The organism is Bacillus sp. FSL R5-0603 (genome assembly GCF_038050295.1).
Lineage (GTDB): Bacteria > Bacillota > Bacilli > Bacillales > Bacillaceae > Bacillus > Bacillus subtilis.
In genome coordinates, this window is record NZ_JBBOYP010000001.1 from 1,306,767 (window position 1) to 1,364,194 (window position 57,428).

At 42.2% G+C, this 57,428-nt stretch carries 59 protein-coding genes and 3 riboswitches (2 of these 62 cut by a window edge); of the genes, 42 read left to right on the top strand and 17 right to left on the bottom strand.

All coding sequences use genetic code 11. From position 1 onward, the window contains the following. From NYE56_RS06810 to NYE56_RS06820, 3 genes are all read right to left on the bottom strand, one after another. On the bottom strand, positions 1-1,778 hold the 5' portion of the coding sequence (locus NYE56_RS06810; RefSeq protein ID WP_341283644.1) for a DNA ligase D. It extends 58 nt beyond the left edge of the window; only the first 1,778 of its 1,836 coding nucleotides appear in the window; its start codon is at positions 1,776-1,778; its stop codon lies beyond the left edge, outside the window. A gap of 3 nt (positions 1,779-1,781) precedes the next feature. After that, positions 1,782-2,666, bottom strand: a complete 885-nt coding sequence (gene ku, locus NYE56_RS06815) for a non-homologous end joining protein Ku (RefSeq protein WP_014479613.1) — start codon at positions 2,664-2,666, stop codon at positions 1,782-1,784. Positions 2,667-2,754: 88 nt separating this feature from the next. Beyond that, positions 2,755-5,157: an EAL domain-containing protein gene (locus NYE56_RS06820; protein ID WP_341283645.1), complete on the bottom strand. Its 2,403-nt coding sequence runs from the start codon at positions 5,155-5,157 to the stop codon at positions 2,755-2,757. Between the two features lie 180 nt (positions 5,158-5,337). Between NYE56_RS06820 and NYE56_RS06825 the strand changes: the two genes are divergently transcribed. From NYE56_RS06825 to rsgI, 4 genes are all read left to right on the top strand, one after another. Continuing rightward, positions 5,338-6,003, top strand: a complete 666-nt coding sequence (locus tag NYE56_RS06825) for a DedA family protein (protein ID WP_341283646.1) — start codon at positions 5,338-5,340, stop codon at positions 6,001-6,003. A 256-nt stretch (positions 6,004-6,259) separates the two neighbouring features. After that, positions 6,260-7,054, top strand: coding sequence for a TerC family protein (locus tag NYE56_RS06830; RefSeq protein WP_445684723.1), 795 nt, complete (start codon positions 6,260-6,262; stop codon positions 7,052-7,054). 263 nt (positions 7,055-7,317) lie between these two features. Beyond that, a complete protein-coding gene (gene sigI / locus NYE56_RS06835; protein ID WP_003245855.1) occupies positions 7,318-8,073 on the top strand; it encodes an RNA polymerase sigma factor SigI in 756 nt (251 codons plus the stop codon). After that, positions 8,070-9,215: an anti-sigma-I factor RsgI gene (rsgI, locus tag NYE56_RS06840; protein ID WP_341283648.1), complete on the top strand. Its 1,146-nt coding sequence runs from the start codon at positions 8,070-8,072 to the stop codon at positions 9,213-9,215. The genes sigI and rsgI overlap by 4 nt, the downstream gene beginning before the upstream one ends. A 10-nt stretch (positions 9,216-9,225) precedes the next feature. On the opposite strand, the gene sspD is transcribed toward rsgI, so the two are convergent. Next, positions 9,226-9,420: an acid-soluble spore protein SspD gene (gene sspD / locus NYE56_RS06845; protein WP_003218568.1), complete on the bottom strand. Its 195-nt coding sequence runs from the start codon at positions 9,418-9,420 to the stop codon at positions 9,226-9,228. Positions 9,421-9,550: 130 nt separating this feature from the next. Beyond that, positions 9,551-10,252 (bottom strand): transcriptional regulator HtpK, encoded by a 702-nt coding sequence (gene htpK, locus NYE56_RS06850; protein ID WP_015252224.1) that lies wholly within the window; start codon positions 10,250-10,252, stop codon positions 9,551-9,553. 170 nt (positions 10,253-10,422) lie between these two features. Here htpK and htpX point away from each other — a divergent pair, with 170 nt between their 5' ends. From htpX to NYE56_RS06870, 4 genes are all read left to right on the top strand, one after another. Beyond that, positions 10,423-11,319, top strand: a complete 897-nt coding sequence (gene htpX, locus NYE56_RS06855) for a protease HtpX (protein WP_003232513.1) — start codon at positions 10,423-10,425, stop codon at positions 11,317-11,319. A 173-nt stretch (positions 11,320-11,492) separates the two neighbouring features. Next, on the top strand, positions 11,493-12,842 hold the full coding sequence (gene ktrD / locus NYE56_RS06860; protein WP_003244672.1) for a Ktr system potassium transporter KtrD: 1,350 nt from the start codon (positions 11,493-11,495) through the stop codon (positions 12,840-12,842). A gap of 145 nt (positions 12,843-12,987) precedes the next feature. Then, positions 12,988-13,143: a hypothetical protein gene (locus NYE56_RS06865; protein WP_003232510.1), complete on the top strand. Its 156-nt coding sequence runs from the start codon at positions 12,988-12,990 to the stop codon at positions 13,141-13,143. Positions 13,144-13,145: 2 nt separating this feature from the next. Further along, positions 13,146-13,322 carry a hypothetical protein gene (locus tag NYE56_RS06870; RefSeq protein ID WP_003245411.1) on the top strand — a complete coding sequence of 59 codons (177 nt, stop codon included), beginning with the start codon at positions 13,146-13,148 and terminating at the stop codon, positions 13,320-13,322. A 42-nt stretch (positions 13,323-13,364) separates the two neighbouring features. Here NYE56_RS06870 and NYE56_RS06875 read toward each other — a convergent pair whose 3' ends face one another. Then, complete coding sequence (locus NYE56_RS06875; RefSeq protein WP_015252222.1) at positions 13,365-14,387, bottom strand: acyltransferase family protein; 1,023 nt, start codon at positions 14,385-14,387, stop codon at positions 13,365-13,367. Positions 14,388-14,639: 252 nt separating this feature from the next. Here NYE56_RS06875 and kinE point away from each other — a divergent pair, with 252 nt between their 5' ends. From kinE to NYE56_RS06890, 3 genes are all read left to right on the top strand, one after another. Beyond that, complete coding sequence (gene kinE / locus NYE56_RS06880) at positions 14,640-16,856, top strand: sporulation two-component system sensor histidine kinase KinE (protein ID WP_335449199.1); 2,217 nt, start codon at positions 14,640-14,642, stop codon at positions 16,854-16,856. Continuing rightward, a complete protein-coding gene (ogt, locus tag NYE56_RS06885; RefSeq protein ID WP_335449200.1) occupies positions 16,853-17,350 on the top strand; it encodes a methylated-DNA--protein-cysteine methyltransferase in 498 nt (165 codons plus the stop codon). The genes kinE and ogt overlap by 4 nt, the downstream gene beginning before the upstream one ends. 90 nt (positions 17,351-17,440) lie before the next feature. Further along, positions 17,441-17,566: a hypothetical protein gene (locus NYE56_RS06890; RefSeq protein ID WP_003232500.1), complete on the top strand. Its 126-nt coding sequence runs from the start codon at positions 17,441-17,443 to the stop codon at positions 17,564-17,566. A 33-nt stretch (positions 17,567-17,599) separates the two neighbouring features. Here the strand turns inward: NYE56_RS06890 and mtnA are convergent, their stop codons facing one another. From mtnA to NYE56_RS06905, 3 genes are all read right to left on the bottom strand, one after another. Then, entirely contained in the window at positions 17,600-18,661 is a 1,062-nt protein-coding gene (gene mtnA, locus NYE56_RS06895) for an S-methyl-5-thioribose-1-phosphate isomerase (protein WP_326211100.1), read from the bottom strand. A 7-nt stretch (positions 18,662-18,668) separates the two neighbouring features. Then, complete coding sequence (mtnK, locus tag NYE56_RS06900; protein WP_341283649.1) at positions 18,669-19,862, bottom strand: S-methyl-5-thioribose kinase; 1,194 nt, start codon at positions 19,860-19,862, stop codon at positions 18,669-18,671. Between the two features lie 92 nt (positions 19,863-19,954). Beyond that, a riboswitch (SAM riboswitch) is annotated at positions 19,955-20,111 on the bottom strand. 83 nt (positions 20,112-20,194) lie between these two features. Beyond that, entirely contained in the window at positions 20,195-20,974 is a 780-nt protein-coding gene (locus NYE56_RS06905) for a carbon-nitrogen family hydrolase (protein ID WP_341283650.1), read from the bottom strand. Between the two features lie 94 nt (positions 20,975-21,068). Here NYE56_RS06905 and mtnE point away from each other — a divergent pair, with 94 nt between their 5' ends. The 5 genes from mtnE to mtnD all read left to right on the top strand — a co-directional run bounded on the left by mtnE (position 21,069) and on the right by mtnD (position 25,548). Further along, a complete protein-coding gene (mtnE, locus tag NYE56_RS06910; RefSeq protein WP_341283651.1) occupies positions 21,069-22,265 on the top strand; it encodes a methionine-glutamine aminotransferase in 1,197 nt (398 codons plus the stop codon). Between the two features lie 38 nt (positions 22,266-22,303). Beyond that, a riboswitch (SAM riboswitch) is annotated at positions 22,304-22,404 on the top strand. Between the two features lie 84 nt (positions 22,405-22,488). Beyond that, entirely contained in the window at positions 22,489-23,706 is a 1,218-nt protein-coding gene (gene mtnW / locus NYE56_RS06915; protein ID WP_341283652.1) for a 2,3-diketo-5-methylthiopentyl-1-phosphate enolase, read from the top strand. Continuing rightward, the gene (gene mtnX / locus NYE56_RS06920) at positions 23,703-24,410 is read left to right on the top strand and encodes a 2-hydroxy-3-keto-5-methylthiopentenyl-1-phosphate phosphatase (protein ID WP_003232486.1); all 708 of its coding nucleotides are present in this window, start codon (positions 23,703-23,705) and stop codon (positions 24,408-24,410) included. The genes mtnW and mtnX overlap by 4 nt, the downstream gene beginning before the upstream one ends. Beyond that, the gene (locus NYE56_RS06925) at positions 24,368-24,997 is read left to right on the top strand and encodes a methylthioribulose 1-phosphate dehydratase (RefSeq protein ID WP_003232485.1); all 630 of its coding nucleotides are present in this window, start codon (positions 24,368-24,370) and stop codon (positions 24,995-24,997) included. Before mtnX ends, NYE56_RS06925 begins: the two co-directional genes overlap by 43 nt. Positions 24,998-25,011: 14 nt before the next feature. After that, complete coding sequence (mtnD, locus tag NYE56_RS06930) at positions 25,012-25,548, top strand: acireductone dioxygenase (protein ID WP_341283653.1); 537 nt, start codon at positions 25,012-25,014, stop codon at positions 25,546-25,548. 40 nt (positions 25,549-25,588) lie between these two features. Here the strand turns inward: mtnD and NYE56_RS06935 are convergent, their stop codons facing one another. Then, the gene (locus NYE56_RS06935; protein ID WP_014479630.1) at positions 25,589-25,909 is read right to left on the bottom strand and encodes a YkvA family protein; all 321 of its coding nucleotides are present in this window, start codon (positions 25,907-25,909) and stop codon (positions 25,589-25,591) included. 202 nt (positions 25,910-26,111) lie between these two features. On the opposite strand from NYE56_RS06935, the gene spo0E reads away from it, so the two are divergent. Further along, complete coding sequence (gene spo0E, locus NYE56_RS06940) at positions 26,112-26,369, top strand: aspartyl-phosphate phosphatase Spo0E (protein WP_003218598.1); 258 nt, start codon at positions 26,112-26,114, stop codon at positions 26,367-26,369. A gap of 85 nt (positions 26,370-26,454) precedes the next feature. Further along, positions 26,455-26,886: a hypothetical protein gene (locus tag NYE56_RS06945; RefSeq protein WP_003245685.1), complete on the top strand. Its 432-nt coding sequence runs from the start codon at positions 26,455-26,457 to the stop codon at positions 26,884-26,886. Positions 26,887-26,913: 27 nt separating this feature from the next. Here the strand turns inward: NYE56_RS06945 and kinD are convergent, their stop codons facing one another. Then, positions 26,914-28,434: a sporulation kinase KinD gene (gene kinD / locus NYE56_RS06950; protein WP_341283654.1), complete on the bottom strand. Its 1,521-nt coding sequence runs from the start codon at positions 28,432-28,434 to the stop codon at positions 26,914-26,916. Between the two features lie 192 nt (positions 28,435-28,626). Here kinD and mhqR point away from each other — a divergent pair, with 192 nt between their 5' ends. Further along, entirely contained in the window at positions 28,627-29,064 is a 438-nt protein-coding gene (gene mhqR / locus NYE56_RS06955) for a MarR family transcriptional regulator MhqR (RefSeq protein WP_003232475.1), read from the top strand. 39 nt (positions 29,065-29,103) lie between these two features. Here the strand turns inward: mhqR and motB are convergent, their stop codons facing one another. From motB to clpE, 3 genes are all read right to left on the bottom strand, one after another. Further along, positions 29,104-29,889, bottom strand: a complete 786-nt coding sequence (gene motB / locus NYE56_RS06960; protein WP_003232473.1) for a flagellar motor protein MotB — start codon at positions 29,887-29,889, stop codon at positions 29,104-29,106. After that, complete coding sequence (motA, locus tag NYE56_RS06965; RefSeq protein WP_003244739.1) at positions 29,861-30,673, bottom strand: flagellar motor stator protein MotA; 813 nt, start codon at positions 30,671-30,673, stop codon at positions 29,861-29,863. Before motA ends, motB begins: the two co-directional genes overlap by 29 nt. A 384-nt stretch (positions 30,674-31,057) precedes the next feature. Next, positions 31,058-33,157 carry an ATP-dependent protease ATP-binding subunit ClpE gene (clpE, locus tag NYE56_RS06970; RefSeq protein ID WP_341283655.1) on the bottom strand — a complete coding sequence of 700 codons (2,100 nt, stop codon included), beginning with the start codon at positions 33,155-33,157 and terminating at the stop codon, positions 31,058-31,060. A gap of 365 nt (positions 33,158-33,522) precedes the next feature. On the opposite strand from clpE, the gene NYE56_RS06975 reads away from it, so the two are divergent. The 5 genes from NYE56_RS06975 (at position 33,523) to queF (ending at position 37,220) form a co-directional block, all read left to right on the top strand. Beyond that, positions 33,523-34,566, top strand: a complete 1,044-nt coding sequence (locus NYE56_RS06975; RefSeq protein WP_015383514.1) for a YkvI family membrane protein — start codon at positions 33,523-33,525, stop codon at positions 34,564-34,566. Positions 34,567-34,705: 139 nt separating this feature from the next. Further along, a riboswitch (PreQ1 riboswitch) is annotated at positions 34,706-34,750 on the top strand. Between the two features lie 129 nt (positions 34,751-34,879). Next, positions 34,880-35,539 (top strand): 7-cyano-7-deazaguanine synthase QueC, encoded by a 660-nt coding sequence (gene queC / locus NYE56_RS06980; RefSeq protein WP_014476630.1) that lies wholly within the window; start codon positions 34,880-34,882, stop codon positions 35,537-35,539. Beyond that, complete coding sequence (gene queD / locus NYE56_RS06985; protein WP_080009794.1) at positions 35,532-35,981, top strand: 6-carboxytetrahydropterin synthase QueD; 450 nt, start codon at positions 35,532-35,534, stop codon at positions 35,979-35,981. The genes queC and queD overlap by 8 nt, the downstream gene beginning before the upstream one ends. Further along, positions 35,974-36,705: a 7-carboxy-7-deazaguanine synthase QueE gene (gene queE / locus NYE56_RS06990; RefSeq protein ID WP_003232460.1), complete on the top strand. Its 732-nt coding sequence runs from the start codon at positions 35,974-35,976 to the stop codon at positions 36,703-36,705. The genes queD and queE overlap by 8 nt, the downstream gene beginning before the upstream one ends. Positions 36,706-36,722: 17 nt before the next feature. Continuing rightward, positions 36,723-37,220 (top strand): preQ(1) synthase, encoded by a 498-nt coding sequence (gene queF / locus NYE56_RS06995; RefSeq protein ID WP_003218613.1) that lies wholly within the window; start codon positions 36,723-36,725, stop codon positions 37,218-37,220. A 476-nt stretch (positions 37,221-37,696) separates the two neighbouring features. Here the strand turns inward: queF and NYE56_RS07000 are convergent, their stop codons facing one another. Continuing rightward, positions 37,697-38,056 carry a winged helix-turn-helix transcriptional regulator gene (locus NYE56_RS07000; protein WP_038829004.1) on the bottom strand — a complete coding sequence of 120 codons (360 nt, stop codon included), beginning with the start codon at positions 38,054-38,056 and terminating at the stop codon, positions 37,697-37,699. Positions 38,057-38,224: 168 nt separating this feature from the next. Between NYE56_RS07000 and NYE56_RS07005 the strand changes: the two genes are divergently transcribed. The 5 genes from NYE56_RS07005 (at position 38,225) to NYE56_RS07025 (ending at position 42,942) form a co-directional block, all read left to right on the top strand. Next, positions 38,225-38,971 carry an SDR family NAD(P)-dependent oxidoreductase gene (locus NYE56_RS07005; RefSeq protein WP_010334554.1) on the top strand — a complete coding sequence of 249 codons (747 nt, stop codon included), beginning with the start codon at positions 38,225-38,227 and terminating at the stop codon, positions 38,969-38,971. Positions 38,972-39,451: 480 nt separating this feature from the next. Then, positions 39,452-40,651: a spore protein YkvP gene (gene ykvP, locus NYE56_RS07010; protein WP_341283656.1), complete on the top strand. Its 1,200-nt coding sequence runs from the start codon at positions 39,452-39,454 to the stop codon at positions 40,649-40,651. Between the two features lie 15 nt (positions 40,652-40,666). Continuing rightward, positions 40,667-40,894, top strand: coding sequence for a LysM peptidoglycan-binding domain-containing protein (locus tag NYE56_RS07015; RefSeq protein ID WP_217002542.1), 228 nt, complete (start codon positions 40,667-40,669; stop codon positions 40,892-40,894). A 96-nt stretch (positions 40,895-40,990) separates the two neighbouring features. Further along, positions 40,991-41,926 (top strand): glycosyl hydrolase family 18 protein, encoded by a 936-nt coding sequence (locus tag NYE56_RS07020; RefSeq protein WP_341283657.1) that lies wholly within the window; start codon positions 40,991-40,993, stop codon positions 41,924-41,926. 725 nt (positions 41,927-42,651) lie between these two features. Continuing rightward, positions 42,652-42,942, top strand: a complete 291-nt coding sequence (locus NYE56_RS07025) for a YkvR family protein (protein ID WP_015252208.1) — start codon at positions 42,652-42,654, stop codon at positions 42,940-42,942. A gap of 120 nt (positions 42,943-43,062) precedes the next feature. Here the strand turns inward: NYE56_RS07025 and NYE56_RS07030 are convergent, their stop codons facing one another. Then, on the bottom strand, positions 43,063-43,248 hold the full coding sequence (locus NYE56_RS07030) for a YkvS family protein (RefSeq protein ID WP_003232446.1): 186 nt from the start codon (positions 43,246-43,248) through the stop codon (positions 43,063-43,065). 165 nt (positions 43,249-43,413) lie between these two features. Here NYE56_RS07030 and NYE56_RS07035 point away from each other — a divergent pair, with 165 nt between their 5' ends. The 5 genes from NYE56_RS07035 (at position 43,414) to pfeT (ending at position 48,685) form a co-directional block, all read left to right on the top strand. Further along, positions 43,414-43,608 (top strand): hypothetical protein, encoded by a 195-nt coding sequence (locus NYE56_RS07035; protein WP_003218622.1) that lies wholly within the window; start codon positions 43,414-43,416, stop codon positions 43,606-43,608. A gap of 298 nt (positions 43,609-43,906) precedes the next feature. Next, a complete protein-coding gene (locus NYE56_RS07040) occupies positions 43,907-44,533 on the top strand; it encodes a cell wall hydrolase (RefSeq protein WP_341283658.1) in 627 nt (208 codons plus the stop codon). A gap of 117 nt (positions 44,534-44,650) precedes the next feature. Continuing rightward, positions 44,651-45,988 (top strand): sporulation protein YkvU, encoded by a 1,338-nt coding sequence (gene ykvU, locus NYE56_RS07045; RefSeq protein WP_014476640.1) that lies wholly within the window; start codon positions 44,651-44,653, stop codon positions 45,986-45,988. A gap of 50 nt (positions 45,989-46,038) precedes the next feature. Further along, a complete protein-coding gene (gene stoA, locus NYE56_RS07050) occupies positions 46,039-46,536 on the top strand; it encodes a sporulation thiol-disulfide oxidoreductase StoA (RefSeq protein WP_014479641.1) in 498 nt (165 codons plus the stop codon). Positions 46,537-46,771: 235 nt separating this feature from the next. Next, the gene (pfeT, locus tag NYE56_RS07055) at positions 46,772-48,685 is read left to right on the top strand and encodes a metal-transporting ATPase PfeT (RefSeq protein ID WP_341283659.1); all 1,914 of its coding nucleotides are present in this window, start codon (positions 46,772-46,774) and stop codon (positions 48,683-48,685) included. A 38-nt stretch (positions 48,686-48,723) separates the two neighbouring features. Here pfeT and NYE56_RS07060 read toward each other — a convergent pair whose 3' ends face one another. Next, entirely contained in the window at positions 48,724-48,927 is a 204-nt protein-coding gene (locus NYE56_RS07060; RefSeq protein ID WP_014476643.1) for a hypothetical protein, read from the bottom strand. A gap of 165 nt (positions 48,928-49,092) precedes the next feature. On the opposite strand from NYE56_RS07060, the gene papB reads away from it, so the two are divergent. The 8 genes from papB to splB form a co-directional block, all read left to right on the top strand. Next, positions 49,093-50,187: a di/tri-peptidase gene (gene papB, locus NYE56_RS07065; protein ID WP_187954284.1), complete on the top strand. Its 1,095-nt coding sequence runs from the start codon at positions 49,093-49,095 to the stop codon at positions 50,185-50,187. 282 nt (positions 50,188-50,469) lie between these two features. Continuing rightward, the gene (locus NYE56_RS07070; RefSeq protein WP_335449210.1) at positions 50,470-51,435 is read left to right on the top strand and encodes a LacI family DNA-binding transcriptional regulator; all 966 of its coding nucleotides are present in this window, start codon (positions 50,470-50,472) and stop codon (positions 51,433-51,435) included. A 62-nt stretch (positions 51,436-51,497) separates the two neighbouring features. Then, entirely contained in the window at positions 51,498-52,364 is an 867-nt protein-coding gene (gene glcT / locus NYE56_RS07075; RefSeq protein WP_003218635.1) for a glucose PTS transporter transcription antiterminator GlcT, read from the top strand. A 228-nt stretch (positions 52,365-52,592) separates the two neighbouring features. After that, entirely contained in the window at positions 52,593-54,692 is a 2,100-nt protein-coding gene (gene ptsG / locus NYE56_RS07080) for a PTS glucose transporter subunit IIABC (RefSeq protein ID WP_341283660.1), read from the top strand. A 97-nt stretch (positions 54,693-54,789) separates the two neighbouring features. Beyond that, positions 54,790-55,056 carry a phosphocarrier protein HPr gene (locus NYE56_RS07085; RefSeq protein WP_003154654.1) on the top strand — a complete coding sequence of 89 codons (267 nt, stop codon included), beginning with the start codon at positions 54,790-54,792 and terminating at the stop codon, positions 55,054-55,056. After that, on the top strand, positions 55,056-56,768 hold the full coding sequence (gene ptsP, locus NYE56_RS07090; RefSeq protein WP_341283661.1) for a phosphoenolpyruvate--protein phosphotransferase: 1,713 nt from the start codon (positions 55,056-55,058) through the stop codon (positions 56,766-56,768). Before NYE56_RS07085 ends, ptsP begins: the two co-directional genes overlap by 1 nt. Positions 56,769-56,858: 90 nt before the next feature. After that, positions 56,859-57,098, top strand: coding sequence for a splAB operon transcriptional regulator SplA (splA, locus tag NYE56_RS07095; protein ID WP_003218644.1), 240 nt, complete (start codon positions 56,859-56,861; stop codon positions 57,096-57,098). A gap of 77 nt (positions 57,099-57,175) precedes the next feature. Continuing rightward, positions 57,176-57,428 carry the beginning of a spore photoproduct lyase gene (gene splB, locus NYE56_RS07100; RefSeq protein WP_003232425.1) on the top strand. The gene runs 776 nt beyond the window's last position, so 253 of the gene's 1,029 nt are visible here — the first part of the coding sequence; the start codon lies at positions 57,176-57,178; the stop codon falls past the right edge of the window.

Genomic DNA, 57,428 nt, shown 5'->3' on the forward strand with positions numbered 1-57,428 from the left:
CGGTAAAAATCAAAAAATGGGCAGCCCTGCTTCTTAATTCGATCGATGACCGTATCAATTGTAAACAGAGCGGGTGTTAAAGATGATTGCACCTCATGCCAATAGAGAGGGGCTGCGACAGTCCCAAGCTCATTTCCTCTCGTCGAATAGGGACAGATAATCGTTTTTCCTTCTGCATGCTGCAAATAATCAAGATACAATTTGCCGTGTCTGTTTTTAATCAAGCGTTCAGTGGTAAATAGCTCGGGAAATGCATTGGTGCAGTACTCTGCGATCAGCTGCGTAAATTGGCGTGTTTCTTCATACGTAAATGCCTCGGGAGACAAGGGAATATAAAGCTGGATGCCTTTGTTGCCGGACAGCTTCGGGTACGATGTGATGCCAAAGGAATCCAACAGCCGCTTCAGTTCATTTGCGGCCTGCACGGCCATAAGAAAGTCATCTCGCGAAGGCGGGTCTAAATCAATGACAATCTCAGCAGGACGCCTGCTTTTAATGGTTTGAAAAGGAACGTGAAACTCCAAAGCAAGCTGGTTGCAAAGCCATAGCAATGTAGACATATCCTCACAGACAATATGTTCATGGCTTCCATCATAGAAGGACTGAACAAAATCCGGCGCATAGTCCGGCTTGTTTTTTTGGAAAAATGATTCGCTCCTAGATCCATGCGGATAGCGGATGACGGTGACAGCCCGGTTTTTCAGAAATGGGAGCAGGTAGTCACTGACTTCAATCATATACTGAATAAAATCTTCTTTTGTTTTTTTATTCTTTTCAAATATGATTTTATCCAGGCTTGTGAACTGGAGCTTTGGGTGAACCGGTTTGGAGTGTCGTATGACTTGCGCATACGTGCATTCGGTCCAGTCCATTTGGAATTCGAAACCGATAAACGATACCTCTCTTAATGTGCCTTGGAGAATTGTTAAGTATTGAACAGCTGCACAAATCGAAGGTTCAAGCGTAAATTCGCCTGAGAGTGTTTGATGTCCGTGCTGTTCCATAATCTCGCGTATAGCGCTTTTTTCCTCATCGCGCATTCCGTGCGAGACTGAGGCAATCGGTGTCATTATTCCGTTTTTTAGCACCGATACCGTCAGAAACCCGTTGTTAGGGTTGAACCCTGTTATGCAAACATAAGCTTGTTTAAAGTTTTTATATTTGAGCCAATCGGACGACCGCTTCTTTTCAAGCCATTTGCTGTTTGTTTTCTTCGCTACAATTCCTTCTCCGTCATATTTTATTACCATCTCCCAGAGCTGATCAAAATGATCATAACAGGGAATGGATTGAATGGTTTCTTTTGCGTAAGGATCTGGAGATGCAGGAAGCTTTGCTGCGGATATGAGTTCACGCAGCGATTTTTTGCGGTCCAAATACGAAAGAAGCGTTACATCTTCTCCGCTTCGCTCTAACAAATCAAAGGCGAGAAAGCAGCACGGCCGCGCGTTTGCAGATTCCTGAATCTTGTCTGGCCTTTTCAAACGCCCCCGCACTTGAAGGTGTTCAAAATCTGCACGACAGGGATTCACCAAACATACGATTTCACCATCAAGTGTCAGCGGAAGCTCTTTTTCTATGTGCTGAAAGGCAGTTTTGGCGAATTGTGTGATTTCAGGGAAGGTGCTGCTGAGATCCACACCATTTCTGCTGGTTAAGGTCACACCTGAAGAATGGATGCGGAGAATACAGCGGTACCCATCATATTTTACTTCGTAACGCCATTCTGCTCCGATTGGCGGTGACGAAGTTAAGACCGGCTGCATGGTAAACGCCATGGGCTATGACGTGCCGGAGGCTTTTTTTCTAGTTGTTTTTCGTTTTTTATCTCCGGCTCCTTTCGGTTCAGCGGCTTGTGCAGGTGCGGCAGCCGGTGTCTCCCGGTTCGGCCTTCTGGTTCTGTCAATGCTGGCTTGCAGAGCGCTTACCAGGTCAATGACATCTTCACGAGGTGGCGCTTTATCAGGAGTGACGGCCGTTTCTTTATTTTCTAGCTTGTCGTTGACTCTTTGCAGCAGCGCCTGTCGGTACGTGTCTTCATATTTCTCAGGCTCAAACTCAGCAGTCAGTTCATCTATTAATGTGATAGCAGTTTGCAGTTCCTTATCGTTTACATTCGATTGATCAGGTACACCTGGGACATGAGCGGCGCTTCTGACCTCATCGGGATAATGGATAGACTCCATGACGATACAATTTTCATAAACGCGGAGAATCGCCAGCTGCTGCTTTGACCTGATTGTCATATTGGCGATACCGATCTTTCCGGTTGAGCGCAGCGCCTCACGCAGCAGGGTATAGGCCTTCGTCCCATTATCCCCGGGGCCGACAAAGTAGGAGCGGTTAAAGTAAATCGGATCAATTTCCTGAAGCTGAACAAAGTCAACAATCTCAACCGCTTTCTCCTCATGCTCCTGTTTTAAGCTTTTTAAATCTTCGTCCGTCAGCACTACATATTTCCCTTTTACATATTCATATCCCTTCACAATTTCATCAGGACTAAGAGTTTTTTCGCAATTTGTGCAAACTTTCTCGTATTTGATTGGTGCGTGATCCTCTTTATGGAGGCTGCGCAGTTTAATATCTTTATCTTCTGTGGCCGCATATAGCTTGATGGGGATGTTTACTAATCCGAAGCTGATCGATCCCTTCCACATTGTATGCATATCGATAAACCCCTTTTTTTCTTTAGTGTGAAGAGAAGGAGTACGATTCATGTGTAGTAACTTATGGGTGAAAAAAAAGCCGGCGCTGTTATTGCGACGGCTGTTCAATAATGAATTGTTCGAATTGTTCCGGAGGTATTGGCCTGCTGAAAAAGAAGCCCTGCAAATGGTCGCAGCCTTTTTCATATAGAAGCTGCTTTTGAGCTGCATTTTCCACACCTTCGGCAATCACCTGCAAAGACAGCTGATGCCCCATGGCAATAATAGCTCCGGTAATTTGCTCTGATTTAGGATGGGTCTGAATATCGTCAATAAATGATTTGTCAATCTTCAGCCTGTGAATCGGGAAGTCCTTCAAATAGCTAAGGGAGCTGTGACCAGTACCGAAATCGTCAATACTGATTCTGATTCCTAATTCTGTAAGGGATGACAAAACCTTTTTGGAGTGATCGAGATTGTCCATTGTCATGCTTTCCGTCACCTCCACTTCAAGAAGCTGCGGAGGAAGCTGGTATTTATTAAGCGTATCCTTGATGAGGGGAATCAGATCTTCGGATTGGAACTGTCTGGCGGAAATATTAATGGCGACAGAAAGATCATAGCCTTTGTCGTGCCAAATCCTTGCCTGCTTGCATGCTTCATCTATAATCCACTTTCCGATATCAATAATAAGTCCCGTTTCTTCTGCAACACCGATGAATTCTCCGGGCGGACGCAGTTGCCTGTCTGGTGTCACAAGGCGTATCAGTGCTTCTGCTCCTGTCATTTTTTGTTTTTTTACATTGAATTGCGGCTGATAATGCAAGACAAATCTATCGTTTTCGATTGCTTCTCTGAGTACCATCTCTTGGTTAAGCTTGACGGTTTCTTTGTTGCCGATTGAAAAAGAATAGTATCTGTATTTGCTTTTGTTTCGTTCTTTAGCCGCATACATCGCCATATCAGCCTTTTTCATCAATTCAAGGCCATCAGTCCCGTCTTTTGGAGATATCGCAATCCCGATACTGACAGATGTGACAAGGGTGTGATCTTGAATCTTGAAAGGTTTTTTGAATTTTTGGATAATTTTTCTTGCTAAAACATCTGCTTCGCCTGTTCCTGTATTGGCGTCTGTTAATATAAAAATAAATTCATCACCGCCAAGACGGGCGATAAATCCGTTATCAGGGACTACAGATGACAAACGTTTAGCTGCAAACTGAAGCAGTTGATCGCCGACATTATGCCCTAATGCATCGTTAATCACTTTAAACCGGTTTAAGTCGAGAAAGAAAACAACGGTGTTATAATGCAAGGAATGCTCGCGATTCAGTACCTTTGTTAGATGAGAGATGGCATGTCTTCTGTTAGGTAAGTCTGTAAGCGAATCATAATGAGCCATTCTATGGATTTCTTTTTCTGCTTTGTACTGCTTCGTCATGTCTTTGCAAATGACATAAATGCTGTCCAGTTCTTGATTGACCTCAACAGGTATGAGCGTAATATTTAAGTGAAACTGGCCTTTTTCAGTGATAAGTTCGCTATCGCTGTTCATCGCTTGTTTATCTTTTTTAACTTGCTCAAAAAGGCGCTTAACCTTCTGCGATGTGTAATTCCTCCAGTCATGCATGCTGAATCCAAATTTGCTGGTCATTTCCTCACCAGCGTGATTGGAAGATATTATGTCTCCTTCTAATGATAAAATAAAGATTGCATCAATATTGTGGACGATTAAAGACTGAAATCGCTGTTCGTTATCTTTTATGCGTTCGCTCTGTTTCATAAACTTTCGATCTGCATGAGAACTGAATAACAATAACGTTTGGATACAGAAAATAATTAAAGTAACAAAAATTGACCAATGAAACGTTTGCACCTCCATATGGCTTCCGGGCGGAGCCATGTCCTTATGGAAAGTTGCCGCAAGCATCCCTGTGTAGTGCATGCCCGAAATCCCAATACCCATTACAATTGAACTGACGACTTTATAGAATATAAGATGCTCAGAATGTTTTTTTACGGACAAGTCAAAGAATATTTTTAACGAGACGAAAGAGGCTGCAATCGCAATGATAATTGAAACTGTAAATAAAATCGGTTCGTAAATAATCATTACCCGGGAAATGGCAGACATTCCGATATAGTGCATAGAAGCAATAGATGCGCCAAGCACAACTGATCCGGTAAGCAGTCTGTAATATGTAAGAATGTGCCGGCTGACAAAATGTAATGACACAAATGATCCCGAAACAGATGCGCCAATGGCTGCCATTAAAGGCATGAATTCATATTCCATCGGCATTTCCAAATGGACGGCCATCATCCCTACAAAATGCATTGACCAAATACCGAATCCCATAATAAGTGAGCCGCCGATCAGCCAAATTTTACTTTTTAAGCCTGTGTTGATGGTGACTTTCCTGGAAAGTTCAAGGGAAATATACGAGGCGGTACAGGCAATTAGAATAGATAAACATATGAGCGTCGTATTATATGTAACGTGTATTTCCAAATGGAGATTCCCCCCGTATCGTGTGTTCCAGTCTTGTTGACTCTCTTTATTATCGGCTGCTTAACCGCAGAGTTTCAGCCTTCAAAACGATAGAAATACGAGGGAGATCTATTTTTAGTTCAACTGACCGTGAAAAATGTGTTAAAATCATCTTGACGTTTTCCGAAAAAACAAAAATGTATGATACATAAACATGAAACAAGGGAGTTGGCGGCTATCGAAGAGCTGGTTATGTCATGGATAGAAGCATTTAAAAGCTTATCTTATTTTGGAATATTTCTAGCGCTCAGTATTGAGTTTATCCCGGCCGAAGTCGTTTTGCCGCTCGCGGGCTATTGGGTATCTAAAGGCGATATGACACTTGCCGGCGTTGTTTTGGCAGGATCGCTTGGAGGAGTGGCCGGTCCGCTTACGCTGTATTGGATAGGCCGGTACGGAGGAAGGCCGTTTCTTGAACGTTTTGGGAAGTATCTCTTTATTAAACCTGAAGCGCTTGATAAGTCAGATAATTTTTTCAAAAAACATGGGGGTTTTGTCGCCTTCAGCGGCCGTTTCTTGCCTGGCATCAGGACATTGATTTCCATACCGTGCGGAATTGCAAAAATGAATGTTTGGGTGTTTTCGCTTTATACATTCATTGCTATGCTTCCGATTACATTTGTATATGTTTATCTCGGCGTGAAGCTCGGTGAAAATTGGAAGGAAGTGGGCTCTATTCTTGATCAATATATGCTTCCGATCGGGATAGCGATTTTGGCGCTATTCCTGCTCTACTTACTGATGAAAAAGAGGAAGAAACGCACGCATTCCGAACAATTATCTGTATTTTTAAAAAATAAACGTTGACAAATCATTGCGCTGCGCATATCATTGACGTATAAAATCATATTTCTTGAAATCCCAAAGGGGAGTAGCGTCCGGAATGTCTTCCGGAAACAAAGTCGTCATTTCATGGATTGTATCCATCGGCTTTGTTGGCATGCCTGAATTCATGTCTAGCAAGACCTTTGCCTTATGTCGGCAAAGGTCTTTTTTGCATGGTCCGGCCGGCATAAGATCGGATGAAGAGAAAGAAAACAACTTTTTTGGGAGGGTATCATTTATGGATGCAGCATTATTATTAGAGTATGGTTGGGTTCTTCTCGTCTTGATCGGGCTGGAAGGGATTTTAGCCGCCGATAACGCGCTGGTTATGGCGGTAATGGTAAAACATTTGCCGGAGGAAAAAAGAAAAAAAGCGTTATTTTATGGATTGGCAGGGGCTTTTGTTCTGCGATTTGGCTCTTTATTTGCCATTTCATTTTTGGTCAACGTATGGCAGGTTCAAGCGATTGGCGCGATCTATTTGCTGTATATCTCAGCAAGCCACTTATTGAAAAGATATGTATTTAAGAAAGAAGACACACATAAAGAGACGAAGCAAAGCGGTTTTTGGCCGACTGTTTTAAAAGTTGAACTGGCAGATATCGCGTTTGCTGTTGATTCCATCTTAGCAGCAGTAGCGCTGGCGGTTACACTTCCTGGGACATCACTCCCGAAGATCGGCGGACTTGACGGAGGACAATTTCTCGTCATTTTGGCCGGCGGTATCATCGGACTGGTGATCATGCGGTTTGCGGCTTCCATGTTTGTGAAGTTATTAAAGGAACGTCCAAGCCTAGAAACAGCAGCCTTTGTGATTGTCGGCTGGGTCGGAGTAAAGCTTGCTTTATATACGCTTGCCCATCGCGACATAGCAGTTGTTTCTGAGCACTTTATCCATTCTGGAACATGGAAGCTGATATTCTGGGGTGTCTTAGCAGCAATCGCGGTTTGCGGCTGGTTTATGTCAGGTGGGAAAAAACAGCCGGAGGGCGCACAAAACGAACAAAAAAACAGCACCCGTGAACGGACGTAATCTGAAAGACTCTGCTTAAAAGCAGAGTCTTTTTGTGTTTGAAGCGTTTTCATAAGCGAAATAAAATAACATTTTTATAACATCTTTGTTACAAAAAACATGCATAAAACCCCCTTAATTCTTTAGAAAGGCACGAAATCATGTATAGGACGTCAGAATGGTTTGTCATAATTGAGACATTGGAAATCAATATTTCTTTTTCTCCTTTGCGAATCCCTATCAAATTAGCTATCATTAATGAGTAGTTATAGGGAGGAACTGAGGTGAAACCAGTGCTTAGCCTTTTGTTTAAATTGGGAAAAAAGAAGCAAACACTTGAAAAAGCTGTTGAGAGTATACAAAAAGGCAATAAAGATCTGCAAAATGAATTAATACAGCAATATAAGCCATTTATCGCAAAGACGGTTTCATCCGTTTGTAAACGATATATAGATGAAAAAGACGATGAGTTCAGTATTGGACTGATCGCGTTTAATGAAGCTATAGAAAAATATTCACCTGAAAAAGGAAATTCTCTGCTCGCATTTGCTGAGCTTATTATAAAAAGAAAAGTCATTGATTACATTAGAAAAGAAGCCAGAAGCGCACAAAATATAAATATCGATTTACAGGAAGGAGACGATCAGGAGTCATCACAAAGCCTGATTGAAGCCGAGCTTTCCATAGATGAATACCGCCGTCAGATTGAACAGGAGCAGAGGCGGGAGGAAATCCTCTATTTTCAAAAGCAGCTCAAGGATTATGGTTTATCGTTTAAAGAACTGCTTGAAAATTCTCCAAAGCACACGGATGCAAGGCAAAACGCCATAAAGGTGGCAATGACGCTTGTTGAACATGAAGAATTGGCCGCTATCCTGTATACAAAGAAGCAGCTTCCGGTCAAACAGCTTGAACAGCTTGTCTCTGTAAGCCGAAAAACGATTGAGAGAAACAGAAAATATATTATTGCGATGTGTATTATCATTACGGGTGATTATATTTATTTAAAAGATTATCTTAAAGGGGTGCTGCACTCATGAGAAGAGGGATTATAGTAGAGAAAAATAAAAAATTCGTCACGTTGCTGACCCCTGACGGACAATTTTTAAAAGCCAAAAATGATCGACACAGCTATGAAATCGGAGAAGAAATCATGCTTCCGAGTGAAACACGCATGGGCAGAAGGGCCAGCTTTTTTGATTTTTTTAAACTGCGCCCTTTCAAAATGGGGATTTTTACGATGACTGCTATTATGCTCTTTATTTTTATAGTTCTCCCCGTTTTTTCTAATAATAAGGCCTATGCGTATATGACAATCGATATCAATCCAAGCGTCGAAATGGCGTTAAACAGCGATTATGAAGTGATTGAACTGACGCCTCTAAACGATGAGGGACAGAAAGTCGTGAATGATATAGATGATTGGGAGAAGACTGATTTTAAAAAGGTGATTGACGATATTATAACCGACTGCAGTGAACACGGGTATGTAAAGAAATCGAAAGAAATATTGATTTCCACTGTTTATGAAAACACAGAAGACAATACATATAAAAAGGCTGTGAAAAAACAGCTGAATGATGTGACTGAAAAATATAAAACGACATACCGCATGGAATCTCTCGAGTCAGATATGCAAACGAGGGAAAAAGCGAAGAAAGAAGGCGTCTCAACAGGCAGCTACATCAAATCAAATGAAAAGAATGACAATAAAGATTTAAAGGATGACTCCAGCAAACCATCCGGGGAAGAGGATCAAAAGAGTGATGAAAATGAGGATGAAAACACCGATCAAACTGACACCCAGGATAGCAAGCAAGGAGATAATGAACAGCTGAATGATGTGGATTCCGGAGACCAGAAAGAAGAGAAAGCGGATGACCAGATTGATGATAGTGACCAAGATAAAAAAATAAAGGAATCAGATGAAAACACAAATACCGAAAAAGATGGGGACCATGAGCAAACCCCAATACAAGATCCTCAAGATAAAGGAAATGAAAATAACGGCGCTGACAAGGGCCAAAGCCAATATCACAGGGACTGGAACAATGGTGAACAAGGCAAGAACCGTTCTTCGTCCAGAAGGGATAACGCTTCAGACCGACGTAATCCAAACGGCTACAGCAGTGATAATAATTCAGCTCAAAATGAAGATTCGCCGAGTGCCCCCGGCGAATAAAGACCTGAATTTATTTAGTTGTGCCATTTAATTGTGATTGTGCTTGCTGTACCAGCCGCTTTGTCATTTCTCCGCCTACAGAGCCGTTAGCGCGTGCGACTGTATCAGAACCAAGGTTCACACCGAATTCTTGAGCCACTTCGAGTTTAAATTGGTCTAGTGCCTGCTCCACCCCTGGAACAACGAGTTTATTTCTGCTCGCCATCTTTTTCATCTCCTTTTTCGATAAAGAAATTCTTAACGCGTATTTAGTTTGAAATATACGGGGTTTATTTATGCTGGCAATTGTTGTGGAGAAAAATAAAACCCCGGCCTCTGAGCCGGGGTGACGCAGACTATAGAATGTCTGCTGTCATTTTATGTGCGGTTGCCTGAATATGGAACGTCAAAATGGAGAGGACTGTAATGGCGATAATTTGTCTGATTTTAAGCCATTGGCTGTCATTCAGTTCTTCAAAACGGTGACGGAGACGCTCTGTCTCCTGTTCGGCGATCTCCTGCAGATTTGATTCTTTCATCGAAGGAGTATCTTGGTGATGGATGGCATCAAGCACATATGCGCAGCTTTCATAATAAGCAATCGGGCTGATGACATCATCAGATCTGTCTGAGATTGTGTTAAAGGCCACTTTTAAAATAGCCCGTATGTGTTCAAAGTCATAAATGGATTTTAAATCACGTACAATTAAAAGAATAACTGCCTGTTCAACTGAGTATTTTTTGCCCAGCTCAGGGTGTCCGATCAGATCTTTGATATCACGCTTTACCCAGTTTTGAATCGCGGTTGACTTTAACGAAGTCAGCTCGCATAAGTTGCCAAGCTCTACGATTTCATTTGTAGAAAGACCGTATTCTTTTTTCTGTTTTTTTCGTTCATATCTTGTAAGAAATTCAGGAATTTCTAGATGATTGGCTGCTTTTTCTGCTGACATGTTCGCTGATTGGACGAGAATGTCGAGCGGGCTATGTTCTCCTTGTCCTTTTAGGGAATAGAGCAGCCGCACCATATCGGTTCGAGAGAGTTTAAAAATGTTCATTGTTCACCTCTTTAAACAATTTGACGCGGATATAGGTCTATGTATAAATTCAAAGTTCAAGCGTCAGCAAATTACATTAACATCATACGTCGAATTCCTTGCATTTTCAAATGGATGTTTTATAATTTAAATATACGGGTTCTTTTGAACTTAAAATAACGGAGGTTGTTATGGCGAAAAGAATTTTTCTGTTTATTCTAACGAATATTTTGGTGCTTACAACAATCGGGATCGTTTTGTCTGTTTTAAGCTCTGTTACAGGAGTCGGGACGTACTTTACAGCTGATGGCGGTATCGATCCAATGGCGCTTCTTGTGTTTAGTTTAGTCGTTGGATTTGTCGGTTCCTTTACGTCTCTTGCGATGTCCAGATGGATGGCAAAGACGATGATGGGCGTCAGAGTGCTGAATCCGAAAAAACATTCGCTCAGCTATGAGGAACAGCAATTGGTTGATCGTGTTCACAGATTAAGCCGCTCTGCCGGTTTAACGAAAATGCCGGAAGTCGGGATTTACCGTTCACCTGAAGTAAACGCGTTTGCGACTGGACCGTCAAAACGCCGTTCACTTGTTGCAGTATCGTCAGGGCTGCTGGAGCAGATGGATGACGCAGCGGTTGAAGGTGTGCTTGCCCACGAGGTCGCGCATATCACAAATGGTGATATGGTAACAATGACGCTTTTACAAGGTATCGTTAATACCTTTGTCGTCTTTTTATCGCGTATCGCCGCTTGGATAGCAAGCCGTTTTGTCAAAGAAGATCTAGCGCCGATCGTTCATTTTATTGCAATGATTATTTTTCAGATTGTCTTTTCGATACTTGGGAGCCTGGTTGTGTTTGCGTATTCACGCCATCGTGAATTCCATGCTGACAGGGGAGGAGCGGATCTTGCCGGCAAGGACAAGATGATTCATGCGCTGCGGACGCTTAAAAGCTATTCTTCCCGGATTATGGAAGACGATCAGACAGCTGTCCAAACGTTAAAGATTAATGGCAAGAAGCGCTCTTCACTTTTCTCTACTCACCCTGATTTAGATGAGCGAATCAGACGGCTGGAAGCTAAATAATACAAACACATTGTTCCTCTGAGAGAATTCTCAGAGGTTTTTTATTTTATCCATTGACTAAAATCATAAAAAAATAAGCAAGTTAAGAAAATGTTTCGTAAAAGCCTTTAAAAATGGACCTAATATCTTTAGAATAATTACCGTACTTAAAAAGAGAGGCAGAAGGATTTTACATGAGATTAAAGTTTGGAAAATTGATACAGGCCTTGTCACCGGCCCAGCTGATCGCATTATATTATTTTCTTGCAGTTACTGTGGCCGTTATATTGCTGAGTTTGCCGGCGGCCCATAAACCGGGGGCGGATTGGACGTTTATTGATGCGCTTTTTACAGCTGTCAGTTCAGTCAGTGTAACGGGGCTGACAGTTGTTGATACAGCTGATACATTCAGCACAATAGGGATTTTTATATTAGCATTTGTTCTGCAATTTGGCGGAATCGGAATTATGACGCTCGGAACGTTCATTTGGCTGATCATGGGAAAACGAATCGGGCTGAAAGAACGGAAGCTGATTATGGTTGATCAAAACCAATCCCAGTTTTCAGGAATTGTCAATCTGATGAAGCAGGTACTGTTTCTGATCTTGTGGATTGAATTTTTTGGCGGGCTGATACTCGGCACATATTTCTTAACCTACTATGACTCCTATCAGGAAGCTTATTTACACGGATTTTTTGCCAGTATCAGTGCAACGACAAACGGCGGATTTGATATTACCGGTAATTCGATGATTCCATTTCGCCACGATTACTTTGTGCAGTTTATTACAATGCTTTTAATTATATTTGGAGCGATTGGATTTCCCGTGCTTGTTGAAGTAAAGGATTTCCTGTTTTCAAAACATCGGCGTTATCCATTTACGCTTTTTACAAAGATTACGACGATTACGTTCGGCTCACTTGTCTTGTTTGGAGCCATTGGCATCTTTGCCCTGGAAGCAAACCATGCGTTCGCAGGAAAATCATGGCATGATATTTTGTTTTTGTCCCTGTTTCAATCAACGGCAACCCGAAGCGGAGGACTGGCAACAATCGATATCAGCCAATTATCAGATTCCACACTCTTTTTTATTTGTGCGCTGATGTTTATTGGAGCGTCGCCAAGCTCAGTCGGGGGAGGCATACGGACAACGACTTTTGCTTTGAACCTTCTTGCGCTGTTTCATTTTGCCCGCGGCAATAAGGCCGTAAAGGTATTCAAACGGGAGCTTCACCCTGCTGACTTGATGAAGTCGCTTGTTGTCACGATGATGGCGATCCTGCTCGTTTTTGGCGCGACACTCATTCTGACCATTACAGAAAAGCATTCCCTGCTGGAGCTTTTGTTTGAAGTGTGCTCGGCATTCGGTACAACCGGCCTGTCGCTTGGAATTACGGCAGATTTGAGCAGTGTTGGAAAATGCGTCATTATGATTGTCATGTTTATCGGGCGAATCGGTATCCTGACCTTCCTGTATCTGATCGGAAGAAAGGAAATTGAAGCGAATTATCACTATCCGAAGGAAAGAGTGATTATCGGATAGGCCAAAACACCGCATATTTTGCGGTGTTTTTTGATTGCCAAAAAAAAGATGTGTGCCTCCTGTTCAGTTGGAGAACCTAACTTCGACAGGTGCAATTTACGCTCCTGCATCTTAAAATGTCTGAAAACTGGCGAGGAGGATTCGTATGAAGCGTAAAGCTGAAGTGAATGAAGCCATTAAAAATAACAATACACCTACCGAGAGCATGGACCCCAATTCATATAAGACACAATATCATGACGACCCCAATTTTAGAGGGGCAAACCGCAATTCCAAACAGGGCCAGCAGGGAGGCATGTAATTGTGAAGAAAAACCGTCATAGCAGAGACATGCAAAATCATAAAAAGCCTATGAATAAAAAGGTGCTGGAGGAAGAATTCTCAAGTGAACTTGGGGATTACAATGCCGGAAAGATCATCGAAACGCTGGAAGTCACCAAGCCTGAAAAGAAAAAAGAAAAAAACAAAAAACAACAATAAAAAAAGACCTCTTAGGCGGCGTCCCGCTTAAGAGGTGCTTTTCTATTTTAAATAAGCATTTTTGCCCGTTCCTCTGACAAATTGCAATAAGCTGGTCATCCTCAGCTCAATGAAGGGCTGAGCGACTGTCTTAACAAAGTTGCTGGAGAGGACTGATGTCAGGGCTGCTGTTAAAAGCAAGAGGATCACTAAGCTTTGATAGTCAGTAAGCCAATCCTCAAGCCCGACCTGCCGTAATGTTTTAATAATAAACCCGTGAAGCAGATACACGTAAAATGTCCGGGTTCCCCATCTGGTAAAGAAATACCGTTTTTGCGGAACAAGCGCTAAAAAGCTGAAGGTTGCCCCAAAGGCGAGTACATACCAGCCGATTCGGGATAGTCCGCTTACCAGGGTAACGTCTCCAAATGAAGAATACGGTTTTGAACCAAACAGAAAAGAATAGTCAAAATCGATGCCCCAGCAGATGACGAATACTGCGGCAAGCACTCCGAGCGCAATTTGTTTGCCGCGTTTTGATCTCAATAAATCAAAATGATGTTTATTTAAATAAAAACCGACAAGGAACATCGGTAAGAATACGAATGTCCGTGACAAGCTCAGCGTGCTGCTGACAAAGTCCAGATAACCGATCAGCACGGCGATTCCGCAGCTGACAAACAGCGCCCACTGCTTTGAAAGCTTTGAAAAAGGATATAGGAGCAGGTTCCAAAAGAATAAGCTTACAAGAAACCATAACGACCATTGCGGATCAATCGGGTTCACATTTGCCATGCTTTCATCTTGCATAATGTAATAAAAGACGGAATAAATGATTTGGAAAATCAAATACGGAATAATCAGCTTGACCGCCAGCTTTTTTACATATCCCGCCCGTTTAAAGCCTTTCGCGAAATAACCGGATACAAGAATAAATGCAGGCATATGGAATGTGTAAATGAACTTGTAGAGGTAGAGCATAAAATGATTATCATTAATAAAGGAACGAAGGATATGACCGAATACAACAAGGAATATCAATAAAAATTTTGCGTTATCGAAATAACTGTCCCGCGATTTACTCATAGCATCACCTTCTCTTTCATCAGTCACTAAGAGATTATTCCCTGCTGGTACATATTTTAAAATAAAAGATGAAAAAGGAATCTAAAAAAATGCTGATTGTTAGGTCGATGTAAAGTGACGGTAAGGATCGTAGAAAATGTCTTCGTAATGTAATGGTGCTGAAATTTTCTGAAATTTATAGGGCAAATGAAGGAAGTTCCCGCATTTTGTAGAAATATTGAGGGATAGGTTTTGAAGAAGGAGTGTACATGCATGGAAACTCTTGGTGTCCAGACAAACTCGGAGCTGCGAGAGGAACTGAATCGTCTCAAAGAAGAAAACGCGCGACTGAAAAAGGAATTGAATCAGCATCAAGTGATTGTCAACAATACGCTCGATGCTATTTTTATTTGTGATAACGAAATGCGGATTGTTCAGGCAAATGAAGCAACAGAAAGGATGCTTCAAGTTGACTCGGAAGATTTGAAAAAGCGTTCTGTCTTGGATTTTTTGTTTTCCATCCCAAAGGATGAACTGAATCTTTCCGTAAAGAAGTTTTTTAAAAAAGGCTTTCTGTGGAAGGAGGTTCCGATCAGGCTTGATTGCGGGGCAACAAAATACATAGAGTTTCTGGCCAAAAGAGGTATTGGCGAGGATTTCTTTTTTGTTGTCATGAGGGACATATCTTCTAAGAAGATTCTGGAGCGGGAATTCTCTATGAATGAACAGCTTTTTAAGGACTTGTTTGACAGAGCAGTTGACGGAATCGTCCTGTTTGATAAAGATGGCGGTTTTATTGATGCCAATTTGTCCTTTTGTAAAAGCTTTGAAATCAATCATAATGAGCTGTCTCATTTATCTTTGTATGAGTTCATAGACAGCGGCTCACGAAAAGATTTCGACAATATCTGGAAGGCGCTCAACCGCAAGGGAAAAGCGAAGGGGGAGCTGCCTGTCAAGCTTCGTTCAGGAGTTCAAAAACTATTTGAATTCACGATTACATCAAACATCATCAGCGGTTTTTATATGTCCATTATGAGGGATATCACAGAGAAGCGGTCTATGGAGCTGCAGCTCTTTAAAAGTGAGGAGCGCTTCAGAGAAATCTTTGAAAATGCAATGGACGCCATCATCATCTGGTCGAATGACGGAAGAATCGTAAAAGCGAATCAATCAGCCTGTAAAATTTTTGAGCTGCCGATGAATTTGCTGTTGAAAAGAAAGCTGTGTGATTTTCTCGTTGACTCGCAGCAAAAATACAGCATAACGAAAAGGAAATACGCAAAATACGGAGAGATCAGAGAAGAGCTACTGTTTCAAATGGGGAACGGGCAGTTCAAAGAGCTTGAATTTACTTCAAAACGGACAATCCTTGAAAATCAGCATTTGACGATCTTAAGAAATGTAAGCGACAGAAAGCGGATGGAAAAAGAGCTTCGGGAAAGCGAGTTGAAATTCAGAAAAGTGTTCAACGGCTCAATGGACGGAAATGTATTGTTCGACAATCAATACAGGATCATCGACGCCAATCCATTAGCAAGCCATATTTTGGGCCTGTCACATGAAGAGATAAAACAGCACAGCCTGTTAGATATTATTTCTGCTTATGAAATAGAAAATCTGGCATCACCAGCAAGGCAGATTAATTTTGATGAAATGGACAACGAAATTCCATTTTTGCTGAGCAGCAGTGATAACAGAAAACTCGAATTCTCATTTAAACGGAATATTATTCAAAATATGAACTTGGCTATCTTTAAAGACGTAACAGAGCGAAAAGAATTGGAGGAGCGCCTGCGCAAATCAGATACCCTTCATGTTGTCGGCGAACTCGCAGCCGGCATTGCTCATGAAATTAGAAATCCGATGACTGCTCTTAAAGGCTTCATTCAGCTTCTGAAAGGGAGTGTCGAGGGAGACTACGCCCTTTACTTCAACGTGATCACCTCAGAACTAAAGCGCATCGAATCCATCATCACCGAATTCTTGATTTTAGCCAAGCCCCAGGCCATTATGTATGAGGAAAAACATGTTACCCAAATTATGAGGGACACGATAGACCTTCTAAATGCGCAAGCCAATCTCAGTAATGTACAAATGCAACTTGATTTAATTGACGACATTCCCCCGATTTACTGTGAACCGAATCAGCTGAAACAGGTTTTTATCAATATATTAAAAAACGCCATCGAAGTGATGCCTGACGGCGGAAATATTTTTGTAACGATAAAGGCATTGGATCAAGATCATGTTCTTATCTCCTTAAAAGACGAGGGAATCGGAATGACAGAAGATAAATTAAAGCGACTTGGTGAACCGTTTTATACGACAAAGGAACGGGGAACTGGACTTGGGCTTATGGTAAGCTATAAAATTATTGAAGAACATCAAGGCGAGATTATGGTAGAAAGTGAAGAAGGGAAGGGCACCGTTTTCCATATTACGCTTCCTGTCAGACAGAATGCTGAAGAAAGAAGGAAAGATGAATGAACTACTATACGACAGCCGAAACGCCGCTCGGTGAACTTATCATTGCTGAAGAGGAGGACCGGATCACTCGTCTATTTCTCAGTCAGGAAGATTGGGTGGATTGGAAAGAAACGGTTCAGAATACTGAGCACAAGGAAACATCTAATCTTGCAGAAGCGAAACAACAGCTTCAAGAATATTTCGCAGGCGAAAGGAAGACATTCTCCCTGCCGCTCAGCCAAAAGGGCACTCCTTTTCAGCAAAAAGTGTGGCAGGCGCTGGAGAGGATTCCATATGGTGAATCCCGAAGCTATGCGGATATTGCCGCTGCGGTCGGCAGTCCTAAAGCGGTGCGCGCTGTCGGGCAGGCTAATAAACGTAACGACCTGCCGATTTTTGTCCCGTGCCACAGAGTGATCGGCAAAAACAGTGCGTTAACAGGATACGCCGGAAGCAAAACGGAGATCAAAGCATTTTTGCTAAACATCGAGCGAATCTCCTATAAAGAAAAATAAAACATATGGCACGTTCCCTTTTTTTCACGGCCGACATATCATTTTATTAAGTTAAAAAAGTTGGTCTGATGAAAAAGGAGGACAAAGCAATTGAAGCCGAGCCGCTCTGAGAAACTTGCCGTTTTTGCCGAACTGTTTGTGAAACTGCATATCTTATCAAGCGCTCAAAAAGATGAAATCATCAATGTTAACAAAAAGAAACAAAAAAACCGCTGACTCGGCTCCAAATGAGCAAAGTCCAGCGGTTTTTTAATGCACCTTTTCTCCTCTAAACAGCTGTTCAATCTCTTCTTCATAGTTTCCGGTCATAATCCCTTTTTCTGTGATGATTCCTGAAATGAGATCATGAGGTGTAATGTCGAAAGCGGGATTAAAGACAGGCACATTGGATGGAGCGGTCCGAACTCCGGAAATCTGCCTGACTTCCTCGGGATCGCGTTCCTCTATCGGGATATCAGCACCGCATTTGACCTTTGTATCAAATGTAGATAAAGGTGCGGCGACAAAAAACGGAATATCAAAGGCGTTTGCTAAAATAGCAAGACCGTATGTGCCGATTTTATTTGCCGTATCACCGTTCTTTGCAATTCGGTCGGCTCCGACGATAACAGCGGAAATTTGTTTTTCCTTCATCGTATGGGCAGCCATGCTGTCTGTGATCAGAGTGACATCAATGCCCCCCTGCATCAGCTCCCAAGCAGTAAGGCGTGAACCTTGCAGGACAGGCCTTGTTTCACAGGCATAAATGTGTAATCCCAAATCTTTTTGTTTGGCCAAGTAAAACGGAGCTAGCGCCGTTCCATAGCGGCTTGTCGCGATTGAGCCGGCATTGCAGATTGTCATGATCCTGTCGCCTTTTTTGAAAAGCTGCAGGGCGTTTTGGCCGATCAGCCGGCACGTTTCCTCATCCTCGACCTGAATCTGAATGGCTTCATGGACAAGGTTTGTTTTTGCTTCATTTACGGAAATCGCGTTTTCGACCGAATGACTCAGTCTCTCAAGCGCCCATGACAAATTAATGGCGGTAGGCCGCGAGCTGTTTAAATATTGTTTAATGTCTTCCAGTCTGCGGCGGAATTCCGTGACATTGTCTGTTTCAATGTCTTTGGCAGCAAGCGCCAGTCCGAAGGCAGCCGTAATGCCGATCGCCGGAGCGCCCCTTACTTTGAGCGTGACAATCGCATCAAATACATCCTCTTTCGTCGTCAGCTCCAAATATTCCGTCTCATCAGGAAGCTTTTGCTGATTTAAAATGGCAATAGCTGTTTCTTTCCATTCAACAGAACGTGGAACAGCAAATGAATGGGTCATGAATAGATCATTCCTTTACAAGTAACTTAAATAATTCAATAACATCTGTTATCGTTTTGAATTCCGAACGTTTTTCGATAAAGGCTGTGCCGGTTTCGAGCGCCAAGCGTTTTCTGCCGATTCGTTTATCAAACGGCACGATCGTATCCAGGTCAGCTACATGGGCAAGGCCGATCGTGCGTCGTATCAGCTCACAGCCCGCAAATCCGATTGCTTCTTCAAAAATATGGCTGAGCGTATCAGTGAGGTAACCGTCGATGTTGGCGTAAACATCCAGACTGTCCTTCTGCCAGGCTTCACTAAACGTCTCTTCAAACGTTTCCCAGACCTGGTTGACATGTTCATATAACGGCTCTCTGTCAGCCCCGTCACGGCTGAGTGCGTTCAAAAATAAGTTGGCGATAAATTGCCCTACATCAAAGCCGATCGGTCCGTAAAAAGCAAACTCAGGATCAATCACCTTTGTTTCGTGCTCACTTGCGAAAATGCTTCCTGTATGCAAATCACCATGAATCAACGTTTCTGCAGACGTTAAAAATGACTTTTTCAGCTTAGCGGCTTCGATTTTAACGCTGTCATTATTCCAAAGCTTTTCGACAAAAGGACGAAGCTCTTCTTCAAAATCATTTGTGTCATGGTCGAAGAAAGGATCTGTAAAAACAAGTCTTTCCGTAATGTCGCATAGCTCTGGATTTGTAAACTGTTTAACAAGCTGTTTTTTCACCTTAGGTTCAAGCGCGTAATCTGACGAGTAGAAAAGTGTTTTTCCTAAAAATTCACCGATGTGCTGCGACAGATGAGGATAGTTTTCACCCTCAATGAGTCCTTTTCTTGCGATCTTGAGGTGAGAGAGATCCTCCATGACGGTAACCGCCATTTCCGTATCAGAATAAAACACTCTTGGAACCAGGTGAGGCACATGCTCGCCCTGACGGATGAGAGCGCTGCTTTCGATTCTTGCACGGTCGATTGTCAGCGGCCAGCTTTCCCCCACCACTTTTGCATACGGAACCGCCTGTTTAATGATCAATGCTCTGTCATGTTTTTGATCATAAATATGAAAAACGTAATTTAAGTTGCCGTCTCCGATCTCCTGGCATGTCAGCGTGCCTTTGCTTGGAAATAGGCCAAGCTTCACCGCCAACGCCACAGCGGAGCTTTCATTTAACGTTTCGTATAAAGGTGTTTTTGTGACTCCCATCATCATAACCTCCAATTATGTAATCACTTAATATGTGGCCGTAAAAAAGCCTCCTTCTCAGAGAGAAGGAGGCTTAACATCTATGTCCGCCTCTCTTATCTCTCAGATCAGATCTGAATGGAATTAGCACCGTGCCTTAAGAGACCAGCGTCTCGGCGCGAAAAAGATGCGCCCCATTTCACAATGGAATTACGGTCGGTTGCTGTTGGGGTCAAAAGGCCAAATCCCTCGCCCAACTCTCGATAAGAGAATATATTCACTTGTTTGACAATTCTAATTTATCAGTTGATGAACATGGTAACAGGTAATTTAGTTAGTTGTCAATATATTTTTTAATATAAATCTTTTCTGATATCATCGAAAACAGGAATGCTCTCCCGAACTTCTGCGCTTTCTTGAAGGTCGATTTCCGCTCGGACTATGCCTTCTTCCCGGCCGCCTTCAGCAAGTACACGCCCCCATGGATCAATAATCAGGCTATGTCCTGCAAATTCATTATCCGGATTTGAACCGGTACAATTGCAGGCTGCGACAAAGCATTGGTTTTCAATGGCCCGCGCAATAAGCAGGCTTTTCCAATGATCAAGGCGGGGAAGAGGCCATTCCGCAGAAATAAACAGCACGTTGGCGCCTTTTGTCGTATGTTTTCTGATCCATTCCGGAAAACGGATATCGTAACAGATCAATCCTGAGCTTTTGACGCCGTCAAGCTCAAAGTATCCGTCTTCGGAACCAGCTGATAAATACAGATGCTCATCCATCAGCTGAAAAAGATGGGCTTTTCTGTACTCTTTAATGATTTGCCCTTCCTTATCCGCGATGTACATTGTATTATAAACATCAGAATTCTTCCTGACAGCGACCGATCCGGCGACAATATGAACACCATGTTTTTTTGCCGTTTTCTTCAGCCAGTTCTGAGCGGAGCGGCCGTCTTCATCAGCGAGTTCATCAAGATTGGCCAGATCATATCCGGTCGTCCATAATTCAGGCAGAACAAGAACATCAGCATGTTTGCTTTCTTCTTCGATGAAAAATTCAGCTTTTTTTATATTTTCCGAAGGTTTTCCGTATGAAATATCAAATTGAAGACAAGATATCGTCCATTTCATCTTTTTAACACCCCAAATTTTTCTTTACTTTTTTCATTTAACCATATATGATGATGGACTATCATTTCAAGATTTTTTTAGAAGGTGAGAATAGATGAAATTTGAACAGTCTCATGTATTGAAGGAATTGCCTAAACAATTCTTCGCTTCTCTGGTGCAGAAAGTGAACCGAAAGCTCGCAGAAGGACATGACGTTATCAATCTGGGACAGGGAAATCCAGATCAGCCGACTCCTGAACATATTGTTGAGGAGATGAAACGAGCTGTTGCTGATCCTGAGAATCATAAATATTCGTCTTTTCGCGGCTCATACCGTCTGAAGTCAGCGGCTGCTGCATTTTACAAAAGAGAATACGGCATTGATCTGGATCCGGAAACCGAAGTCGCTGTATTATTCGGCGGAAAAGCCGGTCTAGTCGAGCTCCCGCAATGCTTGTTGAATCCCGGTGATACGATTTTGGTTCCCGATCCGGGTTATCCTGATTACTGGTCGGGTGTCACACTTGCAAAAGCAAAGATGGAAATGATGCCGCTCGTAAAGGACAGGGCGTTTCTCCCTGATTACAGCAGCATAGCCGCTGAAGCAAGGGAACAGGCGAAATTGATGTATTTAAATTATCCGAATAATCCGACCGGAGCTGTTGCTACTTCCGAGTTCTTTGAAGATACCGTGCGTTTTGCGACTGAAAACGGAATCTGCGTCGTTCACGATTTTGCTTACGGCGCTGTAGGATTTGACGGCTGCAAGCCTTTAAGCTTTTTGCAGACTGAAGGTGCGAAGGATATCGGAATTGAAATTTACACGCTGTCAAAAACGTATAACATGGCAGGATGGCGGGTTGGCTTTGCCGTCGGAAACGCTTCGGTCATTGAAGCGATCAATCTTTATCAAGACCATATCTTTGTCAGTCTTTTCAGAGCGACTCAGGAGGCTGCAGCAGAGGCACTGTTAGCCGATCAGACGTGTGTGGCAGAGCAAAATGCCAGATATGAGAGCAGGAGAAACGCTTGGATCACGGCATGCCGGGAAATCGGCTGGGATGTAACAGCTCCTGCAGGTTCTTTTTTTGCATGGCTGCCTGTGCCTGAAGGCTATACTTCTGAGCAGTTCTCAGATCTTTTGCTGGAAAAAGCGAATGTGGCGGTTGCGGCTGGAAACGGCTTCGGTAAATATGGCGAGGGCTACGTCAGAGTCGGACTTTTAACAAGTGAAGAAAGACTTAAGGAAGCCGCTTATCGAATTGGCAAACTGAACCTGTTTACCCAAAAAAGCATTGACAAGACCTTATAACGATGGGATAATTCAAAATAATTTATAAAATCTATATTTTCTTATCAAGAGCAGGCAGAGGGACGAGCCCGATGAAGCCCGGCAACCGACTTATAAAGCACGGTGCTAATTCTTGCAGCTAGCGGCTGAGAGATAAGATTCGGACGAGAAACGAAACCTCTTTAGACGCGATTGCAGTTTGAAGAGGTTTTTTGATATGGATGAAAATGAAAGGAGCTCTGGCATGAGTGAGTTATTAGCGACATATCTCCTGACCGAACCGGGAGCCGATACAGAGAAGAAAGCAGAACAAATCGCAACAGGATTGACAGTAGGCTCCTGGACTGATCTGCCCCTTGTAAAACAGGAGCAAATGCAAAAGCATAAGGGGCGGGTGATAAAAGTTGAGGAGAGAGAGGGAACTCCTGCATCAGAAAAACAAGCGGTCATCACAATTGCCTATCCTGAAATCAATTTCTCTCAGGATATTCCGGCTTTGCTGACAACAGTGTTTGGCAAGCTGTCCCTGGACGGAAAAATCAAATTAATCGATCTTCACTTCTCTGAAGCATTTAAGCGTGCACTGCCGGGACCGAAGTTTGGCGTATACGGCATCCGGAAGCTGCTGGGAGAGTTTGAGAGACCGCTGTTAATGAGCATATTTAAAGGCGTAATCGGAAGGGACCTGAGTGATATTAAAGAACAGCTCCGACAGCAGGCGCTTGGCGGAGTTGACTTGATTAAAGACGATGAAATTTTCTTTGAGACAGGTCTAGCGCCTTTTGAAACAAGAATTGCAGAAGGAAAGCAAATATTGAAAGAAACGTATGAGCAGACCGGACATAAAACGCTGTATGCGGTGAATTTGACCGGACGTACGGCTGATCTGAAAGACAAAGCGAGACGCGCCGCCGAGTTGGGAGCGGATGTGCTTTTGTTTAATGTCTTCGCTTACGGCTTGGACGTTATGCAAGGCCTTGCGGAAGATCCTGAAATCCCAGTTCCGATTATGGCGCATCCAGCAGTCAGCGGAGCGTTTACGTCTTCTCCGTTTTACGGTTTTTCTCACGCTCTTTTACTCGGAAAATTAAACCGATATTGCGGTGCTGACTTCAGCCTCTTTCCGTCTCCATATGGTTCGGTTGCGCTTCCAAGAGCAGATGCACTGGCGATTCATGAAGAATGTGTGAGAGAGGATGCTTTTAACCAAACATTTGCGGTTCCGTCAGCAGGCATTCATCCCGGCATGGTTCCGCTATTAATGCGTGATTTCGGCATAGACCACATTATTAACGCCGGAGGAGGCGTACATGGACATCCGAACGGTGCCCAAGGCGGGGGGCGAGCGTTCAGAGCCATTATTGATGCGGTCCTAGAGGCCCAGCCGATTGATGAAAAAGCCGAACAATGCAAGGATCTTAAGCTTGCGCTAGATAAATGGGGAAAGGTTGAAGCCGTATGACGACTCGAAAACCTTTTATTATTTGTGATTTTGACGGAACAATCACGATGAACGACAACATTATAAATATCATGAAAACATTTGCTCCCCCAGAGTGGGTGGCATTAAAAGACGGCGTACTTTCCAAAACGCTGTCGATCAAGGAAGGTGTCGGGCGGATGTTCGGCCTTCTGCCCAGCCGTTTAAAAGAAGAGATTACAAGTTTTGTATTGGAAGATGCAAAAATCAGGGAAGGCTTTCGGGAATTTGTAGCATTTATCAATGAGCACGAGATTCCGTTTTATGTCATAAGCGGTGGAATGGACTTTTTTGTATATCCTTTGCTTGAAGGCATTGTGGAGAAAGACCGCATTTATTGCAACCATGCTTCATTTGACAATGACTATATCCATATTGACTGGCCTCATTCCTGCAAGGGCACATGCAGCAATCAATGCGGGTGCTGTAAGCCGTCGGTCATACATGAACTTTCTGAACCGAACCAATATATCATCATGATCGGTGATTCGGTTACAGATGTGGAGGCAGCAAAGCTGTCTGACCTATGCTTTGCAAGGGATTATTTATTAAACGAATGCCGGGAGCAAAACCTCAATCATCTTCCGTATCAAGATTTTTATGAGATCAGAAAGGAAATTGAGAATGTAAAGGAGGTACAGGAATGGCTGCAAAACAAGAACGCTGGCGAGAGCTCGCTGAAGTAAAACGGGAATTGGCAGAGAGAGATTGGTTTCCGGCGACTAGCGGCAATCTGTCAATTAAGGTTACAGATGAGCCTTTAACATTTCTCGTCACTGCAAGCGGAAAAGATAAACGCAAAGAGACGGTTGAAGATTTTCTGCTGGTCGATCAAAACGGAGAGCCTGCTGAAAGCGGGCATTCTCTGAAACCGTCAGCAGAAACGCTTTTGCATACACATTTGTACAATAAAACCAATGCCGGATGCTGCCTGCATGTCCATACGGTAAACAATAATGTGATTTCAGAGTTATACGGAGACCAAAAGAAAATCACATTCAAAGGCCAGGAAATTATAAAAGCACTCGGCTTGTGGGAAGAGAACGCAGAAGTGACCGTTCCGATTATAGAAAATCCGGCACATATCCCGACGCTTGCGGCACTGTTTGCGGAAGAGATTTCAGAAGATTCAGGAGCTGTTCTGATTCGAAATCATGGTATTACGGCTTGGGGGAAAACAGCATTTGAGGCAAAAAGAGTGCTTGAAGCGTATGAATTTTTGTTCAGCTACCATTTGAAATTGAAAACACTCCAGCATCAGCTGGTTAAATAAAAGGAGGAATTGAAATGGCTACAATTCGAATTCATAATGAGGCAAATACAACGATTGAAAATCAAGAGGAAGTGGCAAGCTTTCTGGACAGTCAAGAGGTTATTTATGAGCAATGGGATATCACGAAGCTTCCGGAACATCTCTCAGAGAAATATGACCTGACAGAAGAAGAAAAACAGCAAATTCTTGATACCTTCGAAACTGAAATTAAAGATATCTCAACCCGCCGCGGCTATAAAGCACAGGATGTTATTTCATTGTCAGACAGCAATCCGAAACTTGATGAACTGCTTGAAAACTTTAAAAGAGAGCATCACCATACAGACGATGAGGTTCGTTTTATTGTAAGCGGACACGGTATTTTTGTCATTCAAGGCAAGGACGGCACGTTTTTTGATGTCCGTTTAAACCCTGGAGATTTAATCTCCGTGCCTGAGAATATCCGCCATTACTTCACGCTTCAGGAGGACCGCAAAGTTGTCGCGGTGAGAATTTTTGTCACAACTGAAGGCTGGGTTCCGATTTATGAAAAAGACAGCGTGAATCAATAAGCATGAGAAAGCCCCGTTCATCGAACGGGGCTTTTTATATTTATTGCAAACGCCACTTTTCATACTGTGACAGTTCTTTTTTAATCAGTGTCCAAATCAAACCTAAAACAGCTGCATCGTCAATGAATCCAAGACCGAGGATTACGTCTGGAATGATATCGAGCGGCATGACGATATACAGGATTGCGGCAGTTAACAGCAAAAGTGTTTTAACCTGTGAACGAGGGTAGTCACCATTTCGCCAATCGCGAAGCATCTGAAAAAAAATAGTGATGTGCTGAATACATTTTTTTCGGTTTTTCCTCTTCAAAATTGCTTTTCCGCCTGCCGCTCCGAGCATAATTGCTTTCTTTTTCTTCATTGGGCATACCTCCTGCCTGGCGGCGTGTTTAAGATATTCTTCACCTGGGTATTGTTCTTCTAATCCTATCAATATATCTATTATACCTGAAAAATTAACTTATTTAATGAAAATATGTTTACAAATAAAGTATAATCTGTAATAATGCACAATAACCCAATCAAACTTGTTTCCTATTTCTTAGCGGCGAGGGGTGAAGTGAATGGGCGGTTCTTCTGAACAAGAAAGATTGTTGGTGTCTATTGATGAAAAAAGAAAGTTAATGATAGATGCCGCTAGAAAGCAGGGATTTACAGGGCATGACACGATCAGGCACAGTCAGGAGCTGGATTGTTTAATAAATGAATATCACCAGCTTATGCAAGAAAACGAACATTCCCAAGGGATTCAAGGCCTTGTAAAGAAATTAGGCTTGTGGCCCCGCAGAGATGTTATGCCAGCATATGATGCAAATAAATAGCGGCCTATCAGATGCATATATAAAGAGAGAGCTTTTCGGAAGCGCTCTTTTTTTCTGGAAAAAATTCATATGAAAGAGGGAACTAATGAAAGAACTGGCGATTCTCATTACCGAAATGGTCAATCAATTTCATGATGCTTTTATTTCATTATGCGGAATATTTGGCATTCATTTAACTGACAAAGAAATGCATTTTTGGGTGATCGGCATTTTTGGCATATTCTTTTTCGGCGTCACTCACGCTGTGTTTACATGGCTTTCTAAATGGAGTATGACAGCCTTGTCCTTTATCTATACCGTTACAGTCATCATTGTCATCGTATTTGCGATTGAGATTCAGCAAAAGGTCACGGGGAGAGGGAATATGGAGTTTTTAGATGCCACGGAAGGTATAAAGGGTTTTTTAGTATTTTTTATGTTTTTTTTGCTTTTGAAAATGCTGTTGCGTTTCATCAAAATCCTTTTTTCTGGAAGACCAGCAAGCAAATCGAATGGCAATGCCCGATCACGAAGATAAAAAACCCTCCTGACATGGTCAGGGGGGCTATGATGCGGATACGGGGAGGGTGATTGTCACCTCTGTGCCTCTTCGCACTTCACTTTCAATATGAATAGAGCCTCCGTACATCAGCACGATCCGTTTACAAACAACAAGGCCGAGACCGGTTCCTTTTTCTTTAGAAGTAACAAAGGGAAGGAAGATGTGATCCAGCATTTCCTGAGAAATCCCTTCACCGTTATCCACAACTTTGATTATGGCTTTTTTATCTAAAGCTCCTAGGGAGATCGTCAGTTTGCCTCCTTCAGGCATTGACTCGAGGCCATTTTTTGCTACATTTAAAATCACTTGTTTAATATGATCTTTTGTACATTTTACGAGTAAGGGCTGCTCAGTTAAATACTGTAATTCGACTTCAACATTGTATAGATTGCCCTCAGAATAAATGATCGGCATAATTTCTCCGATAATGTCCTGAAGTGAGTTCAGCTCCCATTTTTCAGCTGTCGGCTTGCCGAGAACGAGAAACTCACTCACTATTTGATTGATGCGCTTTATCTCCTGTTCGATAATGGAGAAGTAAAGCTGATCTTCCTCGCCTTTATATTTCTTTTGCAACAGCTGAATAAAGCCGCTTATGCCGGTGAGGGGGTTACGGATTTCATGGGCTGTGCTGGCAGCGAGCGTCCCGATCAGCTCTAATTTTTGCGCCTCATTTTCTGAGCGCTCCAGCTGGGTCTGCCGCTTCAGCAAATAATACAGCACGAGAATAAAAAGGATATTCAGCAGAACAATAATACATGAAAGCGGAAGCACTAGGCTTTTCGTCAGTTCTTCTATTGTGACCGGGTTCGGATAGACTTTCATATTCCAGCTGATTTCATCCAGATATCCGCTGACAGGTTTCTGATCCTCTGCATGAGAGGCTTGTCCACTCGCAAAAATCATTTTCCCGTCTTGGTTCACAACTTCAATATAAACATCAGGGCTTAGTAAGTTAATGAGATTTTTCAAATAATCAATTTGAATTGCTGCGACAAGATAATCTGTTACATTACGTTTTGAGTCCAAAACAGGTACACAAATTGTGAAAATTGGCTGACCAGTAATTCTGCTCGAATAACTATCTGAAATGACTGTCTTTTTAGTTTTCTTTGCTTTTGTAAAAAAAGATCTGTCGGCCAGGTTTACTTTCGTTTTTAATTCGGTTGTGCTTGCGGTGACGTCTCCTTTGGCATTGAGAAAATAGAGACCGGAAAATCTCGGCTCTGAATCAAAGGTCTTTTCCAAAATTGACTGCATTTTCTTTATATCAACCGGTCTGTCGATGGCGATGGACAAGGAGGTCATTCTCGCCATTGTTTCTCCGATTAAATAATTGATTTTGTTGCGGTGAAGGTTTAGCAGGACACTTGCTTCTTGTTTATGTTCTGCAGCTATTGTATCTTTTTCTTTTTCATATACGAAAAAGCTGATGACGATTGCCGGAATCACGACCAGTATGATATAAAGTTTGATTCTCCCGCAGGCGCCTTTTAGTATTTTCAATTTGCATCGCTCCAACATACACCTGATTAGAGGTATTATATCATTGTTTCTTCTTCTTTAATAAGAAAAAATAACCAAAAAAATTAGAAAAAGGTGTTGGCAAGCTTACATTTTAAAAAAGAAGAGAAATATTGGAAAGATTTTTATTGACATTTTGGTCTTTGTTTATTAATGTTTCTCTGTAACGGTTTCTAAAAGGATGATTGAGACATGACAGAAAAATCACTGAAGTTATTTATCGTGCTGTCGCGCGCGTATCGGTCTATTAACGATCATATGAATAAGCATATTCATAAGCATGGGCTGAATCCGACTGAATTTGCTGTGCTAGAGCTTTTGTACCATAAAGGCGATCAGCCGCTGCAGCAGATAGGAGATAAAATTCTCTTGGCTAGCGGGAGCATCACATACGTTGTAGATAAGCTGGAGCAAAAAGAACTTCTCATTCGGAAAGCGTCTCCTACAGACAGACGAGTGACATTTGCGCAAATTACTGAAAAAGGCATCGGTCTTTTGAACGATATTTTCCCTGATCACGCTGCTGAAATTGATGAAATGATCAGCGTATTAAGCGAAGAAGAGGTAGAGATGTGCACCGAAATGTTAAAAAGAGTAGGATTAAACGCAAAACAGTTTCATAATAAGTAAAAAAAGGAAGCCTGATATGTCACAAGGCTTCCTTTTTTGCTATTTTTCATTTGTTTCCGCTGCGCCTCTTGGCAAAATGAGAACTTCAACCCGCCGGTTTTTGCTTCGGCCTTCCGCAGTTTTGTTGGAAGCCACCGGTTTATACTCGCCATAACCCTTGGCGCTGAACACTTTTGCATCGAGCTTGGGGTTTTCAATCAGGAGCCCCATAAAGTTTACCGCTCTCATGACGCTTAAATGCCAGTTTGATTGGAATTCAGAATTTTTAATTGGCATATTATCAGTATGTCCGCTGATAATGATATTTCTTGGCGGGTTAATCACAAGAAGATTTGAAATTTCTTTTGCAAGCGGCACATCTTCCTTACGGATGGTCGCTTTTCCAGAATCAAAGAAGATGCTGTCTTTAATCGTAATCAGAAGGCCTTCACTAGTCATCTTCGTCTCCAACTGATGTTCCAGCTTTTTATCTTTGATGAACTTTTCCACCTGGCTCTTCACGTTTTCAAGTTCTTCTTGATCAGCTGCTTTTTCTTTTTCTTTCTTGTTTTTCTCTTTCTCTTCTTTTTCCTTTTTCACTTCATCGATGCCGTCTGACTCGTTTTCAGGAGGAGTGACACTGGAGTAGTCCAGTACACCGGTGCCGCCTGTAAAAACTTCATTAAATGATTTTGAGAGCATTTGAAACTTAGCTGCGTCAATCGAGCTGCTCGCGTACAGCACAATAAACAATGCCAGGAGAAGAGTAAGGATGTCGGCGTAAGGAACGAGCCATGATTCATCAACGTGCTCGTCCTCATGCTTCTTCTTCTTTTTTCTCGCCATTTTGCGCCTCTCCTTGTTCTGCAAATTTCAAGCGGTCCTTCGCAGGAAGATACATTAAAAGCTTTTGTTCGATGACTTTCGGTGCCTGTCCTTCTAAAACGGATAAAACACCTTCAATCATGACCTCACGCAGTTTTACTTCTTGTTTTGATTTTCGTTTTAATTTATTTGCGAAAGGATGCCATAACACATACCCTGTAAAGATACCGAGAAGTGTGGCAACAAAGGCGGCACTGATGGCGTGTCCAAGCTCATCTGTGTTATCCATATGAGAGAGAGCGGCAATCAGCCCGATTACAGCACCGAGTACTCCAAGTGTCGGGGCGTACGTTCCCGCTTGTGTAAAAATAGCGGCTCCGGCTTGGTGCCTGTCCTCCATTGCTTCGACTTCCTCTGTCATAATATCTCTTATAAATTCCGCGCTTTGTCCGTCAACAGCCATGCTGAGCCCGTTTTTCAAGAAAGCATCATCTACATCCTCAATGCTTGCTTCTAAAGCAAGCAGACCTTCACGGCGTGCAAGCTGGGCCCATTCAGAGAACATAGGAATGAGTTCCTCTATTGTGAGCTGTTTATTTTCCTTAAATAACACTCGAAACAGCGTAGGCACTTTTTTAATTTCTTTTGTTGGGAACGCAATAACGACTGCTGAGATTGTCCCGGCGATAATAATTAAAATGGCAGCGGGGTTTGCAAGGGCGCTGAAACTGACGCCTTTCAGAACCATCCCGACGCTCAATGCCACAAAAGCAAGAATAATACCGATTAACGAAGTTTTATCCATAGTTTTCACCAAATCCTTTTTTACTAGCTTGTCTATGGTTAATATCGGTTTTGGTGCCCGGAACTTTAGGGACATTGTGAATTTGTTCATGAAATATTCAAGGAAGAGGCATAGAAGGGAGAAATAAACAAAAACGGGCTCTCCAAAATTGAAAAGCCCGGGGGTCTACTGAAATTGGCAGCTTGCTTGCAAGCTGTCCTTCAGATGGTATTCATATAATAGTAGAAATACATATTCACTGTATATAAACATGTTCCATCCCTCCTTAAAAAAAGTGTAAAGGATGAAGGGAAGTAGCGCTTCAGGAGAAGGGACGGTAATTTCTAAGTCAAGAGTATGAAAGTATAAAAAAAAAGCGGCTTCCTAAAAGGAAACCGCTGATTGTTATTTCGCTCGCACTTTGATTTTATCATCTTCTAAAATCACGTGAAAACTTGTGATCTCGCCATTATCAAGCAGCAGATCGGTCATTTCATCCTCAACCCATTCTTGGATGGTTCTTCTAAGCGGACGTGCACCGAATGAAGGGTGGTAGCCCAGCTCAGCGATTTTTTCTTTCGCTTCATCTGTCACATTCAAGCTGATGCCCCGTTCAGCCAATGTTTCTTCAAGTTCTCCAAGAAGAAGGCTGACGATTTTGACAAGATGTTCTTTTTCCAATGAGCGGAACTCAATAATGCTGTCAAAACGGTTGAGGAACTCAGGTTTAAAGAACATGCTCAGTGAATCAATCAATGTTTGTTCTTCGATGACACTGTCATCTGATTGGAAACCGACTTTCGTTTGTTTCTCACCAGCACCCGCATTACTTGTCATGATGATCACAGTGTCTTTGAAGCTTACGGTTCTGCCTTGGCTGTCTGTCAGACGGCCATCCTCCATAATTTGCAGGAACATATGCTGAACGTCTGGGTGTGCTTTTTCAATCTCATCCAGCAACACAATGCTGTAAGGATTGCGGCGCACTTTCTCAGTTAATTGTCCAGCTTCCTCGTGGCCGACATATCCAGGCGGTGAACCGATAATTTTAGATACGGCGTGTTTCTCCATGTATTCGCTCATATCGAGTCGGATAATAGCGTCTTTTGTGCCGAATAATTCATCTGCCAGTGTTTTAGAAAGCTCTGTTTTCCCTACGCCGGTAGGACCGACGAAGAGGAAGGAGCCGACTGGTCTGTTTTTGGATTTTAATCCGGCGCGGCTTCGTCTTACCGCTTTTGCCACTTTTTGAACAGCGGCTTCTTGTCCGATCACGCGTTCATGAAGTTTTGCTTCGAGTTCTTTCATTTTCGTTTGTTCGTCTGCCTGCAGTTTGCCGACAGGGATGCCTGTTTTTTGTTCAACAATTTCCTGAATGTGCTCAGCTTCCACAGTGACAGCAGTATGAGCGGAGGAGCTGTTCAGTTTTTTCTCCAATGCGAGTTCTTCATCACGGAGTTTTGCAGCCAGTTCGTAATTTTCTTCTTCCAGGGCTTTTGTTTTTTCGGCTTCAATTGCAGTTAAGCGTTCAGCGGCATCCTCATCATTCAGTTCATCAATTAACAGGTTGGCTTTTGAACCTGCTTCATCTAATAAATCAATTGCTTTATCCGGCAGGTGTCTGTCCTGAATGTAGCGGGATGATAAAGTGACACATGCTTTGATTGCTTCATCACTGAATGTTACGCCATGGTATGCCTCGTATTTGTCTTTAATCCCTTGCAGAATGAGGATAGCCTGTTCAATTGAAGGCTCCTGCACCATGACAGGCTGAAAACGTCTTTCCAGCGCGGCATCTTTTTCGATTTGACGATATTCTTTCAGTGTTGTCGCACCAATGACTTGCAGTTCGCCTCTGGCTAGGGCCGGTTTGAGAATGTTGCCGGCGTCCATTGATCCTTCTGCAGAGCCTGCGCCGACGAGAAGGTGAATTTCATCAATGAACAGAATGACATTTTTTCGTTCCTTCAGCTCAGTGATCAGCTGTTTCATTCTCTCCTCAAATTGGCCTCTGATCCCTGTGTTTGCAACAAGGGATGCAACATCAAGCAAATATAGCTCTTTGTTTTTCAGTTTGTTTGGAACATCACCTTCAGCAATTTTTAAAGCGAGCCCTTCAGCGATGGCAGTTTTCCCTACACCCGGCTCACCAATAAGAACCGGATTGTTTTTGTTTCGGCGGTTTAGAATTTCGATCACTCGCGCCACTTCATCGTCACGGCCGATGACGGGGTCAATAAGACCGGCTTTTGCACCATTTGTAATATTTTGAGCCAGCTCATCAAGCAACCCTTTTTTTCCGCTTTGTTTTGCTGTGCTGTGTTCTTTCGGCTGGAATGCCTGTTCAAACGGAAATCCGAAAGATTGAGGACCCATACTCATTGAAGGTTTACGGGTCAGTTCGTTATAGCAAGTTTCACACAGAACCATCTGTTTATGAATTGAATTTATTTGCATGTTAAGGCGAATCGTCGCCTCGTTTTGCTGACAATGTTGACAACGCATTTGCCAAAACCTCCTTAATAATTTGATCTTCTTTGACCAATGAAAGTGAATAAAAAGGTCTATTAGATTTGACCTTCTTTGACTATTAGTATACGGCAAACTTAACGGCATTCAAACCAATATGCTCAAAGCAGACTGAATATTTGACTATCTTTGACCAATTGATTTTTAAAAAAGGCCGGTTTGTTTGACCAACTTTGATTAATAGTATACTCTGACTATCTTTGACTTTCAAGTCTTATGCACAAAAAATTTTTGATTTGTTTCTCAGTAAAACATGTTTTCTTCGTCTTTTCAAGGAACTTGTCTCATAGGTTATAAAAAGGCATATATGGACAAAACTGCGGTTCGTTCGGAGGGAAGAAATGGAACAATCAAAAGGGTCTGCAAGTCAGCTTGCTTTTGTGTATGTCGGCACAGTAGTCGGAGCTGGATTTGCGACTGGGAGGGAAATTGTTGAGTTTTTTCTGAAGTTCGGCTGGTTCGGTTTATTCGGCATTCTCGTCAGCGGCGGAATGTTTACGTTACTGGGGGCCAAGCTGATGATCATTTCAAAGCGAATCAATGCCAAGTCATATCAAGAAATGAACATATTTTTATTCGGGGCGACGGCTGGGCGGATTATCAATGTATTTATGCTGTTTGTTCTCCTTGGAGTTACATCTGTTATGCTTTCAGGGGCAGGGGCGCTTTTTGAGGAACAGCTGGGGATGTCCGCTCAGATTGGGATGCTCATTACAATCGGTCTGAGCTTAATTGTGATGACTAGAGGAGTAAAAGGCATTTTCGGTGTCAATGTGTTTGTTGTTCCTCTTTTAATCATCTTTTCAATGATTGTGGTGGCCGACTCTTTTATATTCAGCGAATCACGAAACGCAGCTCAGTGGGTCTGGCCGCATCGCTGGGATTGGCTGTTATCAGCAGTTTCTTACGGGGCTTTAAATTTATCGCTTGCCCAAGCTGTTTTGGTTCCGCTGGCGAATGAAATGTCATCGGAGAAAGTGATAAAAAAAGGCGCTTTAATCGGAGGCACGATGCTGACGATTGTGCTGTCGGCGAGTTTTCTGTCTTTGTCAACTCTTCCGGATGTATTTTTGTATGATATACCGATGGCACAAGTGGTTTATCTCTTTGCACGATCTGTCCATTTGATTTATTTACTCATTATTTTCGGAGAAGTGTTCACATCAGTTATCGGTAATCTATATGGATTAGAAAAACAAGTGCAAAGCTTTCTTCCAGTGAAAAGCAAATATATCTTTGCAGCCATTATGATCACGGCTTATATTACGAGCCAAATAGGGTACGGCAGGCTTATTTCAACGATTTATCCCTTGTTTGGCTATGTGAGCCTGGCCTTCATAGGCGCTTTGCTTTGCAAAAAAGCTCCTCGGCGGCGCAGTTTATAAATATATATAATGAAACGAACCGTCACTATAGAGCGATAATTGATCTAGGAACCGGGGACTGACTTTTTTTATTGTCAAGAAAAACATCATTATGGTAAGATAGCAGAAGTGAAAAAATTGAAGAAAATCCGTGCGATATGCGGGAGAGGTTCTAGCTACACCCTCTATAAAAAACTAAGGACGAGCTGTATCCTTGGATACGGCCTTTTTTATGTTTTTCTAGAGCACCTTCCGAAAAAAGGTGTTTTTTTGCGTGAATTAGCTGTAGCGATGTCTCTCGCCGGCGTTTTTATTGCGGAGAAGGAGAGGAATCATGAAAAAAGAAAAAGCAATTGTCGTATTTAGCGGCGGTCAAGACAGCACAACATGCTTACTGTGGGCCTTAAAAGAATTCGAAGAAGTCGAAACGGTGACTTTTCATTATAATCAGCGACATTCGCAGGAAATTGAAGTGGCAAAATCCATTGCGGAAAAGCTTGGTGTGAAAAATCATTTGCTTGATATGTCACTTTTAAATCAGCTTGCACCGAATGCCCTGACTAGAAATGATATTGAGATAGAAGTAAAAGACGGCGAACTGCCATCCACATTCGTTCCAGGCCGCAATTTGGTATTCTTATCCTTTGCGTCTATCCTGGCTTACCAAATTGGCGCGCGCCACATTATTACAGGAGTTTGCGAGACAGACTTCAGCGGTTACCCTGATTGTCGTGATGAATTCGTGAAATCTTGCAATGTAACGGTAAATCTGGCGATGGAGAAGCCGTTTGTGATTCATACGCCTCTCATGTGGCTCAATAAGGCGGAAACGTGGAAGCTTGCAGATGAGCTTGGCGCGCTGGAGTTTGTGAAAAACAACACGCTGACATGCTATAACGGCATCATCGCAGACGGCTGCGGCGAATGTCCGGCATGCCATCTTCGTTCAAAAGGTTATGAAGAATATATGGTGATGAAAGGAGAGCGTGCATAAATTGTTATCTCAAATTTATCCGCAGGCCCAGCACCCTTATTCGTTTGAACTGAATAAGGACATGCATATCTCAGCCGCTCATTTTATCCCTAGGGAAAGTGCGGGAGCGTGCAGCAGGGTTCACGGGCATACGTATACCGTAAATATAACCGTCGCCGGCGACGAACTTGACGATTCCGGCTTCCTCGTCAATTTCAGCGTACTCAAAAAACTGGTGCACGGAAACTATGATCACACGCTATTAAATGATCATGAAGATTTTTCTCAGGACGACCGGTATTCGCTGCCGACAACTGAAGTCGTGGCGAAAACGATTTATGACAAGGTGCAGGCTTATTTAGACACTTTGGAGAATAAGCCGACCTGTGTACAGGTGTTTGTCCGTGAAACACCGACAAGCTACTGTGTCTACCGTCCGAAAAAGGGTGGTTTGAATGGCTAAAGGAATTCCTGTATTAGAAATTTTCGGCCCGACGATTCAAGGAGAAGGCATGGTGATCGGACAGAAAACGATGTTCGTCCGGACAGCCGGCTGCGATTATTCCTGCAGCTGGTGTGACTCCGCCTTCACTTGGGACGGGTCTGCTAAAAAAGATATTCGCTGGATGACGGCGGAGGAGATTTTTGCGGAGCTTAAGGACATTGGGGGAGACGCGTTTTCTCATGTGACGATCTCAGGCGGTAACCCTGCTCTGTTAAAACAGCTGGATGCTTTTATTGAACTGCTGAAGGAAAATAACATCCGTGCAGCGCTTGAAACTCAAGGGACCGTTTATCAGGATTGGTTTACGCTGATTGATGACCTGACAATTTCTCCAAAACCGCCAAGCTCAAAAATGGTAACGAACTTTCAAAAGCTTGACCACATTTTAACTTCACTTCAAGAGAATGATAGACAGCATGCTGTCAGCTTGAAGGTTGTCATCTTTAATGATGAAGATCTGGAATTTGCCAAAACTGTGCACAAGCGGTATCCGGGAATCCCGTTTTATTTACAAGTCGGAAATGATGACGTGCATACGACAGATGATCAGTCACTGATTGCACATTTGCTTGGAAAATATGAAGCGCTTGTTGATAAGGTAGCTGTCGATGCGGAGCTGAATCTCGTCAGAGTGCTCCCGCAGCTGCACACCCTGTTATGGGGCAACAAACGCGGAGTATAATAGAAAGGAAGATGAACATGACGACAAGAAAAGAATCAGAATTAGAAGGTGTAACACTCTTAGGCAACCAAGGTACAAATTATTTGTTCGAATATGCACCGGACGTGCTGGAATCCTTCCCGAATAAACATGTAAACCGTGATTACTTTGTAAAATTCAATTGCCCGGAATTCACATCTTTATGTCCTAAAACAGGGCAGCCTGACTTTGCAACAATCTACATCAGCTACATTCCTGATGAAAAAATGGTTGAAAGCAAATCATTAAAGCTGTATCTATTCAGTTTCAGAAACCATGGTGACTTCCACGAGGACTGCATGAATATCATCATGAATGACTTGATCGAATTAATGGACCCGCGCTACATTGAAGTATGGGGCAAATTCACGCCAAGAGGCGGAATTTCCATTGACCCGTACACAAACTACGGAAAACCTGGCACGAAATATGAGAAAATGGCCGAATACCGCATGATGAATCATGATTTGTATCCGGAGACGATTGATAACCGTTAATTATTCCGTTGTGTGATACGGTGTGTGAAACGAAGTGGAGTCACAGTAAAATCCGAACATTCAGCGTTAATTTTCAGCGGAAATGTGACCCGAAGTGACCGGAGTGTGACCTGAGGTGCAACCTGAACTGTGACTTTTATGCAGTGAAAAATTGATAGTACAGAAGCAGATTAAGGCGTACAATTTGTACGTCTTTTCTTTTTTATCCGAAAGAAAAAATGCCTATCTAGAGATCATAGGCATTAAATATTATTATCAATATCTTCATTATTTTTTGGCTAAGTTTCTGAATCTTCTCTTTAACATTTGAAACAGCTCTTTTTTGAATTTCATCAAAGTTCTCCTGAATATAACCGACACTTCTTATTAGAACTTCACTTTCAAAATTGAATATCTGATTTATTTCTGACTGTTCTTCATCTGTTAGGTGATGGTATTGAAGTTGTTTAGCATTTACTTCAGCAGCTACATCAATCCTAACTTAGTTGTTCTGGTTGTACAATTTCATATTCACCTTCTGCATACTCTTGCTCCGCATAATAGCCTCCCCATTGACAGAGCTCCTGCAAGATAGGTTTAAGAGATTCTCCAAGTTCAGTGGATGAATATTCAACCTTCGGCGGTACTTGATTATACATCTTTCTGCTCACAAGTCCACTGGCTTCAAGCTCTCTAAGTGTTTGAATCAGCATTTTCTGAGTTATATTTGGGATAATGCGGTTTAATTCACTCGTTCTCTTTGGTCCATTCATTAAAAAGTATAATACAAGGCCTTTCCATTTTCCGCCAATAACTTCCTTTGTCACTTCAAACCCACAACTAAATTTTTTTTTCATGTCTAAAGCTCTCCATTCCACATTTATTACTTTTTAGTTACTATATCACAAAAAAGTGGGTACTTCCGATAATGTGCTTACTGAAGGATACTATATCTTGTAAGTTGTTCTTCAAGTACTTAAAGGTACTAGACATAAAATAAAATTAATTCTAAAGGAGTGTTAAGTATGGGTAAATTTGAAGGTAAAATAGCGCTTGTAACGGGTGGAACAAGTGGGATTGGTCTTGCTACAGCACAAAAATTTGTAAACGAAGGTGCATATGTTTATATCACGGGACGTAGACAAAACGAACTTGATAAAGCTGTTAACCAAATTGGCAAGAACGTAACCGGTGTTCAAGGTGATATTTCTAAGCTTGAAGACTTAGACAAACTATATGACATTATAAAGCAGGAAAAAGGTAAGTTGGACATTCTTTTTGCTAATGCAGGCATCGGCAACTTCCTTCCATTAGGTGAAATTACTGAAGAGCAGGTTGATAGAACGTTCGACATTAACGTTAAAGGAACCATCTTTACTGTTCAAAAAGCGTTATCACTATTCCCGGACAAAGTAGGTTCTATTATTGTAACGGGCTCTACTGCTGGATCAATTGGCAACCCGGCGTTTAGTGTATATGGAGCATCTAAAGCAGCATTAAGAGCACTAGTTCGCAACTGGATTCTTGACCTAAAAGGTACTGAAATCCGTGTAAATGTGGTTAGTCCAGGAGTTATTCTTACACCTGCATACGATGAGCTTTTTGGTGATGCACTTGAAGGAGCAATGGAAAATACCAGAAATACTGTTCCAGCTGGAAAAGTTGGGACACCTGAAGAAGTAGCAAACGCTGTATCTTTCCTTGCTTCAGACGAAAGCAGTTACTTGACGGGTGTTGAATTGTTCGTAGATGGCGGGCTAGCACAGGTATAATTTCACTGCGCAGAGATTACAAATAGTCCCCAAAAAAGGTTAATGGGGATTTACTTGAAGAAGTCGTATAAAAAAGTCGTTTTCCTTAAAGGACAGGGAATTCGACTTTTTTATGTTTGAATTTGATTAACGTTGTAAATTCGCATTTTCCTGGGGCTACCACTAAATGACCTGTAAAAAAGATTATACTGTGATTAAATGTACTTAAAGTAACGGGGGCTCTTGATTTTTAATAAAAAATAATATCCCTGTCCTTGTATTCTGATACTTTTGAAAATATTTAAAGGAATCCTTATGTCCTGAATAACCACATAGGAAAATATGTTGTAGGTTGCTTTCTTTTTTTGTGGGGCATCCCACACAAGCTATCACGTGATCTCACACCTGAACGTTTTTTATAGACTAGTACCGCGACAAGTTATATTACATATACATACCAATAAAGTAGACATTAAAAAGTGAAAGAGAGGATGGAAATGTGTGGAAATTCTTTTCCTTGAGAGTCATCCCATGTGGCTCTATGGTTTACCGAATGGGTTTAGGGAAGCAGGACATACCGTAATGATTTCCGGTCCTGTAAGTCGGGAAAATATCACTGAAATGATAGACGAATTTAAACCAGATCTAATAGTATCTATGGGATGGACACCAGAGCATTCAAGGGAAAAGCAGTCCTGGATTCGCAACGCTACTAAAAAGGTGAATATCCCTCTCGTTTATTGGGCTACTGAAGACCCGCTGCACACTCAAAACTTTACTATCCCGTTAATTAAAAAGATGAAACCAGATTTTGTTTTCACGGTTACGCCTTCTCTGTGTAAAACTTATGAAAGCATGGGGATTAAAGCAGCTCACTTAGACTTTGCATTTCACGAAAGTATACATCACCAGATTAAACCATTAGCAAAATACAGTTGTGATATAGCAGTGGTGGCTAATGCTTACCCTAATTTTCTTGAAGAACATCCGGAAGTGTTCCGTTCGTCCTCTTTAAAAACGCTGATTCGTCCTCTTATACGGAAGGGTATTCGCATTGATTTTTGGGGGAGAAACTGGGAAAAAATAAGTAAATATATAGGAAGAGAAATTCCCCGCAATTGGATCCATGGATACCTTGATTACACTGAAGCATATAAAGTTTACAGTTCAGCAAAAGTCGTTATCGGTTTGCAAAACTGTGAAAGCCAACTTACGCAACGCACCTATGAGATTCTTGGTTCCGGGGGGTTTTTATTGACATCAGATACACCAGCAGTTCGAGGTAAATTCAAACCTGGCCGCGATCTCATCGTTTCTTCCTCCCCAAAAGAAACATTGGAAAAGGTGAAATACTATTTGAATCATGATAGCGAGAGAAAAAAGATTCAGATAAACGGTAAAAAGGCTGTAAAGAATGATTCCTATCGGCATAGAGCCGAGAGAATGCTTGAGGTGCTAAAAAGCAGAGGAATCATAAGAAACTTAGGGGAAACTATTCATTATGTAGATGTTCTCAAAGAAAAATACCTGATCCATCATGTTACTCCCGGTGAAACATTATCAATAATTGCCAGGAAGTATAATGTTTCCCTGCAGCAACTCATGGAGCTTAATCATTTCAAATCAGATCAAATATATGCTGGACAAATCATTAAGATTAGAGAGAAACTGTTTAGAAATATGAATAACAAATTTTTCTAAAGGAGAGTAATATGAATGAAGGGGAAAATACCTAAAATAAGAAATCAAGAGAATAAAGTAAAAAGAACGCCTCGTTATATGGAATTTCCCGTGACATACGAAGTATATCATGTGGAATCCGGCGATACATTATGGACGATTGCCAAATCCTTTAAAATTCCGGTACAACAACTTATGAATCTTAATAAGCTTTCTTCAGATAGAATTTATCCTGGACAAATTATAAAGATAAGAGAAAGGTAATCTCTGAGGTTTCGGAAACGAATCAAATTGAAATGACAATCCTCATTTTTTTATTTGTGGGGAACTTGATATTTTTGGGGATGAAGGGGTTATGAGATGTTTCAAATGAGCTATTTCTATTCTGGATTAGGATGGGATTTTATTCAACACGTTGATCAAACGAACGGAGTATTAAATGTCGTGTCTCCTGATTTTTTCTATATCAGAAAAGATGGATCATTACTTCTCCGTTCAGCTAATCCCGATGTGATTAAAGCTCTTCATAGAAGGAAATTAAAAGTAGTTCCTTTTCTAAGCAATCATTGGGATCAGGATTTGGGAAGATTTGCATTAATGAACCGAGTTCTTTTATCTAAACAAATTTCTCATGCAATAGAAGAACTGGATTTGGACGGAGTTAATATCGATATAGAAAACCTTACAGAAAAAGATCGGAATCTATTTACGGATTTTGTTAGACTGGTAAGAAAAAGTATTCCTAGACATAAAGAAGTATCAGTTGCAGTGGCGGCAAATCCTTTTGGCTGGACGAAGGGCTGGCACGGATCATATGATTACGAGTATTTAGCTAAATATGCAGATTACCTTATGATTATGGCCTACGATGAAAGCCACCTTGCTGGGCCTACCGCAAGTGTAGGATGGGTGGAAAAGTCCATTCAATATGTTCTGACCCAAAAAATCTTTCCTCAAAAACTAGTTTTAGGATTGCCATTCTATGGCCGCTGCTGGATGAAAGGCCAATCTGCCTCTCAAGCCATTCCCCTTTACCTTGTTGACTCATTAGTAAAAAGGCATAACGGGACAATTATTTTTGACACAAAGAGTCAATCTCCAAAAGCTATTTTTACTGTCAATCACGATAACAAGGGGCTGTTGCCTTCGGGAACATATACATTATGGTTTGAAAATGAACAGTCACTCAGAGCAAAAATAAAACTCGCTCAAAAATATAATCTGAAAGGTCTTGGCAGCTGGAGTCTTGGACAAGAAGATGCATCAGTCTGGAATACAGTGTTTAAAAATATATAATGATTTATAGTTCAAAGCAAAATTCGAAGATAATTGCAATGAATCTCTAAATCTTGGACATACTGAAAGGTGTTTATTACGAGTGCGGGTAAAACAGTGAGGGCATTCCATAGACCCTTGTCCCGAAATGTTCTATACGAGGCCTTGAAATACACATTCAAACTTATGTTATAGAACGCATTTCAAGTAATTACGGATGACTTGAATTTATTCTGCTTCCATGATTTATGTCATACACACGCTACCTTGATAGCGGGATTATTGCATTTCATTCAGAATTGTTCAGGCTCGATATGGAAGCGCACGACTAACTAGAACTTTAAAAGCATACACTCATATACTTCCTGAATGGATGCTGGTTTATCTAAAAAACATGATGAGAATTGATTGACCGCTCTCATTAAAGGATGGGGAAATTCAAGGCGCCAAGGTACGCATGGTGAAACATGACTTGTTGATAATCGACCATATAGTTTCTCCTTTGAAATGAGGGGGTTTTTACATAAAAAAGACGAGCGAATCCGGGGGGAATTCCACTCGCCACTTTCTAATGAAAAGACGGGATGCTGGATGGCAGCTCGTCTGTTTTATTATAATTTAACGAACGTATGTTTGTAAAGGTGTCTTTTCGAATGAATTGGTTCATATAACCGTTAAGAACAGATTCATTGTAAACATTCGCTAAGGTATGCTAAGATGCATGGACTATAAAGGAGTGATATGAAGTGAAGACATTGCGGTTAAACAATGTAACGTTAGAAATGGCTGCATATCAAGAGGAGAGCGAGCCGAAGCGTAAAATTGCATTTACCTTAAACGTTACGAGTGAGACTTACCATGATATCGCTGTCCTGTTGTATGAAAAAACGTTTAATGTCGAGGTTCCGGAACGCGGTCTTGCCTTCCGGGGGGAAATGACAAATTATTCAACATCATTGACCAACCTGTACGAACCAGGGGCCGTCAGCGAGTTCTATATAGAAATAACGGAAATAGACAAAAATGCCGATTCATGATCGGTGTTTTTTATGTAAAAAAGCTGCCGGCCGGCAGCTTTTGAGAAAGCGAATTTCATATGTAAGGTGTTAAATTGTCCGTCTTGCAGTTTTTTGAATAAATGTGGAAATAAGGAGGTTTTAATAGGAGTCTCTGATGATCTTATAATTTTTATGATTAACAACTGTCAATGAATCTAACTCAAGATCCCGATAGTTATCCATGATCGTCACATCAACGATAACAGAATTCTCATTTACTTTTTCAACAACACCGGTTAATCCGTTTTTAAATTCAATGACATTCCCAACCTTAGCGATTTTCACAAGCTTCCTCTCCTTTAAACATAATAATGCCTTTTGAAAGTATTTTGCAGTATTTTCATTGAGAAGTAAAGCGATAAGGAGTTTTATCTCCCTTATGAATTGTTCTGTCGCTATAAAGATGATATATTGATTTTCGTTAATAGAAAGAAAAGGGGGGAATTTTTGTTGCGTCCCGAAGAAATAACAGAAATGATTGAACAGCTGCGCACCGGCGCCATAAACGAACTGAGAGTCCAGAAAGAGCATTTTCTTGATTTCAGGGCCGTGTTATCTAAACAAGATGATTTTAAACATTTCCGGGGAATTGCCCAGCAAGGCGGAGATGTTATTTTTCAATACTTAGAACAGCCAAGAAGCTGAAGGTTTCTCATACGTGAGAAGCCTTTTTATCATATATGACAGAATACAAGCCTTTTATTACAGCTGTCTGTAACAGGTGTAAATAAAATGTAAAGTGCCAAAGATGGATAAACATGTTTTAATTTGACAATATTTATAGAATTCCAGACTGTTTTTTTGCCATTAAGCAGTGAGTCATCCTCTTTATTCCATCCTGATACCTCCTTGGGAGAGTTGGAAAATCTTTTTCCGTGAAAATGAATGGATCTCTTGTTAAGGTTATGAAGTGTTTTTTGGAGCACTTTAAGGAGGAAACTGTATGACAACGAAATTCACTGCTCTGGCTGTTTTTCTTCTTTGTTTCATGCCTGCAGCCAAAATTGAGCATACACAAGCTTCACTACTGAGCGCAAAGAAGACAAAACATGAAGAAGCGAAATGGCTTACACATATAGATCGAAATACGAATGAATCTTTCCCTTCACTGTCTGCTGATAAGGACAAGAAAATAAAACCGATTAAGCTATCAGTACACACTGAAAAGAAAGAGAAAGATAAACCGGACAAAACAAATGATGAGAAAGAAACATATACACAGTCTGAAAAAGAGTTGCTGTCCCGTCTCGTTCACGCAGAGGCCAAAGGAGAATCATATAAAGGCAAGGTCGCTGTAGCAAGCGTTGTACTGAACAGAACGGAGAAAAAAGGTTTTCCTGATACGATAAGAGGAGTTATTTATCAGAAAAACGCCTTTGAACCGGTCGCAAACGGGAGCATTAACCAAAAGCCTGATAAAGAATCGATTGAAGCTGCCGAAGAAGCGCTGTCCTCAAAAAATAGAGAAACAGATGCCATATTCTTTTATAATCCGAAAACAGCGTCAGATAATTGGATTCGTTCAAGAAAAATCGTAGAAAAAATCGGCAGACACGTTTTTGCCGTCTAAGCATAGAAGAGACAATTTGTCTCAGCTGTGCTTTTTTTCATATAAAGAGTAAAAATAAAATAATTTTTGAACTTGTCTCATATGATGTTGGTAGTACAAGAGACAAGGAGAGACATCATGAATCGATTTGTGAAAGGGATCATTCTTTTATCCATTGCCGCCTTTTTCGCTGAATGCCTTGAATTTGTCGTCAATATGATTTTGGCGCGGGAGCTTGGCGAGCATGGGATGGGGCTTTACATGAGTATTTTGCCCACGATCTTTTTAATTATTGTCATCGCGAGCCTGGAACTGCCGATATCCATTTCTAAATTCATTGCCGAGTCAAATCCTAAGCTTCATGAAAGCATGCTGAGGCACGCTTTCAGAATGACAGCCATTTTTACTGCTTTTTCTACTGTCGCCGCTAGTATTGCGCTTCCGTTTATTCCGGTATTTGATACATACCACCCGTTTATTAAAGGGATTGTCATCGGCTTAATTCCTGTTGTCGCCTTTACTTCAATCGCCAGGGGCTACTTTATGGGTGTGCAGAAAATGGGGAAGATCGCAATTGCCAATGTGCTGAAAAAAATCATCCAGCTCTTGTGCTTATTCCTCTTTTTTCAATGGTACTCATTTGAATTGGACATGGCTGTGCTGATTTCCTTGTTTGTTCTAGTCGTGAGTGATGTGGTCGTGCTTGTTTACTTATATTCACAATTTATCATGGCAAGGCGGGCGTTATCCGGCCAGCAGCACATTCATTTGCGCGGAAAGGATGTAAGGAAAAGACTGCTTGCTGTTTCAATTCCTACAACAGGACTGCGTATTTTTCATGCGGTTGTCAATGCAATTGAACCCTTTTTAGTAAAAGGAGCTCTTTTGGCTGCGGGCGTTGCCGGGACAGCGGCGATCGATCAATACGGAATGCTGGCAGGAGTGGCTGTGACGATAGGGTCGTTCCCTGCTTTTATTGCCCATTCGTTAATGGTCGTCATGATACCGAGTATTTCGGAAGCTTATGCACTTTCTCAGTATGACATCGTGTTAAAAAGGCTGAAGCAGTCGATTTTCATTACATTAGGTTACGGTATACCTGCCGTCTGGGTCATGTTCCAGTTTGCGGGACCTCTCACGCATTTGTTTTTTCACTCTCCTGAAGCGCAGTATTACTTGCAGCTGTTGTGGCCTTACTTTCTCTTTCATCTGTTTGTCATGCCGTTGCAGGCGTGCTTAATCGGGATGGGTTTTGTGAAAGAGGCTTTTTATCACAATGTGTGGAGCCATATCGTTGCGCTAAGTATGATGTATGTACTGGGATCAATGGAGAATCTGCAAATGCTCGGGATTATCCTTGGAATGAACACTGGCATGATTCTTTTGACGAGCTTGCACTATGCCACGATCTGCAAAGCATTGAAGGTATCCGTATTTCTTACGGGTGGGACCAGAACGCCGCGAATTGAAGGATGATAAAGGAACAGCAGGGGCAAGCTAATTGAAAAGCATGAAAGGAAGATTCCATGTTGACGAAGCGCTTGCTTACTATATACATTATGTTATTAGGGTTGATTGCATGGTTTCCATGTGCGGCACAAGCTGAGGAAAAACAGCCTGCTGTTCCCGCTGTTTTTCTTATGAAAACGATAGAAGGGGAGGACATCTCGATTCCGAATAAAGGGCAAAAAACAATTCTCCATTTTTGGACGTCATGGTGTCCGCCCTGCAAAAAGGAGCTTCCCCAGTTTCAATCGTTTTATGATGCCCATCCATCCGACAGTGTAAAGCTGGTAACGGTGAATTTAGTGAATTCGGAACAAAATCAGCAAGTCGTTGAAGATTTTATTAAAGCAAACAAGCTGACGTTCCCGATTGTCCTTGACTCAAAAGGGGAATTGATGAAGGAGTATCATATCATTACGATCCCAACATCATTTTTGCTGAATGAAAAGGGAGAAATTGAAAAAACAAAAATTGGCCCGATGACAGCGGAACAACTGAAGGAATGGACGGAAGAATAGCTGAGAGCATAGACTCTCAGCTTTTTTCATATAGAGAAGAAGCGAATAAACATTAATGATAATTATTATCAAAAAGAAATTAAAATAATTATAATTGAAATTCTCTTCGTGCGTGCTATAATAAAGGAAGACATCAAGAAATAACTGACGATAAAGCTGCCTTTTGGGCAGCGATTTTGTTTTTATAAGAGAAATGAAGATGATTTACGTTCTCAATTAGAGAGGAGAATTCGATATGAATGAACAAGTTATCGTTCAACGCGACCCGCATGAGCCATTGAAAACAGACAAGAGGGAAAAAAACTGGGCACAGCACGCGGAGCTTATTGCAGCACTTGTATCAGGCGCTCTTATTTTGGCAGGCTGGCTCTTATCCGGATATCAGGTATTATCCATAATACTTTTCTTGCTGGCTTTTGTGATCGGCGGATTTGCTAAAGCGAAGGAAGGAATCGAAGAAACACTCGAATCCAAAACGCTGAATGTAGAACTTTTAATGATTTTCGCTGCCATTGGTTCCGCCTTGATCGGATACTGGGCAGAGGGTGCTATTTTAATATTTATTTTTTCCTTAAGCGGAGCTTTAGAAACATACACGATGAATAAAAGCAGCAGAGATTTAACGTCTTTAATGCAGCTTGAGCCTGAAGAAGCGACATTGATGGTCAATGGTGAAACCAAAAGAGTTCCGGTTTCAGACTTGCAGGCCGGTGATATGATTGTGATCAAACCTGGAGAACGCGTAGCGGCAGACGGTATCATTGAATCGGGCTCGACAAGTCTTGACGAGTCGGCTTTAACAGGTGAATCAATGCCTGTAGAAAAAAACACAGGCGACACTGTATTCACAGGAACGGTGAATCGCAATGGCTCCTTGACAGTCCGTGTCACGAAAGCAAATGAAGATTCGTTATTCAGAAAAATTATCAAACTGGTTGAATCAGCGCAAAATAGTGTTTCACCCGCGCAGGCTTTCATCGAACGATTTGAAAATGCTTATGTGAAAGGTGTGCTAATTGCGGTGACGCTCCTTTTATTCGTCCCGCACTTTGCGCTGGGCTGGAGCTGGAGTGAAACCTTCTACCGCGCAATGGTGTTTATGGTTGTCGCGTCACCTTGTGCGCTTGTCGCCTCTATTATGCCGGCGGCGCTGTCCCTGATTTCAAATGGCGCCCGCAACGGTATGCTTGTGAAAGGAAGCGTCTTTCTTGAACAGCTGGGCTCAGTGCAAATGATCGCCTTTGATAAAACCGGCACTGTAACAAAAGGCCAGCCTGCCGTAGAGACGATTAGAATAGCAGAAGGATTCAGTGAAGCGGAAGTTCTTGAGGCTGTCTATGCCATCGAAATGCAATCAAGCCATCCGCTCGCCCAAGCCATAACGGCGTACGCTGAAAGCCGCGGCGTGAATCAGTCCGGCTACATATCTATAGAAGAAACCTCAGGGTTTGGCGTTATGGCAGAAGTGTCGGGTGCGAAATGGAAGGTCGGTAAAGCAGGTTTTATCGGCGAGGAAATGGCAGCACAATTTTTGAAACAAACAGCATCAGATGTCATTCAAAGCGGTCATACAATTGTATTTGTGAAAAAGGATGATCAAATAGCAGGCTGTATCGCACTGAAGGACCAAATCAGGCCTGAAGCAAAAGAGGTCATGGAAGAACTGAACCGACTTGGGATTAAAACGGCCATGCTGACAGGAGATCACGAAGACACGGCTCAAGCGATTGCCAAGGAAGCCGGCATGACAACTGTCGTAGCAGAATGCCTGCCTGACCAAAAAGTGAATGAAATCAAACGGTTAAAAGAAGAATTCGGAACGATTGCAATGGTGGGTGACGGAATCAATGATGCGCCGGCACTCAAAGCGGCGGATGTCGGCATTGCGATGGGCGGCGGAACCGATGTAGCACTTGAGACCGCTGATATGGTCCTCATGAAAAACGATTTGAAAAAGCTCGTAAACATGTGCCGCTTGTCTCGGAAAATGAACAGGATCATCAAACAAAATATCGTGTTTTCTCTAGCTGTAATCTGCCTGCTGATTTGTGCAAACTTTTTGCAGGTGATGGAATTGCCATTTGGCGTGATTGGTCATGAGGGCAGCACGATTTTGGTCATACTAAACGGTTTAAGACTCCTAAAATAAAACCAGCAGCCCTAATCAGGCTGCTGGCTTTTTATGTATCAAGCTTTCCCTTCATTTTTGTCTTTATCAGATCTTTTCATAACCAGGATGAGAGCGAGGATGCAGCAAAGGAAACCCGCTGCACAGCCTATGATAGAGCTGTAATAATAAAAGCCCACCATCTTCATCCCGATAAAAGGAGCGGAAATTCCCAAAACCGTTAAGAGCATAACTGCTTTTCGTCTGAAAAAATTCATCAGCAAACGGAACAACCCCCCTGCGATTGAACGTTACTGTCAGTATACAGGAAGAGGAGCAGGAAATAAAATGCATCAGAAAATGAAGGCGTCGTGAAAGGCAAACACCGGTAAAACCTGTTACAATGGAAGACAGAACAATGCATTGCAAATGGCAGGGAGGAACAAGAAGTGAATAGAATACAACGCGTCTCTTCATGGCTGAAGGAAGCGGGGCATACTGCCGCATTTATTCATACAAAAGAAAATGTTTTTTACTTAACCGGTTTTTACACAGAGCCGCATGAAAGATTAATGGGGTTATTTATTTTTCAAGAAGAGGAGCCTTTCTTTGTTTGTCCAGGAATGGAAGCAGGACAGGCCCGCAACGCAGGCTGGAATCATGAAATCATTGGCTATGCGGATCACGAAAATCCGTGGGAGCTGATAGAGAAGGCCTTGAAAAAGCGAAATATCAGCATACATACGCTTGCGGTCGAAAAGGATTCAATCTCGCTATCTCGTGCAGAACAGCTGAAGCACGCGACGGGCGGGGCTCGATTTGTTTCAGCAGAAGAAACACTCAATCAATTTCGCCTGATTAAAGATGACAATGAAATTCGTTTGCTGAAAGAGGCGGCAAAGCTTGCGGATTACGGTGTTGAAGTCGGCACAGCCGCTTTGCGTGAAGGCATCAGTGAAGTGGAAGTGCTCGCTCAAATTGAGTATGAGCTGAAGAAAAAAGGAATTCAGGGCATGTCTTTCTCTACAATGGTTTTATTCGGAGAAAAATCAGGCCAGCCTCATGGAAATCCTGGTACAGCCACGTTGAAGAAAGGTGATTTTGTTTTATTTGATCTCGGTGTTATTCTTGACGGCTATTGCTCTGATATTACAAGAACGTTTGCATACAAAACCATCAATCCGAAGCAGGAGGCCATTTACGAGACTGTGCTTCAAGCGGAAAAAGCCGCGATTGAGGCAAGCAAACCCGGTGTGAGAATCGGAGATCTGGATTTAACAGCCCGCGGAATCATTGAAAAAGCGGGATACGGTGACTATTTTCCTCACCGGCTTGGGCATGGACTCGGAATTTCTGTCCATGAGTATCCATCTATGAGCCAGGCCAACGATACACTGCTGCAGGAAGGCATGGTCTACACGATCGAACCGGGGATATATGTGCCTGAGATCGGCGGCGTGCGCATTGAGGATGACGTTCACGTAACAAAGGAAGGAGCAGTTGCTCTGACCCAATATCCAAAGGAATTAATCATACTGCCGTAATAAGAAATAAAAAAGGACTTTGTTCTCGACATCGTCCTTTTTTATCTGCATTAAATAAAAAAATCATCAAATGTTCGAAAGGATTTAATTTCATGTTTTTGGTTGAGAGGTTTTACAGCAAGACAGCTGCCACCGAGAACAGTGAGACATAACCCAATTAAAATGAAGAAACCCATGTGATCTTCTCCTTTCAGCTTAAAACACAAAAAGATATCTGGTACGTCCATATCATATTGTATGAAACGCATTCCAGATCAAGGGGATTTAGAAAGAAGGGAATCTATGGCTAATATTAAAGACATTGCAGAAAAAGCCGGTGTCTCTGTTACAACGGTTTCCCGAGTCATAAACAATCATCCATACGTCAGTGAAGACAAACGAAAAAGAGTGTTTGAGGCAATGGAATTATTGGAGTACACGAGAAATATTCACGCTGTACATTTGTCGAAAGGATTTTCAAACATGATTGGTGTTGTCTTGCCAACGGTTAATCTGCCATATTTTGCAGAGCTGATTGCAGGAATAGCCGACGCAGCCGCGGAATCCGGGGTTCACCTCTCTTTATTCCAAACAAACTATGAGGTACAAAAAGAAATCTTTGCGCTGTCCCAATTAAAGCAGCGCCAGGTTGACGGCCTGATTTTTTGCTCAAAGGCGCTTGCTGATGAGAAACTCATGGAATGGGAGGGCCCGATTTTGCTTTGCCAGAATTCAGATAATGCCCGCTTCCCAACCATCAGCATTCCTCACCAAGAAGCATTTCGGAACGGCTTGGACTATTTAATTGCCAAAGGGCACAAAAAAATAGCCATCTGTTTGGCAAGAAAAAAAGGCATGAACAGCCATTTTCGAATCAAAGCCTACAAAGAGGCATTGGAAGAGATCGGCGAGGCATTTCGTGAAGGCTGGGTAATTGAGAAAGCGATTACAATCAATGATGGGAAGGCGCTTTTTCATAAATGGAAAACGTGGAAGGAAAAGCCGACGGCTATTTTTGTTGCCAATGACCAAGTCTCAGCAGGGCTTTTTCTTGAAGCAAAGAACCAGCGGGTGTCAGTACCGGATGAGCTTGCAATCTTAAGCGTTGATAACCACGAAATCAGCCAAGCGCTTGGAATCACAACGATCGATATTCAGACAAGGGAAATGGGAAAGCAGGCATTTGCCATACTGGAAAAAAGAATTCAAGGGCAGCCGATTGAAAGGAAAGTTCTGGATTACCGTCTCATCGAAAGATCGACTGTTTAGTGAATGCATTGAAAAAAGGTTTGACGTGCATTCCGTTCGTTATGTACGATATGAGGTATTGAATGACAAAGGAGCTGAGGATCGTGAATGGGTCCTTCACAGTGAAAAAGGTACTGAATAATAACGTATTAATTGCTTCTCATCATAAATACAGCGAAGTCGTTTTAATCGGAAAAGGTATTGGTTTCGGAAAAAAACAAGATGATGTCATTGAAGATAAAGGCTACGATAAAATGTTCATTTTAAAAGACGAGAAGGAACAAAAGCAGTTTAAAAAGCTCCTTGACTATGTTGATGAAAAGCTCGTTGATATTTCAAACGATGTCATCTATCACATAAGCAATAGGACTAATCACTCATTAAATGAACATATTCACATTGCGTTGACAGACCATATCGCATTTGCGATCAAAAGGCAGCAGCAGGGATTTGATATGAAAAATCCATTTCTAATGGAGACTCAGTCACTATATCCTGAGGAGTACCAAATTGCCAAAGAAGTCATAGATATGATCAATGAAAAAGCGGGAATCTGCCTTCCGGAAGGGGAGATTGGTTTTATCGCTCTGCATATCCATTCAGCGTTGACAAACCGTCCGCTGTCCGAGGTCAATCAGCACTCTCAGCTCATGGCGCAGCTTGTCGAGGTGATTGAAGACTCATTTCAAATGAAAGTAAATAAGGAAAGTGTCAACTATTTGCGGCTGATCAGGCATATCAGATTTACAATAGAAAGAATTAAAAAAGAAGAACCGACTAAAGAACCAGAAAAATTAATGTTGTTATTGAAAAATGAATATCCGCTATGCTACAATACAGCTTGGAAATTGATTAAAATCTTGCAGCAAACATTGAAGAAACCAGTTCATGAGGCGGAAGCGGTTTATCTGACGCTTCATCTGTACCGATTAACCAATAAAATTTCATAAATTCAGTTTATCCTTATAACGTGTTACTGATTCGATCAGGCATGAGTGATTGAGGGAAAAAAACGGGAAGTTCATTCTCGTTCTTTTGCGCACCCAATTTTGCTCATGCCTTTTTGTTGTGTAAAAGGGCAAATGTAAACGGTTAAACTGGAAGACTTACGCCTGTGAATTCGTTGTCATGATTTTTAGCTGTAAGGTCAGACTAGTAAAAAGAGGAGGTCAATTCTTATGTTTAAAGCATTATTCGGCGTTCTTCAAAAAATTGGGCGTGCGCTTATGCTTCCAGTTGCGATCCTTCCGGCTGCGGGTATTTTGCTTGCGATCGGGAATGCGATGCAAAATAAGGACATGATTCAGGTCCTGCATTTCTTGAGCAATGACAATGTTCAGCTTGTAGCAGGTGTGATGGAAAGCGCTGGGCAGATTGTTTTCGATAACCTTCCGCTTCTTTTCGCAGTAGGTGTAGCCATCGGGCTTGCCAATGGTGATGGAGTTGCAGGGATTGCAGCAATTATCGGTTATCTTGTAATGAATGTATCCATGAGTGCGGTTCTTCTTGCAAACGGAACCATTCCTTCGGATTCAGTTGAAAGAGCCAAGTTCTTTACGGAAAACCATCCTGCATATGTAAACATGCTTGGTATACCTACCTTGGCGACAGGGGTGTTCGGCGGTATTATCGTCGGTGTGTTAGCTGCATTATTGTTTAACAGATTTTACACAATTGAACTGCCGCAATACCTTGGTTTCTTTGCGGGTAAACGTTTCGTTCCAATTGTTACGTCAATTTCTGCACTGATTCTGGGTCTTATTATGTTAGTGATCTGGCCTCCGATCCAGCATGGATTGAATGCCTTTTCAACAGGATTAGTGGAAGCGAATCCAACCCTTGCTGCATTTATCTTCGGGGTGATTGAACGTTCGCTTATCCCATTCGGATTGCACCACATTTTCTATTCGCCGTTCTGGTATGAATTCTTCAGCTATAAGAGTGCAGCAGGAGAAATCATCCGCGGGGATCAGCGTATCTTTATGGCGCAGATTAAAGACGGCGTACAGTTAACGGCAGGTACGTTCATGACAGGTAAATATCCATTTATGATGTTCGGTCTGCCTGCTGCGGCGCTTGCCATTTATCATGAAGCAAAACCGCAAAACAAAAAACTCGTTGCAGGTATTATGGGTTCAGCGGCCTTGACATCCTTCTTAACGGGGATCACAGAGCCATTGGAATTTTCTTTCTTATTCGTTGCTCCAGTCCTGTTTGCGATTCACTGTTTGTTTGCGGGACTTTCATTCATGGTCATGCAGCTGTTGAATGTTAAGATTGGTATGACATTCTCCGGTGGTTTAATTGACTACTTCCTATTCGGTATTTTACCGAACCGGACGGCATGGTGGCTAGTCATCCCTGTCGGCTTAGGGTTAGCGGTCATTTACTACTTCGGATTCCGATTTGCCATCCGCAAATTTAATCTGAAAACACCTGGACGCGAGGATGCTGCGGAAGAAACAGCAGCACCTGGGAAAACAGGTGAAGCAGGGGATCTTCCTTATGAGATTCTTCAGGCAATGGGTGACCAGGAAAACATCAAACACCTTGATGCTTGTATCACTCGTCTGCGTGTGACTGTAAACGATCAGAAAAAGGTTGATAAAGACCGTCTGAAACAGCTTGGCGCTTCCGGAGTGCTGGAAGTCGGCAACAACATTCAGGCTATTTTCGGACCGCGTTCTGACGGGTTAAAAACGCAAATGCAAGACATTATTGCGGGACGCAAGCCTAGACCTGAGCCGAAAACATCTGCTCAAGAGGAAGTAGGCCAGCAGGTTGAGGAAGTGATTGCAGAACCGCTGCAAAATGAAATCGGCGAGGAAGTTTTCGTTTCTCCGATTGCCGGGGAAATTCACCCGATTACGGATGTTCCTGACCAAGTCTTCTCAGGGAAAATGATGGGTGACGGTTTTGCGATTCTCCCTTCTGAAGGAATTGTCGTATCACCGGTTCGCGGAAAAATTCTAAATGTGTTCCCGACGAAACATGCGATCGGCCTGCAATCCGACGGCGGAAGAGAAATTTTAATCCACTTTGGTATTGATACCGTCAGCCTGAAGGGCGAAGGATTTACGTCTTTCGTATCAGAAGGAGACCGCGTTGAGCCTGGACAAAAACTTCTTGAAGTTGATCTGGATGCAGTCAAACCGAATGTACCATCTCTCATGACACCGATTGTATTTACAAACCTTGCTGAAGGAGAAACAGTCAGCATTAAAGCAAGCGGTTCAGTCAACAGAGAACAAGAAGATATTGTGAAGATTGAAAAATAAGGGTGTTAGTACGCCGTGCTTGTCAGATGACAAGTACGGTTGTATGATATAATATTGTGAAGTAATAAAGCTTTAAGTTAAAAGGAGAATGATAAAAATGGCACAAAAAACATTTAAAGTAACTGCAGATTCTGGAATCCATGCTCGTCCTGCGACAGTTCTTGTACAAACTGCTAGCAAATACGACGCTGACGTTAATTTAGAATATAACGGCAAAACAGTTAACCTTAAATCTATTATGGGTGTTATGTCTTTAGGTATCGCTAAAGGCGCTGAGATCACAATCTCTGCTTCCGGAGCTGACGAAAACGATGCTCTTAACGCTTTAGAAGAAACAATGAAAAGCGAAGGACTCGGCGAGTAATGCAAGAATTAAAAGGGATTGGTGCTTCAGCCGGCATCGCGATTGCAAAAGCATACCGGCTTGAAGAGCCAGATTTAACGGTTGAAAAGAAAAACATCTCTGATTCTGAAGCGGAAGTAAGCCGTTTTGATGAAGCGATTGCACGTTCAAAAGAAGAGCTCGAAAAAATCAAAGAGCACGCTTTGAAAGAACTGGGTCAGGATAAAGCTGATATTTTTTCTGCTCACCTTTTAGTTCTCAGTGACCCTGAGCTTCTGAACCCTGTGAAAGAAAAAATCAGCACTGATTCAGTGAACGCTGAATTCGCTTTAAAAGAAACGTCTTCTATGTTCGTTACCATGTTTGAATCTATGGACAACGAATATATGAAAGAGCGTGCGGCAGATATCCGCGATGTAACAAAACGCGTAACCGGCCACCTGCTTGGCGTCGAAATTCCAAACCCAAGCATGATCTCAGAAGAGGTTATTATTGTAGCTGAAGACTTAACACCGTCTGACACAGCTCAATTAAACCGTGAGTTCGTAAAAGGATTCACTACTGATATCGGCGGACGCACATCTCACTCTGCCATCATGGCACGTTCTCTTGAGATTCCAGCAGTTGTTGGAACGAAAGCGGCTACAGGCACGATCCAAAACGGCGTGACTGTTATCGTTGACGGTATCAATGGCGATGTCATTATTGACCCATCTGCGGAAACTGTAAAAGAGTATGAAGAAAAACATAATGCTTATTTGGCTCAAAAAGCTGAGTGGGCGAAGCTTGTCAATGAACCGACTGTCTCAAAAGACGGACATCATGTAGAGCTTGCAGCGAACATCGGTACTCCTGATGATGTAAAAGGTGTTCTTGAAAACGGCGGAGAAGCAGTTGGCCTTTACCGTACCGAATTCCTTTACATGGGAAGAGATCAGCTGCCTACAGAAGATGAGCAGTTTGATGCTTACAAAACGGTTCTTGAGCGTATGGAAGGAAAATCAGTCGTCGTGCGGACACTTGATATCGGCGGAGACAAAGAGCTTCCTTACCTGCAGCTTCCTAAAGAAATGAACCCGTTCTTAGGATATAGAGCGATTCGTCTTTGCCTTGAAGAGCAAGAAATCTTCAGAACACAGCTTCGCGCGCTGCTTCGTGCAAGTACATACGGAAACTTGAAAATCATGTTCCCTATGATTGCGACAGTTAACGAATTCAAAGAAGCAAAAACGATCCTTCTTGAAGAGAAAGAAAAGCTCGTAAAAGCGGGACAGGCTGTATCTGACGATATTGAAGTCGGAATGATGGTTGAGATTCCGTCAACTGCAGTCATCGCTGATCAGTTTGCTAAAGAGGTTGATTTCTTCAGTATCGGAACAAACGATTTGATCCAATACACAATGGCAGCTGACCGTATGAATGAACGTGTATCTTACCTGTATCAGCCATACAACCCGGCAATCCTTCGCTTAATTACACTGGTAATTGAAGCAGCACACAAAGAAGGAAAATGGGTTGGCATGTGCGGAGAAATGGCAGGAGACGAGATTGCGATTCCAATCCTTCTCGGCTTAGGCTTAGATGAGTTCTCAATGAGCGCAACGTCTATTCTTCCGGCAAGAACACAGATCAGCAAATTGTCTAAACAAGAAGCTGAGTCATTCAAAGAGAAAATCTTATCTATGAGCACGACAGAAGAAGTTGTCGCGTTCGTAAAAGAAACATTCAAGTAATGTACAAAAACCAGACGGCCTCCGGCCTGTCTGGTTTTTTTCATAAGTAAGGGTATAGAAGGACACAATAACATGGCTAGGAGGGATAGTATGTCAAACCAATTTAACGCAGGAGATACTGTTTATGTGATCTACAGAAATCCGCACGCCGCCAATGTAGCCCACATAAAGGAAGCCGAAATTGTGCACCATCCATACCATGAAGGCGAGCTTTCCCTGTTTATTTATGAAACCTATCACCCGTTCGCAGAGGACGATGCTGTGTTTGCAAGCTATGAAGAAGCTAAATCGCTTTACAAAGAGCTCTTTGATATTGATCCGTATGAGTAACAAGGAAATCATTACAACTCATATCCTTTCCGCCTAGTGAGAAAAGTAACGTTAGTAAAGGAAAAGGATGTGGCATCATGCAGAACCCATTTGTTCCGCAGCTTGTATATATAGAACCGAGGGCACTGGAATATCCGCTAGGCCAAGAATTACAAGAAAAATTTGAGAATATGGGCATTGAAATCAGAGAAACAACATCCCACAATCAGGTGCGTAATATTCCTGGGAAAAATCATCTTCAGCAATATCGCAATGCGAAATCAACTTTAGTTATCGGTGTCCGGAAAACATTAAAGTTTGATTCATCCAAACCCTCGGCTGAGTATGCCA

What these genes read in the sequence shown, in the direction of transcription:
- ktrD (WP_003244672.1), top strand. Translation starts at nt 11,493, where the DNA reads ATGAGATTAAAGTTTGGAAAATTGATACAGGCCTTGTCACCGGCCCAG.
- ptsP (WP_341283661.1), top strand. Translation starts at nt 55,056, where the DNA reads ATGCAAGAATTAAAAGGGATTGGTGCTTCAGCCGGCATCGCGATTGCA.
- ogt (WP_335449200.1), top strand. Translation starts at nt 16,853, where the DNA reads ATGAACTACTATACGACAGCCGAAACGCCGCTCGGTGAACTTATCATT.
- queC (WP_014476630.1), top strand. Translation starts at nt 34,880, where the DNA reads ATGAAAAAAGAAAAAGCAATTGTCGTATTTAGCGGCGGTCAAGACAGC.
- htpK (WP_015252224.1), bottom strand. Translation starts at nt 10,252, where the DNA reads ATGAACATTTTTAAACTCTCTCGAACCGATATGGTGCGGCTGCTCTAT.
- NYE56_RS06905 (WP_341283650.1), bottom strand. Translation starts at nt 20,974, where the DNA reads ATGAAATGGACGATATCTTGTCTTCAATTTGATATTTCATACGGAAAA.
- ykvU (WP_014476640.1), top strand. Translation starts at nt 44,651, where the DNA reads ATGAATCGATTTGTGAAAGGGATCATTCTTTTATCCATTGCCGCCTTT.
- spo0E (WP_003218598.1), top strand. Translation starts at nt 26,112, where the DNA reads ATGGGCGGTTCTTCTGAACAAGAAAGATTGTTGGTGTCTATTGATGAA.
- NYE56_RS07070 (WP_335449210.1), top strand. Translation starts at nt 50,470, where the DNA reads ATGGCTAATATTAAAGACATTGCAGAAAAAGCCGGTGTCTCTGTTACA.
- NYE56_RS06975 (WP_015383514.1), top strand. Translation starts at nt 33,523, where the DNA reads ATGGAACAATCAAAAGGGTCTGCAAGTCAGCTTGCTTTTGTGTATGTC.
- sspD (WP_003218568.1), bottom strand. Translation starts at nt 9,420, where the DNA reads ATGGCGAGCAGAAATAAACTCGTTGTTCCAGGGGTGGAGCAGGCACTA.
- motB (WP_003232473.1), bottom strand. Translation starts at nt 29,889, where the DNA reads ATGGCGAGAAAAAAGAAGAAGAAGCATGAGGACGAGCACGTTGATGAA.
- NYE56_RS07005 (WP_010334554.1), top strand. Translation starts at nt 38,225, where the DNA reads ATGGGTAAATTTGAAGGTAAAATAGCGCTTGTAACGGGTGGAACAAGT.
- NYE56_RS06925 (WP_003232485.1), top strand. Translation starts at nt 24,368, where the DNA reads ATGGCTGCAAAACAAGAACGCTGGCGAGAGCTCGCTGAAGTAAAACGG.
- NYE56_RS06830 (WP_445684723.1), top strand. Translation starts at nt 6,260, where the DNA reads ATGGATGCAGCATTATTATTAGAGTATGGTTGGGTTCTTCTCGTCTTG.
- mhqR (WP_003232475.1), top strand. Translation starts at nt 28,627, where the DNA reads ATGACAGAAAAATCACTGAAGTTATTTATCGTGCTGTCGCGCGCGTAT.
- motA (WP_003244739.1), bottom strand. Translation starts at nt 30,673, where the DNA reads ATGGATAAAACTTCGTTAATCGGTATTATTCTTGCTTTTGTGGCATTG.
- ptsG (WP_341283660.1), top strand. Translation starts at nt 52,593, where the DNA reads ATGTTTAAAGCATTATTCGGCGTTCTTCAAAAAATTGGGCGTGCGCTT.
- NYE56_RS06825 (WP_341283646.1), top strand. Translation starts at nt 5,338, where the DNA reads ATGATACATAAACATGAAACAAGGGAGTTGGCGGCTATCGAAGAGCTG.
- mtnX (WP_003232486.1), top strand. Translation starts at nt 23,703, where the DNA reads ATGACGACTCGAAAACCTTTTATTATTTGTGATTTTGACGGAACAATC.
- NYE56_RS06945 (WP_003245685.1), top strand. Translation starts at nt 26,455, where the DNA reads ATGAAAGAACTGGCGATTCTCATTACCGAAATGGTCAATCAATTTCAT.
- mtnD (WP_341283653.1), top strand. Translation starts at nt 25,012, where the DNA reads ATGGCTACAATTCGAATTCATAATGAGGCAAATACAACGATTGAAAAT.
- NYE56_RS07020 (WP_341283657.1), top strand. Translation starts at nt 40,991, where the DNA reads ATGTTTCAAATGAGCTATTTCTATTCTGGATTAGGATGGGATTTTATT.
- htpX (WP_003232513.1), top strand. Translation starts at nt 10,423, where the DNA reads ATGGCGAAAAGAATTTTTCTGTTTATTCTAACGAATATTTTGGTGCTT.
- glcT (WP_003218635.1), top strand. Translation starts at nt 51,498, where the DNA reads ATGACAAAGGAGCTGAGGATCGTGAATGGGTCCTTCACAGTGAAAAAG.
- NYE56_RS06875 (WP_015252222.1), bottom strand. Translation starts at nt 14,387, where the DNA reads ATGAGTAAATCGCGGGACAGTTATTTCGATAACGCAAAATTTTTATTG.
- NYE56_RS07040 (WP_341283658.1), top strand. Translation starts at nt 43,907, where the DNA reads ATGACAACGAAATTCACTGCTCTGGCTGTTTTTCTTCTTTGTTTCATG.
- NYE56_RS07000 (WP_038829004.1), bottom strand. Translation starts at nt 38,056, where the DNA reads ATGAAAAAAAAATTTAGTTGTGGGTTTGAAGTGACAAAGGAAGTTATT.
- NYE56_RS06935 (WP_014479630.1), bottom strand. Translation starts at nt 25,909, where the DNA reads ATGAAGAAAAAGAAAGCAATTATGCTCGGAGCGGCAGGCGGAAAAGCA.
- mtnA (WP_326211100.1), bottom strand. Translation starts at nt 18,661, where the DNA reads ATGACCCATTCATTTGCTGTTCCACGTTCTGTTGAATGGAAAGAAACA.
- stoA (WP_014479641.1), top strand. Translation starts at nt 46,039, where the DNA reads ATGTTGACGAAGCGCTTGCTTACTATATACATTATGTTATTAGGGTTG.
- ku (WP_014479613.1), bottom strand. Translation starts at nt 2,666, where the DNA reads ATGCATACAATGTGGAAGGGATCGATCAGCTTCGGATTAGTAAACATC.
- kinE (WP_335449199.1), top strand. Translation starts at nt 14,640, where the DNA reads ATGGAAACTCTTGGTGTCCAGACAAACTCGGAGCTGCGAGAGGAACTG.
- NYE56_RS06865 (WP_003232510.1), top strand. Translation starts at nt 12,988, where the DNA reads ATGAAGCGTAAAGCTGAAGTGAATGAAGCCATTAAAAATAACAATACA.
- pfeT (WP_341283659.1), top strand. Translation starts at nt 46,772, where the DNA reads ATGAATGAACAAGTTATCGTTCAACGCGACCCGCATGAGCCATTGAAA.
- mtnK (WP_341283649.1), bottom strand. Translation starts at nt 19,862, where the DNA reads ATGGGAGTCACAAAAACACCTTTATACGAAACGTTAAATGAAAGCTCC.
- splA (WP_003218644.1), top strand. Translation starts at nt 56,859, where the DNA reads ATGTCAAACCAATTTAACGCAGGAGATACTGTTTATGTGATCTACAGA.
- NYE56_RS07015 (WP_217002542.1), top strand. Translation starts at nt 40,667, where the DNA reads ATGAAGGGGAAAATACCTAAAATAAGAAATCAAGAGAATAAAGTAAAA.
- mtnE (WP_341283651.1), top strand. Translation starts at nt 21,069, where the DNA reads ATGAAATTTGAACAGTCTCATGTATTGAAGGAATTGCCTAAACAATTC.
- rsgI (WP_341283648.1), top strand. Translation starts at nt 8,070, where the DNA reads ATGAGAAGAGGGATTATAGTAGAGAAAAATAAAAAATTCGTCACGTTG.
- queF (WP_003218613.1), top strand. Translation starts at nt 36,723, where the DNA reads ATGACGACAAGAAAAGAATCAGAATTAGAAGGTGTAACACTCTTAGGC.
- mtnW (WP_341283652.1), top strand. Translation starts at nt 22,489, where the DNA reads ATGAGTGAGTTATTAGCGACATATCTCCTGACCGAACCGGGAGCCGAT.
- clpE (WP_341283655.1), bottom strand. Translation starts at nt 33,157, where the DNA reads ATGCGTTGTCAACATTGTCAGCAAAACGAGGCGACGATTCGCCTTAAC.
- kinD (WP_341283654.1), bottom strand. Translation starts at nt 28,434, where the DNA reads ATGTTGGAGCGATGCAAATTGAAAATACTAAAAGGCGCCTGCGGGAGA.
- NYE56_RS07085 (WP_003154654.1), top strand. Translation starts at nt 54,790, where the DNA reads ATGGCACAAAAAACATTTAAAGTAACTGCAGATTCTGGAATCCATGCT.
- queE (WP_003232460.1), top strand. Translation starts at nt 35,974, where the DNA reads ATGGCTAAAGGAATTCCTGTATTAGAAATTTTCGGCCCGACGATTCAA.